A 56,192-nucleotide genomic window follows, 5' to 3' on the forward strand; every position below is an offset into this window, starting at 1 on the left:
GTCGGGGGCGGAAGTGGGCTGGGCCGCTGCAGGAGCGGCCACGGCCGCCGATGCCGCGGGGGACGGTGCTTCGGCGGGGACTGCAGGCAACTGCGCCGCCGCGGTACGGTGTTTCCACCAGCCCGGCAGCATGCCGAGCGCACCCACCACGAGCCCGCCGGCAAAGGCCGCGAGCACGACGAGCACCAGTGGTGCGCGCCAGTAGGTGCCGAAGAAGAAATAGACGGTCGCGTCGTGCTGGTTGTTCAGCGCGAAGGCGAATAGCGTAAAAAAAATGGCTGCCTTGAGCAGCCACAGGAGGTATTTCATAGCCGTTCCCGTTGCCGGGAGCATTCTACGTTTGCAGGCATTCTGATCGTCCGTGCGTCAGGCCTTGCGGGCCTTGGCTTCCTTGTCCGCGTCGAGCTCGGCCGTCTTTGCATCCACGGCTTCGCGCAGCGCCTTGCCGGGCTTGAAGTGCGGCACTCGTTTTTCGGGAATCTGCACGCTCTCGCCCGAACGCGGGTTGCGGCCGATGCGCGGCGGACGGCGGTTGACCGAGAAGCTGCCGAAGCCACGGATTTCGATGCGGTGCCCGCGCACCAGTGCGTCGCTCATCGCGTCGAGGATGGTCTTGACGGCGTATTCGGCGTCGCGGTGCGTCAGTTGCGCAAAGCGGGCTGCGAGTTCTTCGACGAGGTCTGAGCGGGTCATGGGCCAAACAAAAACGTGGACGAAAAAAAAGACAGAGCGGCCCCAGGGCCTGCTCTGTCTCCGGACTCAGCTTACTTGTTGTCGCTGTTGTCGAGCTTGGCGCGCAGCAGTGCGCCCAGGCTGGTCGTGCCCGCGTTTTCGCGTGCCGACTGCTGGCTCAGGCTGGCCATGGCGCCTTGTTCGTCGACCATGTCCTTCTGCTTGATCGACAGCTGGATGTTGCGGGTCTTGCGATCCACATTCACGACGATGGCGGTGACTTCGTCGCCTTCCTTCAGCACGTTGCGGGCATCTTCGACGCGGTCGCGCGAGATTTCCGAAGCACGCAGGTAGCCGATGATGTCTTCGCCGAGGTCGATTTCAGCGCCGCGGGCGTCCACCGTCTTGACCTTGCCGGTCACGATCTGGCCCTTGTCGTTCACGGTGGTGAACGTGGTGAACGGGTCGCTGTCGAGCTGCTTGATGCCCAGCGAGATGCGCTCGCGGTCGACGTCGACTGCCAGCACGATCGCTTCGACTTCCTGGCCCTTCTTGTAGTTGCGAACGGCGGTTTCGCCGGCTTCGTTCCACGAGAGGTCCGAGAGGTGAACCAGGCCGTCGATGCCGGCAGCCAGACCCACGAACACGCCGAAGTCGGTGATCGACTTGATCGGGCCCTTGACGCGGTCGCCACGCTTCGTGTTCTGGGCGAACTCTTGCCACGGGTTGGCCTTGCACTGCTTCATGCCCAGGCTGATGCGGCGCTTGTCTTCGTCGATTTCCAGGACCATGACTTCGACTTCGTCGCCCAGCGAGACGATCTTGTTCGGAGCGATGTTCTTGTTGGTCCAGTCCATTTCGGAGACGTGCACCAGGCCTTCGATGCCGGGTTCGAGTTCGACGAACGCGCCGTAGTCGGCAATGTTCGTGACCTTGCCGAACAGGCGGGTCGATTGCGGGTAGCGGCGCGAAACGCCCATCCACGGGTCGTCGCCCATTTGCTTGAGACCCAGCGAGACACGGTTCTTCTCGGTGTCGAACTTGAGGATCTTGGCGGTGATTTCCTGGCCGGCCTGAACGACTTCGCTCGGGTGGCGGACACGGCGCCATGCCATGTCGGTGATGTGCAGCAGGCCGTCGATGCCGCCGAGGTCCACGAACGCACCGTATTCGGTGATGTTCTTGACCACGCCGCGCACGACTGCGCCTTCCTTCAGCGTTTCCATCAGCTTGGCGCGTTCTTCGCCCATGCTGGCTTCGACCACGGCACGGCGCGACAGCACGACGTTGTTGCGCTTGCGGTCGAGCTTGATGACCTTGAATTCGAGGGTCTTGTTCTCGTACGGGGTCAGGTCCTTGATCGGACGCGTGTCGATCAGCGAGCCCGGCAGGAACGCGCGGATGCCGTTGACCAGGACCGTGAGGCCGCCCTTGACCTTGCCGCTGGTGGTGCCGGTGACGAAGTCGCCCGATTCCAGTGCCTTCTCCAGGGCGAGCCACGAAGCCAGACGCTTGGCGGTGTCGCGCGAGAGGATGGTGTCGCCGTAGCCGTTTTCAACGCTGCCGATGGCAACGGAAACGAAATCGCCGGCCTGAACTTCGAGTTCGCCCTTGTCGTTCTTGAACTCTTCGATCGGCACATACGCTTCGGACTTCAGACCGGCGTTGACGACGACGTGGTTGTGTTCGACACGCACGACTTCGGCCGTGATGACCTCGCCGGTGCGCATTTCGGAACGCTTCAGGGACTCTTCGAATAGGTCGGCAAAAGATTCAGACATTTATGGTTCCTTCCGTCAGGCAGGGTTGGCAGGCGCTCATGCGAAATTGCGTGCGGCTGCTGTGGGTCTGTAGACGGCGGTTTTGTGGGCTTTTTGGATATAAACCCGGGTTGGTTGAACAACCAGCAGGCCGGTGCGCTGTCGCGCGAAGAGAGCCTGCTGGAGCGGTATGCGCCTTTGGATATTCCGTCTGGCGCCAGCTTTTCAAGCGGACTTGAAAGGCTGTACTTGCTGCCACCAGTCCAACACCTGGTCGATCGATTGCTCGATGGACAGCTGGGAGTTGTCGAGGTGGCGGGCGTCGTGCGCCGGCTTGAGGGGGGCGACGCTGCGGGAGGAATCCCGGGCGTCACGCGCTTCCAAGTCGGAGCGAAGACTGTCGAGTGTAGTCGAAATACCCTTTGAAATCAACTGCTTATGGCGCCGTTCGGCGCGCTCGGCGGCGCTGGCCGTGAGGAACACCTTGAGCGCCGCGTCGGGGAAGATCACGGTGCCCATGTCGCGGCCGTCGGCCACCAGCCCGGGCAACTGGCGAAAACGCTGCTGCAGGGCCAGCAGCGCCGCGCGCACGGCGGGCAGCGTGGAGACGCGGGAGGCGTCCATGCCGGCCGCCTCGGTGCGGATCTCGTCGCTGACGTCTTCGCCGGCCAGCAGCACCTTGCCCTCGGTGAATTGCAGGGGCAGGCCGGCGGCGAGGGCGGCGATCTGCGCTTCGTGCTGGGCGTCGGCGCTCAGGCCGGCGCGGCGCATGGCCAGGCCTGTCACGCGATAGAGCGAGCCCGAATCGAGGTAGTGGTAGCCCAGCAGCCGCGCCACTTCGGCCGCCAGCGTGCCTTTGCCGGAGGCGGTCGGGCCGTCGATGCAGATCACCGGCACCTCCGTGGCCTCGGCCACCGAGAACAGGGTCTCGAAATAGTCGGGGAAGGTCTTGGCGACGCAATGCGGATCGAGGATGCGCACCGGCACGCCCGCCGGGTTGAACGCCGCGAGCGAGAAGCACATGGCCACGCGGTGGTCGTCGTAGGTGTGGATGCTCGCGGGACGCCAGCCGGCCTGTGCCAACGGGTGCACGCGGATGAAGTCCGGCCCGGCCTCGACGGCGGCGCCGAGCTTCTTCAGCTCGTTGGCCATGGCGTCGATGCGGTCGGTTTCCTTCACGCGCCAGCTCGCGATGTTGCGCAGCGTGGTCGGGCCGTCGGCATACAGCGCCATGACGGCCAGCGTCATCGCCGCGTCGGGGATGTGGTTGGCGTCGATGTCGATGGCCTTGAGCGGCCAGGCGCCGCGGCGCACTTCGAGCCAGTTGGGGCCGCTGTCGACCTGCGCGCCCATCTGGCGGGCTGCGTCGATGAAGCGGATGTCGCCCTGGATCGAATCGGCGCCCACGCCCTCGATGCGGATGCCGTTCCTGCCGGAAACGCCGGTCGCGATGGCGCCCAGTGCTATGAAATAGCTGGCGGAAGAAGCATCGGCCTCGACGTGGATGTCGCCGGGCGAGCTGTACTGGCTGCCGGCAGGAATGGTGAAGCGTTCCCAGCCGTCGCGGCGCACATGGATGCCGAAGCGCGCCAGCAGGTTCAGCGTGATCTCGATGTAGGGCTTGGAGATCAGCTCGCCGACCACCTCGATCACGATGTCGTTGGCGGCAGCCAGCGGCAACGCCAGCAGCAGCGCGGTCAGGAACTGGCTCGACACGTCGCCCCGCACGCGGATCGGCGCGTCGAGTGCCAGTTCGCCGTGCGGCACCGGGTGGATGCGCAGCGGCGGGTAGCCGGGGTTGCCGAGGTAGTCGATGCGGCAGCCGAGCTGGGTCAGTGCGTCGACCAGGTCGCCGATCGGGCGCTCGTGCATGCGCGGCACGCCGCTGAGCTCGAACTCGCCGCCCAGCAGCGACAGCGCCGCCGTCAGCGGACGCATCGCGGTACCGGCGTTGCCGAGGAACAGCGGCAGCAGCGTCTCGCTGGGCTGGAGCTGGCCGCCGAGGCCGGCGATGCGCAGGGTGTTGCCGTCCGGATCGATGCCGCAGCCGAGCGCGCGCAGCGCGGTGAGCATCACGCGCGTGTCGTCGGAATCGAGCAGGTCGTGGATGGTGGTGGTGCCGCTGGCGAGCGCCGCCAGCAGCAGCACGCGGTTGGAGATGCTCTTGGAGCCCGGCAGCCGCACCGTGCCGGCCGCGCCCGCGAGGGCCGGCAGGTCGAGGAAGGTGGTCGAGAACATCTCAGTTGTCCTGCTGCTGAGACGAGGTGTCGGTGGCCGGCTTCCAGGCCGCGCGGGCCTTGCTGGCGGTGGCGATGGATTGCTCCAGCCCTTGCAGGTCGCCCGCCGTCATCAGTGCCTCGAGGTCTTGCAGCGCCTTGCGAAAAGCCTGCGACTGCTGCAGCACCTGTTCGCGGTTGGCCAGCAGCACGTCGCGCCACATCACCGGGTCGCTTGCGGCAATGCGCGAGAAATCGCGGAAGCCCGGGCCCGCGAGGCTCAGGAAGCGGTCGCCCTGGGGCTGGCTGGCGATGGCGTTGGTGTATGCGAAGGCCAGCAGGTGCGGCAGGTGGCTCACGGCGGCGAAGGCGGCGTCGTGCTCTTCGTGCGTCATGGTGACCACATGCGCGCCGATGCCGCTCCACACCTGCGAGGCCCGCTGCACGTTGGAGCGCAGCGTGGTCTTCACAGGGGTCAGCACGACTTGGCGGCCGTTGAAGAGCGAGGCCTCGGCATGCTCGATGCCCGACAGTTCCTTGCCCGCGATCGGGTGTGCCGGCACGAAATTCGCGAACTGGCGCTGCAGCCCGTTGCGGGCGGCTTCGATCACGTCGCCCTTGGTCGAGCCGACGTCCATCACGAGCGTTTCGCTTGCGATGCCATGGCGGATGGCCTTGAACGTGGCTTCCGATGCGGCCACCGGCACCGCCAGCAGCACGATGTCGGCGCCCGACACCGCCAGCAGCGCCGAAGGCGCCGCCACGTCGATCACGCCGAGCTGGCGTGCCCGCTCGGTGGTGGAGGGCGACTTGCTGTAGCCCACCACGCGTTTCACCAGCTTCGCGCGCTTGAGCGCGAGCGCGAAGGAGCCGCCCATCAGGCCGCAGCCGATCAGTCCCAGTTGTTCGAACATGCTGTGTGTCTGCCTGCCGCTCAGGACTTGACGGGGTAGGCGCCCAGCACCTTGTAGAAGGCGCAGAGTCCGCGCAGTTCGGCCAGGGCCGCGGCCACGTTGGGCTGCGAGGGGTGGCCGTCGAGGTCGATGTAGAAGTAGTACTCCCACTGGCCGGTGCGCGCGGGGCGCGACTCGAAGCGGGTCATCGACACGTTGTTGGCCTTCAGCGGAACCAGCAGGTCGTGCACCGCGCCGGGCCGGTTAGGCACCGAGACGATCAGGCTGGTGCAGTCGCGGCCCGAGGCCGGCGGCATGGCCAGCGTCTGCGGCAGGCAGATGACGGAGAAGCGGGTGCGGTTGTAGGAGTCGTCCTGGATGGCGTGCGCCACGATGTGCAGGCCGAAGCGGGTGGCGGCGCGTTCGCCGGCCAGCGCGGCCCAGGCCGGGTTGGTCGACGCGAGGCGGGCGCCCTCGGCGTTGCTCGACACGGCGCGCCGTTCGGCATTCGGGAGGTGCTTGGACAGCCAGGTCTGGCACTGGGCCAGCGCCTGCGGATGGGCCAGCACGGCTTCCACGCCTTCGAGCGAGTTGCTGCTGCGCAGGAGGTGGTGGCGCACCAGCAGGCTGACTTCGCCGACGACATGGGTGGGCGAGTGCAGGAACAGGTCGAGCGAGCGCGTGACCACGCCTTCGGTCGAGTTCTCGACGCCGACCACGCCGTACTGGGCGCTGCCGGCGGCCGTGGCGTGGAACACCTCGTCGAAGCTGGCGCAGTAGATCAGGTCGGCGGCGCCGCCGAAATATTCGATGGCAGCCTGTTCGCAGAAGGTGCCCTCGGGGCCCAGCACGGCGACGCGCTGCGGCGATTCGAGCGCCAGGCAGGCCGACATGATTTCGCGCCAGATGGCCGCCACGTGGAGATCCTTGAGCGGACCGCCGTTGCTCTTCTGCATCTTGTCGATGACCTGCGCCACGCGATCGGGGCGGAAGAACGGCGTGCCCTCGCGCTTCTTGACCTCGCCGACCAGCTCGGCCACGTGGGCCCGCTCGTTGAGCAGGCTGAGCAGGCGCTGGTCGAGCGAGTCGATCTGCACGCGCAGATCGGCCAGGCTCTCGGAGTTATCGGAAGGTGAAGAGGGTGGTGTGGGGGCGGAGGCGGTCATCGGTGCGGGCAACTGAGCGGAGCATGCGCCTAGGCATGCGATCGCTCGAATTCTCGCATGTAGCCCACCAGCGCCTGCACCCCTTCCAGCGGCATGGCGTTGTAAATGCTGGCGCGCATGCCGCCGACCGACTTGTGCCCCTTGAGCTGCAGCAGCCCGGCTTCGCGCGCACCGGCCAGGAAGGCTTCGTTGCGCCCTTCGTCCGCCAGGAAGAACGGCACGTTCATGCGCGAGCGGCAGTTGGGGTCGATGCGGTTGGCGTAGAAGTCGGAGCCGTCGATGTAGTCGTACAGCAGCTTCGCCTTGGCGATGTTGCGCTGCTCGATGGCCGCGACGCCCGTGAGGCCGCCTTCCGTTTGCTGCAGCAGCCACTGGAACGTGAGCCCCGCCATGTAGATGCCCCAGGTCGGCGGGGTGTTGTACATGGAGTTGTTGTCGGCCACGGTCTTGTAGTTGAACGCGCTCGGGCAGATCTCGAGCGCGTGGCCGAGCAGGTCGTCGCGCACGACGACGATCGTCAGGCCGGCCGGGCCGAGGTTCTTCTGCGCGCCGCCGAAGGCCAGGCCCACGCGGCTCCAGTCGACGCTGCGCGAGGCGACGTGCGACGAGAAATCGATGACCAGCGGGGCATTGCTGCCCAGCGCCGCCAGGTCGGGCAGCTGCTGGAACTCGATGCCGTTGATGGTCTCGTTGGAGCACACATGCACGTACGAGGCGTCCTTGGACAGCTGCCAGGTCGCGGGATCGGGCAATCTGGTGTGCTGGTCGTCGGCATTGCTGGCGACCACGCGCGCTGTGCAGTAGCGCTGCGCTTCCTTGTGCGACTTGGTGCTCCAGCTGCCGGTAATGACGAAGTCGGCGGTCTTGCCGCGCGACAGGTTCAGCGGAACGATGGCGTTCTCGCCGAGGCCGCCACCCTGCATGAACAGGATGTGGAAATTGGAGGGCACGGCCAGCAGCGTGCGGATGTCGGCTTCGGCCTGCGTGCAGATCGAGCCGAATTCCTTGCCGCGATGGCTCATTTCCATCACGCTCATGCCGCTGCCGTGCCAGTCGAGCATTTCGGAGGCGGCGCGTTGCAGCACCGCCTCCGGCATGGCAGCCGGGCCGGCCGAAAAGTTGTAGGGGCGCTTGCCGGCCGGCGTCTGCTGCTGGGTCACGTTGCTTTACTTCTTGGCTGGTGCCTTGGCCGGGGCCTTGGCGGCGGGGGCGGCGGCATCGGTCGGGGCGCCGAGGGCCTTGGCGACGTTCTCGTCGAGTGCGCGCATCTTCGGTTCGATGGTGGCGCGCGTGTCGGCCACCAGCTTTTCCGTCAGTGCGGTCTGCATCTTCGGGTTCAGCTCCTGGTACTTCTTGCTCAGGGGCGAGTTGATCCAGGCCAGCAGTTGCTTGAGCTCGTCTTCGCTGAAGTTCTGCTCGAGCAGCGGGGTCAGGGCACCAGGAGCCAGCTGCACTGCCTTGTCGCGCACGATCGGGTAGGCGTCGTCGAAGTATTTCTTCAGCTCGGCGTCGGCAGCCTTGGCGGCAGACTCGCGCTTTGCTTCCGGCACCTGCGTCTGCAGGTACTGCGAACCCGCCTGTGCGATCGGAGCGCTCGATTGCTCGACCAGGCCGCGCGCCAGCGATTCGATGCCGGGACGCTGGATGTCGATGAACTGCTTGATGAGCGTGGCCTTGTCCTGGGCCATTGCGGCCATCGAACTGCTGGCCAGGGCGACCGTCAGAAGTGCGAGTTTGATTTTTTTCACTGAGGATTCTCCGTTGAAGATGAGGAAGTATCGTCCGCGTCAGGCTCGGTTTCGCCATTCGCGTCGTTTTCGACGATACGTTGCAGCCCGCTGAGTTTGGCGCCTTCGTCGAGTCCGATCAGCGTGACGCCTTGCGTCGCACGACCCAGTTCGCGAATCTCGGCAACCCGCGTGCGTACAAGCACGCCCTTGTCGGTAATGAGCATGATCTCATCATCCGAATGCACGAGTGTGGCGGCAACGACTTTGCCGTTGCGCTCACTCTGTTGAATCGCGATCATGCCTTTGGTTCCGCGGCCGTGGCGCGTGTATTCCGTAATGCTTGTGCGTTTTCCGTAACCGTTTTCGGTCGCGGTGAGCACGCTTTGCTGCTCGTCCTCGGCCACCAGCATGGCGATCACGCCCTGGCCCGGGTCGAGCGACATGCCCCGCACGCCACGCGCGTTGCGGCCCAGCGGGCGGACGTCTTCCTCGTCGAAGCGCACGGCCTTGCCGCCGTCGCTGAAGAGCATCACGTCGTGCTTGCCGTCGGTCAGGGCGGCGCCGATCAGGTAGTCGCCCTCGTCCAGGTTCACGGCAATGATGCCGCCCTTGCGCGGGTTGTTGAACTCGTCGAGCGCGGTCTTTTTCACGGTGCCCATCGAGGTTGCCATGAACACGTACTGGTCGGCCGGGAAGGTGCGCTTTTCACCGGTGAGGGCGAGGGCGACGTTGATCTTCTCGCCTTCCTGCAGCGGGAACATGTTGACGATCGGACGGCCGCGCGAGCCGCGCGAACCCGCAGGCACTTCCCACACCTTGAGCCAGTACAGCCTGCCGCGGTTCGAGAAGCACAGGATGTAGTCGTGCGTGTTGGCGATGAAGAGCTGGTCGATCCAGTCGTCTTCCTTGGTGGCCGTGGCCTGCTTGCCGCGGCCGCCGCGCTTCTGGGCGCGGTACTCGCCCAGCGGCTGGCTCTTGATGTAGCCGCTGTGCGAGAGCGTCACCACCATGTCGGTCGGCGTGATCAGGTCTTCGGTCGAGAGGTCGTAGGCGCTGTGCTCTACCAGGCTGCGGCGCGCGCCAACCTTCGACTGGCCGAACTCCTGCTTGATGGTGCCCAGCTCGTCGCCGATGATGGTCGAGACGCGCTCGGGCTTGGCCAGGATGTCGAGCAGGTCGTCGATCTCGGCCATGACGTCCTTGTACTCGGCCACGATCTTGTCCTGCTCGAGGCCGGTCAGGCGCTGCAGGCGCATCTGCAGGATTTCCTGGGCTTGCGTGTCCGAGAGGCGATAGAGGCCGTCGCCGCCCATGCCGTACTGGCGCTCGAGGCCCTCGGGGCGGTAGTCGTCGGCGTTGATCACGCCGCCGTCGGCGCGCGAGCGCGTGAGCATCTCGCGCACCAGCTTGCTGTCCCAGCTGCGCGTCATGAGCTCGGCCTTGGCGACCGGCGGCGTGGGCGATTCGCGGATGATGCGGATGAACTCGTCGATGTTCGCCAGCGCCACTGCCAGGCCTTCGAGCACATGGCCGCGCTCGCGTGCCTTGCGCAGGTTGAAGACGGTGCGGCGCGTGACCACTTCGCGGCGGTGTTGCAGGAAGACCTGGATCAGGTCCTTCAGGTTGCACAGCTTGGGCTGCCCGTCGACCAGCGCCACCATGTTGATGCCGAAGGTGTCCTGCAGCTGCGTCTGCTTGTAGAGGTTGTTGAGCACGACCTCGGGCACTTCGCCGCGCTTGAGCTCGATCACCAGGCGCATGCCCGACTTGTCGGACTCGTCCTGGATGTGGCTGATGCCTTCGATCTTCTTCTCGTGCACCAGCTCGGCCATGCGCTCCTGCAGCGTCTTCTTGTTGACCTGGTAGGGGAGCTCGTCGACGATGATCGCCTGGCGCTGGCCGCGGTCGATGTCCTCGAAGTGGCACTTGGCGCGCATCACGACCTTGCCGCGGCCGGTGCGGTAGCCGTCCTTCACGCCGTTGATGCCGTAGATGATGCCGGCGGTGGGGAAGTCGGGCGCCGGCACGATTTCCATCAATTCGTCGATGGAGGCTTCGGGGTTGCGAAGCAGGTAGAGGCAGGCGTCGACGACCTCGTTCAGGTTGTGCGGCGGGATATTGGTGGCCATGCCGACCGCAATACCGCCCGAGCCATTCACAAGCAAATTGGGCAGCTGGCTCGGCAGCACCTTCGGCTCTTTTTCGGAACCGTCGTAATTGTCCTGGAAGTCGACAGTTTCCTTGTCGATATCGGCCAGCATTTCGTGCGCAATTTTGGCCAGCCGGATTTCCGTATAACGCATTGCGGCCGCGTTGTCTCCATCGACCGACCCGAAGTTGCCCTGGCCGTCGACCAGCATGTGGCGCATGGAGAAGTCCTGGGCCAGCCGGACGATGGTGTCGTAGACCGACTGGTCGCCGTGCGGGTGGTACTTACCGATCACGTCACCGACGATACGGGCGGACTTCTTGTACGGCCGGTTCCAGTCGTTGTTGAGTTCGTGCATCGCATAGAGCACGCGCCGGTGTACTGGCTTGAGGCCGTCACGGGCGTCGGGAAGCGCTCGGCCGACGATCACGCTCATGGCGTAATCGAGATAGCTGCTGCGCATTTCCTCTTCAAGACTGATGGGCAGGGTTTCTTTTGCGAAGGAGGTCATGAACGAGGTGCTGGCGGCAGGAAGGTGAAATTTTACGCTGTGAGGGGTGTCGCACCGCCGCAACACAAGGCCTCTATTCCGCCTCCGTCCTACGCTTCGGGGCCGTCCTGCGGCCTGTTTGCCAAAGACCCTATGGCACAATCGCCTCAACGTTTTGGGTGGTGGTCACTTAAAGCGTCCTTGATTCGCAGCGCGGCTGCGGCTTTTTCCCCAAGAGGAGAACCATGAAGAAACTGAATAAAGTGGCGATGATGTTTGCAGTCGCTGCGCTCGCCACTGCCGCCGGCGCGCAGACCCGTGTCACCGCTGCGGACGGCGGTCCTACGATCGACAACTGGCAAAACGGCACCGGCGAACTGGTCTGGAAGAACGGCACGAACGAACTGTGCTGGCGCGATGCCAACTGGACGCCCGCAACGGCTGCCGCTGGTTGCGACGGTGCTCTGGTTCCTGCTGCTCCTGTCGCTACGGCTCCTACGCCTGCTGCTCCGGTTCCCCCGGCTCCCCCGGTCGTGGCCGCCAACAAGGTGACCTTCGCTGCTGACGCCTTCTTCGACTTCGACAAGTCGGTTCTGAAGCCTGAAGGCCGTGCGAAGCTGACCGACTTGGTCGAGAAGATCCGTGGTGTGAACCTCGAAGTGATCATCGCTGTGGGCCACACCGACTCGATCGGTACGGTTGCCTACAACCAGCGTCTGTCGGTCCGTCGCGCCGAAGCCGTCAAGGCCTTCCTGGTCTCGAAGGGCATCGAACGCAACCGCGTCTACACCGAAGGCAAGGGCAAGTCGCAGCCTGTGGCTGACAACAAGACCAAGGAAGGTCGCGCCAAGAACCGTCGCGTGGAAATCGAAGTGGTCGGCACCCGCGCCAACTAATCAATCGATTCCATCGATCATGAAAACCCCGCTACGGCGGGGTTTTTTTATGTCTGTCGAATTGGCATTCGCTCATTCAGCAAAGCCTTGCTCGGTGTTGTCGGGCATGGCTCGTTTCATAATCGCTGCATGACAGAAAACGTGAATGCCGATCCGGCCGAACTGGCCAAGTTTTCAGAACTCGCGCACCGTTGGTGGGATTTGGAAAGCGAATTCCGACCATTGCACGAAATCAATCCATTGCGCCTGGAATGGATCGACGGTATTGCGCCTATTTCGCAGCGCCGGGTGCTCGATATCGGCTGCGGCGGTGGCATCCTGGCCGATTCGATGGCTCGCAAGGGCGCGGAAGTTCTGGGCATCGACCTGGCCGGCAAGGCGCTCAAGGTGGCGCAACTTCATGCGCTCGAAGCCGGCACGCGCGGCGTGAAGTACCGCGAGATCAGCGCCGAGGCGCTGGCAGCCGAGCAGCCGGGCAGTTTCGATGTCGTCACTTGCATGGAAATGCTCGAGCATGTGCCGCAACCGGCATCGGTGATCCAGGCCTGCGCGGATCTGGTGAAGCCGGGTGGATGGGTGTTCTTCTCGACCATCAACCGAAACCTGAAGTCTTTCATGCTGGCCATAGTGGGCGCCGAATACGTGCTTGGCATGCTGCCGCGTGGGACGCATGAGTACGCGAAGTTGATTCGCCCTAGCGAACTGGCCGCCTATTGCCGGGCAGCCGGGCTCGACCTGCGGCACACCCGGGGCATGGAGCACAACCCGTTGACGCGGCGCTACTGGCTCAGCGGCGACACCAGTGTCAACTACATGTTCGCCACCCGGAAGCCGGGCACTCCGGCATGAGCAGCGGGCTGAAGACGAAAGCGGTGCTGTTTGACCTCGACGGCACGCTGATCGACAGCGCACCCGACCTGGGCGCGGCAGCCGACAAGATGCGTACCGATCGCGGCTTGGCGTCGTATCCGCTCGAAAGATACCGACCGATGGCCGGGGCCGGTGCGCGGGGCATGCTTGGCGTGGCCTTCGGCATCACGCCGGAGTCGCCCGAGTTCGATGAATTGCGCGAAGAGTTCTTCGTGACCTACGAGCGCCGCATGCTGCTCAATACGCAGGTGTTCGACGGCGTTCATGCGTTGATCGAAGCACTGCGCGAGCAGGGGCTTCCATGGGGTGTCGTGACCAACAAGTCGATGCGGTTCACCGACCCGCTCACGCGCGCCATACCGCTCTTCGAGACCGCAGGAGCGGTTATCAGCGGCGACACCACGCCGTTCGCCAAGCCGCATCCAGAGCCCCTGCATGAAGCCGCGCGCCGACTCGGCGTGCCTTCCGATGCCTGCATGTACGTGGGCGACGACGAGCGGGACATCATCGCGGGCCGCGCAGCGGGCATGCGCACCGTTGCCGCCACCTACGGCTACATGGGTTCGCAGGCCGATTCGGCCCTGTGGAAGGCCGACGCCTCAATATCTTCGCCCTTGGAGCTCTTGAAGTTACTCAATAGCGCCTAAAATGGGTGGCTTGGGGCTGCACTGGTTTCGACGTGGGTTCGGAGTCGCAGCGGGGCATGTCGAGCTGAATGCGCTCGTAAAACAGATTCAAACAAACTAACTGCAAACGACGAACGTTTCGCACTCGCTGCTTAATTGCCAGTGAGCCTTGCAACAGTTGGCCGATGGGCTGGGCAAGGGGGTCTGGAGCAATCCTGACCTCCCGGCTGCAAGGATAATTACATGGGCTGGCTTCGATCCGGGTACCTTGGGTCGAGGCGAGAAAATAGGGTGCTGGCGTCCGGTTCAGCGTGTGACTGCGCGGTTCCGGAAGCGAGACTTAAACCAGATCACTAAACATGTAGAACTGCGCGATGAAGGCTTGCGGACGGGGGTTCAAATCCCCCCAGCTCCACCACATTCACACACGCTGAGTCCAACAAGATCCAGGACTTACGCGATCTGGGCAATCAGCGCAACGCTTCGACCAGATCCAGCACCATCCGGTCCGGACCGAATTTCTCGACACCTTGCGTCAGCAGCGCATCCACGGCTTGCGCGATGCCGTGCCCGGCCGACGCCTGTTCCGCCATGTCGTTGTAGTAGCCAAGGTCCTTCTTGGCGTTCGCCATCGAGAACTTCAGCGAATCGGTGCCGCCCGTCAGCAGCTTGGGCTTGACGCGTTCCAGCGCCACGCCGTTGCCGCCGCCCTTGGCGAGCACATCGACGAACACGTCGGGCTTCACGCCGGCGCGCTCCGCACAGGCTGCGGCCTCGCACAGCAGCGCCACGGTGCCCAGCGACACGAAGTTGTGCAGCAGTTTCATCGCGTGGCCGGCGCCGATGCCGCCCACGTGCGTGATGTTCTCGGCAAAGCAGCGCAGCAGCGGCAGGCACGAGGCCAGCACTTCGGCGTCGCCGCCCACCAGCAGGTTCAGGCGCCCTTCGGCCGCCTCCTTGGCGGTGCGCGTCATGGGCGCGTCGATGAACTTGCCGCCCTTGGCGCTCACCGCCTCGGCCACCTTGGTGGTGGAGGCGGGCACTGCCGTGGAGCAGTCGATCACGACCGTACCGGGGCGCAGCGCCGACAGTGCGCCTTGGTCGCCCAGCATCACGGCCTCGACCTGCGGCGTGCCGGTGACGCACAGGATCAGCACGTCGACCTGAGCAGCCAGCGCAGCCACGTCCTTCACCGAAGTGGCGCCGGCCTTCAGCAGACCGTCGATCGGCTGGTTGCCCGCGTGTTCCAGCACGGTCAGCTGGTGGCCGTGCTTGACGATGTTGCTTGCGATGCCGTGGCCCATCAGGCCGACGCCGACGAGGCCGACCTTGCGCGGCGTTTGCTGTTCAGTAGTTGTCATGTGTTGTCTTCATCCGTGCTTGATTGCGATGGTCTTGAGGGTCGTGAATCCGAGCAGGGCTTCGAAGCCCTTTTCGCGGCCGAAGCCGCTGGATTTCACGCCGCCGAAGGGCAGTTCTACACCACCCGCCGCACCGTAATTGTTGACGAAGACCTGCCCGCAGTGCAGCTTGTGCGCCATGCGCAGCTGGCGCGCGCCGTCGCGGGTCCACACGCCGGCCACCAGGCCGAAGTCCGTGCCGTTGGCCAGGCGCACCGCCTCCGCCTCGTCGGCGAAGGGCGTCACGACCAGCACAGGACCGAAGATCTCTCGCTGCGCCAGATCGCTGTCGTGTGGCACATCGCGGAACAGCACGGCCTCCTGGTAGTAGCCGCTGGACGGTGCGTTGGGCGACACCGTGCCGCGCGCCGCCACCTTCAGGCCCGCGGCTTCGGCCGTCGAGACCATGTCGCGCACCTGGCGGAACTGCTTTTCGTTGATGAGCGGGCCCATGTCCAGGTCTTCGGCGGGCGTGCCCGCGCGCACGGCAATGAAGCGCTTCGCGAGCCGCTGCACCAATTCTTCGTAGACCGACTGTTCCACCAGCACGCGGCTGCCGGCCGAGCAGGTCTGGCCCGCGTTCTGGATGATGGCGTTGAGCAGCACCGGCTCGGCCGCGTCCAGGTCGGCGTCGGCGAACACGATCTGCGGCGACTTGCCGCCCAGCTCCAGCGTCACCGGGCAGTGGCGCTCGGCGGCGGCCAGGCCCACGCTGCGGCCGGTCATGGTCGAGCCGGTGAAGGAGATGTGGTCGATGCCCGGGTGCGCGCACAGCGCCGCGCCGGCTTCCTTGCCGTAGCCCGTCACCACGTTGAGTGCGCCGGCCGGGAAGCCGACCTCGGTCGCAAGCTCGGCGAGCCGCAGCAGCGACAGGCTGGCGTCTTCGGCCGGCTTCACCACGCAGGCGTTGCCGGCGGCGAGCGACGCACCCACGCTGCGGCCCGCGATCTGCATCGGGTAGTTCCAGGGAATGATGTGGCCCGTCACGCCGTGCGGGATGCGCACCGTCAGCACCGTGTAGCCGCGTTCGTACGGCAGCGTGTCGCCATGCAGCTTGTCGCAGGCGCCGGCGTAGTACTCCATGTAGCGGGCCAGCGCGGTCGCGTCGTTGCGCGCCACGCGCAGTGCCTTGCCGGTGTCGCGGGCTTCGAGCTGGGCCAGCTCCTCGTGGTGCGCCATGACGGCGGCGCCGAGCTTGCCGAGCAGGCGCCCGCGCTGCAGCGCCGTCATCTCGCCCCAGGGACCGTCGAAGTTGTCGCCCATGGCCCGGCGCGCCGCGCGCACGGCGGTATCGATGTCGGCGGCGGTGCCGCGTGCGATCTCGCCGAACTTGCTGCCGTCGCTCGGGTCGATCACGTCGATGGTGGCGTTGCCTTCGGACGCCACGCGGCGGCCGTCGATGTAGTGGGTGGCGTTCATGGGGTCGATGTCTCCTTGTGGCGGATCACTTGGGTTCCGGCCAGGGTTTCTGTGCTTCGCGGATCTGCTCGAAGGCGCGGCTGAACTGCAGCACGCCCAGGTCGTCGAAACGGCGCCCGGCGATCTGCAGGCCGATGGGCATGCCCTCGGCCGAATAGCCGCAGTTGATCGACGCGGCCGGCTGCTCCGACATGTTGTAGGGCACCGTGAAGCCGATGTGCTCCAGCGGCAGCATCGGATCGTTGGTCGGCGAGGCGTGGTCGGCCGGCGCGGGCAGGTTGGGCGACACCGGCGAGATGACGAAGTCGTAGGCCTTGGTTGCGGCGACCGTGGCCGCGCGCGTGGCGATGAACTGGCTGTAGGCATCGAAGATGTGCGCGCCCGAGAAGCCGGCGGCGCTCTCGGCCCATTCGCGGATGTATGGCAGGATCTTCGCGCGCTTGTCGGCCGGCATCGCCTGGATGTCGATGCACGAGCGCATGCGCCAGAAGTGGTCCATGCCCTGCAGCATCTTCGGCGTCATGAAGGCCGGGATTTCTTCGACGTGCGCACCGGCGGCCTCGATGCGCTTCGCCGCGCGGCGCACCGCCTCGGCGATCTGCGGATCGAGCGGCAGGCCGCAGCCCGCGTCCATGTGCAGCGCCACGCGCTTGCCCTTGAGGAACGACGGATCGACCTCGAAGGCGTTCCAGTCGATGACCGGCGGCGGCAGCTCCGAGTAGTCGCGATCGTCGGGCTGCGCGACCGACGCCATCATCAGCGCCGAGTCGGCCACCGTGCGCGTCATCGGACCGGCGCAGCGGCCCATGTAGGGTGAACTGAGGGGAATGCGGCCGAAGCTGGGCTTGAGCGTGTAGATGCCGCACCAGCTGGCCGGCAGGCGCAGCGAGCCGCCGATGTCCGTGCCCACGTGCAGCGGGCCGTAGCCCGCGGCCGCAGCAGCACCGGCGCCGGAGCTGGAACCGCCCGGCGTGCGCGAAACGTCCCACGGGTTGCGCGAGAGTTCATGAAAGCTCGACAGGCCCGACGACAGCATGCCCAGGTCGGGCATGGTGGTCTTGGCGACCAGCACCGTGCCGTCTTCCTTCAGGCGCGCGGCGGGCGGCGAGTCGTAGCTCATCGGCACCAGGTCGTAGGCGGCGGTGCCCAGCGGCATCGGGTCGCCTTCGGTGGCGAGGTTGTCCTTGATGGTCACGGGCACGCCGTCGAGCATGCCGCGCGGCTTGCCGGCCAGCCAGCGGGCCTCGGAGGCGCGCGCCTGCTCGAGCGCGAGTTCAGGGCGGAACAGCCAGGTTGCGTGCAGCTCGGGCTCGTAGGCAGCGATGCGCTCGTTCACCGAGCGCGCCACTTCCACCGGCGACAGTTCCTTGGCGGCATAGGCCGCGTGCAGCTCCTGCACGCCCAGCGAATAGAGGGGCTTGGTCGTCATCGCATCAGCCCCACGAAATCGCGGCCAGGTCGTTCACCACGATCGGCATGCTCGGCCACAGGCCCTTCACTTCCTTGCGCGCGATGGTCGGGAAGACCGCCTGGTAGAGGAAGCCGTTGACCGCATCGGTGGCCAGCATGCGCTGGGCGTCGGCCAGCAGGTCGGCGCGGCGCTTCTTGTTCTCTTCGTTCTGAATCGTGACGAACAGGTCGCGGAACTTCTTCGAGTCGTAGCCCCAGTAGTAATCGGGCTCGGTGTACTTCACCAGGTCGAAGGGCTCCACGTGCGCGACCATCGTCAGGTCGAAATCGTGCGCGCCGCCGAAGGTGCCGCTGAGCCACTGGGCCCATTCCACGTTCTGGATCTTCACGTTGATGCCGATCTGCGCCAGCTGCGCTGCGATCATCTCGCCGCCCTGGCGTGCATACGAGGGCGGAGGCAGTTGCAGGCGCAGTTCGAGCGGCGTCTTCACGCCGGCTTCGGCCAGCAGCTTCTTCGCTTTCTCGATGTCGAAGGGGTTCATCGCCGTGGTGTCGACGAAGCCCGGCGCGCCCATGGCGTAATGGCTGCCGATGGGCTTGCCGAAGCCGTCCGCCGCGCCCTGGATGATTGCGTTGCGGTCGATGGCCGCCAGGATGGCGCGGCGCACGCGCACGTCGTCCAGCGGCTTCTTGCGGTTGTTGATGGTCAGGATCACCTTGCCGCGCGTGCCCACTTCAATCACCTGGAAGCGCGGGTTGCCTTTGAACTGCGCGACCGAGCGGGTGCCCGCGCGCGGGAAGATGTCGATGTCGCTGGCCATCAGCGCGGCGGTCTGCGCGGCCGTGTCCGACATGAAGCGGAACACGAACTTCGGGACCTTCGCGAGGCTCGGGTCGCGGTAGCTCGGCGACTTGACCAGCGTGCAGGAGGCGCCGCGCTGCCACGCGCTCAGCTTGTACGGGCCGGTGCCCACCGGCGCGGTGGCATTGGTGTCGGCGCTCTTGGGCTCGACGATGCAGGCGGTCGACTGCCCCAGCATGAACGGCAGGTCGGGGTTGGGCAGCGTGCTGTTGACGCCCACCGTGTACTCGTCGAGCGCCACGGTGCCGATCTCGCTGAAGAAGCGCTTGTCCTTGTTGGTGCTCCTGGCGCCGCCCGCGCGGTCGAACGAGAACTTCACGGTGTGCGCGTTGAAGGGCTGGTCGTTCTCGAAGCGCACGCCCTTGCGAAGCTTGAAGACGAAGGTCTTCATGTCGGGCGACGACGACCAGCTCTCCGCCAGCATCGGCGTGACCGAGCCGTCTGCGTTCACCTTGGTGAGCGTCTCGAAGATGTTGTACTGCGTGATCTCCGCGATGGCCGATGCGGCGCCGGTGGTCGGGTCCAGGCCCGGCGGCTCGAGCGGCATGCCGATCGTCAGCGTGTTCTTGCCGGCCTGCGCACGTGCCTGGGGCAGGAAGACCCCCGGGATTGCCGCAGCCATGGCGGAAGTCATGAGTGTGCGTCGCTTCAACATTCGATAGTTCCTGGAGGTGAGGATGAAACTGAGAACCGGCGTCGCCTAGCGCGACGGCGTGTGCAGCACGGCGGACAGCAGCGTGCGCGTGTATTCGTGCTGCGCATGCGCGAACAGGTCGGCCGGGCGGCCTCGCTCCACGATGCGGCCCTTGAAGACCACGCAGACTTCGTCGCACAGGTGGTTGACCACCGCGAGGTCGTGGCTGATGAGCAGGTAGCTGATGCCGAACTGCTGCTGCAGGTCCTGCATCAGGTTGAGCACCTGGGCCTGCACCGACACGTCGAGCGCGCTCACCGGCTCGTCGGCCACGATGAGCTTGGGACGTGTGATGAGCGCGCGTGCAATGGCGATGCGCTGGCGCTGCCCGCCCGAGAACTCGTGCGGGTACTTGTCCATGTCGGTGGTGCGCAGGCCGACGGCGGCAAGTGCTTCCGATGCGCGCTCGCGCTGCTCGGCGCGGCTGGTCTCGGCCAGCGCCTCCAGCGGCTCGGCCACGATGCGCGCCACGGTCTGGCGAGGGTCGAGCGAACCGTAGGGGTCCTGGAACACCATCTGGAAATCGCGCCGCGCCGTGCGCAGCGCTTCCTTCGACAGCGCATGCAGGTCGCGGCCTTCGAGCGAGACGGTGCCTGATGTGGGCGTGTCCAGCGCCATTACCAGCCGCGCGATGGTCGACTTGCCCGAGCCCGATTCGCCGACGATGCCCATGCTCTTGCCGGCGTGCACGTCGAAGCTCACGCCGTTGAGCGCCTTCACCGTCGGCGGCGGGCCGAACAGCTTTTCTCGCGGCAGCGCGTAGTGGCGGTAGAGGTTCTTCACGGCCAGCAGGGGCTGGCCGGCGTTGGTGGACTGGCTCATGCGGGGAGGGCGGCGGCCTTGGCGTTCAGCGCGGCGATCTCGCCAAGCCGCAGGCAGCGCACCGTGTGGTCGTTCGGCAGCAGCGTGGCCTGGGGCCGCGTGCTCTGGCACAGGTCGATGGTGTGGGCGCAGCGGCCCGCGAAGGCGCAGCCGCGCGGCATGTCGACCAGCTCCGGCACGCTGCCCAGGATGGTCGGCAGCCGGCCCGCGCGCACCGCGCCGATGGCGGGGCGCGCCGCGAACAGGCCGCGCGTGTAGGGGTGCGCGCGGCCCGCGAAGACGGTGTCGGTCGGGCCGCTTTCGACCGCGCTGCCGCCGTACATCACCAGCATGCGCTTCACGCTGTTGGCGATCACGCCGAGGTCGTGCGAGATCAGGATCATCGCCATGCCCATTTCCTGGACCAGGCCCTGGATCAGGTCGAGCACCTGCTTCTGGATGGTCACGTCGAGCGCGGTGGTGGGCTCGTCGGCAATCAGCAGGTCGGGGCCGCAGGCCAAGGCCATCGCGATGCCGATGCGCTGGCGCTGGCCGCCGGAGAACTGGTGCGGGTAGGCGTCGAGGCGCGAAGCCGCGTCGGGAATGCCCACGCGGTCGAGCAGGCCCAGAGCTTCCTTGCGGGCCTGCGCCTTGGTCAGCCCGCGATGCAGCTGCAGCGGCTCGCCGACCTGGCGCGCGATGGTGTGCACCGGGTTCAGCGCCGTCATCGGTTCCTGGAAGATCATGCCGATGCGGTTGCCGCGGATCTGGCACATCTGCTTTTCCGGCAGGCCGACGAGTTCCTGCCCGTCGAGCTTGATGCTGCCGGTGACCTGCGCGCTGGAGGGCAGCAGGCCCATGAGCGACATCACGGTGATCGACTTGCCGCAGCCCGACTCGCCGACGATGCCCAGCGTTTCGCCGCGCTCCAGCGAGAACGAGATGCCGCGCACGGCCTGCGCCGGGCCGCGCTGGGTCTGCAGGCCGATCTGGAGGTTGTTGACTTCGAGGAGTGGCATCGTGGTCTCAGCGTGCGCGGGCGAGGCGCGGATCGAGCAGGTCGCGCAGGCCGTCGCCCAGCAGGTTCAGGCCCAGCACCGCCAGCGCGATCGCCATGCCGGGGAAAACCGCCAGCAGCGGCTGCTGGAACATCAGGGTCTGCGCTTCGCTGAGCATGCGGCCCCACGACGGCTGCGGCGGCTGCGTGCCGAGGCCGAGGTACGAGAGCGCCGCTTCCGCGAGGATGGCGATGGCGAAGCGGATCGTGATCTGCACGATCAGCACGGCCGAGATGTTCGGCAGCACGTGCTGCATGGTGATGGCAAAGGAGCCCTTGCCGCAGGCGCGCGCCGCGGCCACGTATTCGCGCGACCAGATGGCGTTGGCCGATGCGCGCGTGATGCGCGCGAAGGTCGGGATGTTGTAGATGCCGATCGCGACGATGGCATTCACGATGCCCGCGCCGAACACGGCGGTCATCATGATGGCCGAGAGAATCGCGGGGAAGGCCAGCGTGAAGTCCGACAGGCGCATCACCGCTTCTTCGGCCCAGCCGCGTTTGGCCGCCGCGAGCAGGCCCAGCGCGGTGCCGACCACCAGGCCGATGCCCACGGCAATGATGCCGACCAGGATGGATGCGCGCGCACCCACCAGCAGCAGAGAGGCCACGTCACGCCCGAATGCATCGGTGCCCAGCCAGTGCGAGCCCGTCGGGGCCTGCATCTTGTTCGCCATGTCCATCGCATACGGCGACCACGGCGTCCACACGAAGGACACCAGCGCCGCGACGAGCAGCAGCGCGGCCAGCACGCCGCCGATGACGAAGCTGCGGTGCTTCACCGCGCGTTGCCAGAAACCGGGTAGCTTGAGCGCCGCGGCGCTGGGGGCCGGGGCCGTGATGGCGTTCATATGTCGCTGGCCTTGATGCGCGGGTCGATGACGGCATAGAGCACGTCGACCACGAAATTCACGATGACCACCATGGCCGCGAGCAGCATCACGCAGTTGCGCACCACGATCAGGTCGCGGTTGCTGATGGCCTGGAAGATCAGCCGGCCCAAGCCGGGAAGATAGAACACGTTCTCCACCACGATGGTGCCGGCCAGCAGCTCCGAGAACTGCATGCCCATCACCGTGATGACGGGGATCATGGCGTTGCGCAGCACGTGCGTCCAGAGCACCATGCGCTGCGAAACGCCCTTGGCCCGCGCGGTGCGCACGAAGTCTTCGCGCATCACCTCCAGCACTGCCGAGCGCGTGATGCGCGCGAGGATCGCGGCCTGCACCACCGCAAGCGACATGGCAGGCAGCAGCAGCGACTTGATGCCCGAGAAAAAGCCGTCGCCCCAGCCCTCGAAGCCGCCGGCGGAGAACCACTGCAGCTTCACCGAGAACACGAGGATCAGCAGGATCGCGAACCAGAAATTGGGAATGGCGATGCCGACCTGGGCCATGCCCATCAGGCCGACGTCGCCGAGCTTGTTGTGGCGCGCCGCGGCCGTCACGCCCACCAGCAGCGCGATGACCGTGGTGAAGAACATCGCCAGCAGCGCCAGCGGCATGGTGAGCGCCAGGCGCTCGAGGATCAGGTCGAGCACCGGCGAGCTGTAGGCGTAGCTGTCGCCCAGGTTGCCGGTGAGCAGGCCGCCGATCCAGTGCCAGTAGCGTGTCCATGCGGGCAGGTCGAGGCCCAGCTTGGTGGCCAGCGCCGCCACCGCTTCGGGCGAGGCATCCGGCCCCATCAGCATCTGTGCCGCGTTGCCCGGAAGAATCTCCAGCACCAGGAACACGATGATCGACGCGCCGACCAGCGTGCCGATCAGCGTCAGCGTGCGCTTCAGCAGGAACAGGCCCATCTCAGTGTCCCCGGCCGCAAAGGGATGAGGGGCTCGTCGTCATGCCGAGATGCAGTCGGCGATCGCGCGGCCCACGTCCACGGTGTTCGCGGTGCCGCCCATGTCGCGCGTGCGCGGGCCTTCGCTCAGCACCGTCTCGATGGCCGAGATGACGGCGGCCGAAGCCTGTGCGTACACGGGGTCGTTGTTGCCCAGGTGGTCGAGCATCAGCGCGGCCGACCAGATCTGGCCGATCGGGTTGGCGATGCTCTTGCCCGCGATGTCGGGCGCCGAGCCGTGCACCGGCTCGAACAGCGACGGGAACTTGCGCTCCGGGTTCAGGTTGGCGCTCGGCGCGATGCCGATGGTGCCGGTGCAGGCCGGGCCCAGGTCGGACAGGATGTCTCCGAACAGGTTGGAGGCCACCACCACGTCGAACCAGTCGGGGTGCTGCACGAAGTGCGCGCACAGGATGTCGATGTGGTACTTGCTGGTCGCGATGTCCGGATGGCGCTTGGCGATCTCGGCCAGGCGCTCGTCCCAGTAGGGCATGGTCACCGAGATGCCGTTCGACTTGGTCGCGGCCACCAGGTTCTTGCGCGGGCGGCGGCTGGCCAGCTCGAATGCGTATTCGATGATGCGGTCCACGCCGACGCGCGTGAACACCGCTTCCTGGATCGCCATTTCGCGCGGCGTGCCCTCGAACAGGCGCCCGCCCACGGAGGTGTACTCGCCCTCGGTGTTCTCGCGCACCACCAGGAAGTCGATGTCGCCGGGCTTGCGGTGCGCCAGCGGTCCGGGCACGCCGGGCATCAGGCGCACGGGGCGCAGGTTCACGTACTGGTCGAAGTCGCGGCGGATCTTGATGAGCAGGCCCCACACGGCGATGTGGTCGGGCACCTTGTCGGGCGCGCCCACCGCGCCGAAGTAGATGGCGTCATGGCCCTGGATCTTGTCGGCCCAGTCTGCCGGCATCATCAGGCCGGTGCGCACGTAGTGGTCGGAGCCCCAGTCGAAGTGGTCGTAAGAGAAGTCGATGCCGAAACGGCGCCCGACCGCGTCGAGCACGCGCAAACCTTCGGGCATGACCTCGACGCCGATGCCGTCTCCGGGAATGACGGCAATCCTGTGCTTTTTCTGCATTGACTCAACCTGTTCCAAATTCGTTTCGATGGGGCGAGCGCGCTCGTGACGCAAGGCCGCTGAAAAATTCTAGGAGCCGCGGCCATGCGAGAGGTCGGGGTTGGCACCCACTCAGTGTTGACAAAATCAGAAGGCAACGCGAGGCGGTTTGCTTGCGTGGAAAACGATTTCGGTGTCACGGGAATGTCTTTGACTTCTAAAAATTAGAAGGCTCGGCGCGCCGCTTCAGGCCGCTGGAGAGCCCGCAGGCAGCTTCATGAAGGCTTGCTGAATTCCGGCGTCCAGACCCGGCAGATACTTCGGCCGCTCGCGGCACCCGATCCCCAGGGAGGGGCCGCCAGGAAACACATGAATTCTTTGCCTGTCCAGGACAACGCCGGCCCCGGCGCGGGCGCCGCCATGCATGCGGGGTGGCGGCACGCGCTCGGGCAACGTTGGCGGCGCTGGGTCCAGCCCTCGCTGCTGAGGCGATTGCTGCTGGCGCAGGTTTCGGTGGTCGGGCTGCTGTGGGCCTGCATCGTCGGCCTGTTCCTGCACGACTCCAACCGCTTTCCCGAGCTCGTGCGCTACGACAGCCTCTTTGCCTGCATCATCGCCGCCGCGCGGAATCTCGCGGACTCGCCGGACCGCCAGCAAGCCACGCTGCGCGCCTTCGACATGGCGCTGCTCGAGACCTCGGGCGACTTCACGTCCGACGAGGACAAGGCGCCGGTCATGCAGGTGTGGCAGCGCGGCAGGCTCATCTACAACTCGAGCGCATCGGTGCCGCCGATCATCAACCAGACCATCGGCAAGGTGGAGATCATCCGCCTGGGCGAACGGTCGCTGCGCGCGCGGACCATGGTCTCGCCGGTGCTCGACACCCGCGTGATGCTGGCCGAGCCCAAGTTCCTGCGGCTGTACTTCAACGCCGACGACCGCAGCTACTACTTCCTGCCCTTGCTCATCAGCCTGCCGTTTCTGGTGTTCCCCGCATGGCTGGCCGTGCTGCTCGCCCTGAGGCCGTGGCGACAGGTGACGCGGGAGACCGCCGAGCGCGGCCCCGCCGACCTCACGCCGCTGTCGTTCGAGCCGCAGCACAAGGAACTGCGGCCGATGGTGCGCAGCATCAACGGCCTGCTGCGCAGCGTGCGCGACCGCGGTGTGCGCGAACGCGGGCTGATCGCCGACGCGGCCAATGAACTTCAGACACCGCTCGAGGCGATGCGCGTGAACGTCGAGGCGCTGAGGGCGCAGACGAACGACGAGGGCCAGCGCGAGCTCATGGCCAACCTGCTGCGCAGCAATGACCGCGCGACGCGGCTGGTCGGGCAGTTGCAGCAGCTGATGCGCAGTGACGAGGTGCCGCAGAACGCCTTGCCTGAAGCGCTTGCGCTCGACGCCTTGGCGCGTGAGCGCATCGCGCTGCTCGGGCCGCTGGCGCAGGCGCGCGGCGTGAAGTTCGACTTTGCGGTGGATGACGAAGGCCCGGTGCCGGTGTTCGGCGAGCGCGAGAGCCTGATTTCGATGGTGAGCAACCTGGTGGAGAACGCCGTCAAGTACAGCCCCGGGGGCGGCACAGTCAGTGTGCATGTCGGCCGCGATGGCGCACGCGCGGTGCTTCGCGTGGTCGACCAGGGCCCGGGCATTCCACCGGCGCTGCGCGAGCGGGTGTTCGACCGCTTCTTCCGCAACCCCGACCAGACGCAGTCGGGCAGCGGGCTGGGGCTGGCGATCGTGAAGTCGGTGCTCGACAGGCACCACGGACAGATCATTCTGGAGGCGGGCGAAGACGGGCGAGGGCTGCTGGCGACCGTGTGGCTGCCGTTGTCGGCAGGCTGACAGGGGTATCGGCCGCATCTACCATGTGCCGATGCGAACACTTTCACTTCCCACCGGCGGCGAGATGCCGGTACTCGGCCTGGGTACCTGGCGCATGGGCGAGGATGCAAGCCGCCGCGCGGCCGAAGTCGCCGCCGTGCGCGAGGCCATCGCCCTGGGCTACCGGCTCATCGACACCGCCGAGATGTACGGCGAAGGCGGCGCAGAAACCGTCGTGGGCCAGGCCGTTGCCGAGGCGCTGCGCGCGGGTGACGTGCGGCGCGATGCGCTTTTCATCGTCAGCAAGGTCTACCCGCACAACGCGAGTCGGCGCGGCACGCGCGAGGCCTGCGAACGCAGCCTGAAGCGGCTGGGGCTCGACGCCATCGACCTCTACCTGCTGCACTGGCGCGGCAACCACCCGCTGCGCGACACCGTCGCCGCGATGCAGTCGCTGGTGGCCGACGGCCGCATCGCCCACTGGGGCGTGAGCAACTTCGACATCGACGACATGGAAGAGCTGGAGCCGCTCGCCGGCAGCGGGCCGGGCTGCGCGGCCAACCAGGTGTACCTGTCGCTGGGCGAGCGCGGGCCCGAGTTCAGCCTGCTGCCCTGGCAGCGCGAGCGCGGCATGCCGCTGATGGCCTACAGCCCGATCGACCAGGGTGCGCTGGCGGGTGACAAGGCGTTGGGGGAACTGGCTGCGCGTCTCGGCGTGACAGCCGCTCAACTGGCGCTGGCCGCGGTGATCGCGCGGCCCGGCGTGGCGGCGATCCCGAAGGCGGTACGCGCCGAACACCTGAAGGAAAACCTGGCCGCCGCGGCGTTGAAGCTCGACGCGGCAACCCTGGAAGAAATCGACCGCCTGCACCCGCCGCCGCGGCGCAAGGGGCCGCTGGCGATGATCTGACCCGGGAAGGAAGGCTCAGTGCGCCTCGGCCTGCTTGGCCGCGGCAATCACGGCCTGCTCGTCGTGCTTCGCGCCGTTGAGGAACAGGTTCAGCAGCACGGCGGCAATCGACGCCAGCAGGATGCCCGACTCGATCAGCGAGTGAATGGCGTGCGGCATCCATTGCTTGAAGTTGGGTGCGATCAGCGGAATCATGCCGATGCCGATCGACACCGCGACGATCATCGCGTTGTGGCGGTTGGTCTTGAAGTCCACGCCCGACAGGATGCGGATGCCGGTGGCGGCCACCATGCCGAACATCACGAGGCCCGCGCCGCCAAGCACCACGGTGGGCAGCGACTCCACCAGCGCGGCCATCTTCGGCAGCAGGCCCAGCACGATGAGGATCACGCCGCCCGCCACGCAGACGTAGCGGCTCTTGATGCCGGTGACGGCCACGAGGCCCACGTTCTGCGAGAAGCTGGTGTACGGGAAGGTGTTGAAGATGCCGCCGATCAGCGTGCCCAGGCCGTCGGTGCGCAGGCCGCGGGCCAGGTCTTTCTGCTCGATCCTGCGGCCGGTCATCTCGCCGAGCGCGAGGAACATGCCGGTCGATTCGATCATCACCACGATCATGATGAGCGTCATGGTGAGGATCAGGATCGGGTCGAACTGCGGCATGCCGAAATGAAAGGGCAGCACGACATCGACCCACGCGGCCTTGCCCACCTTCTCGTAGGTCATGAGGCCGGTAATGGACGCCACCACGGCGCCGATCACGATGCCCAGCAGCACCGAGATGTTGGCGATGAAGCCCTTGGCGTATTTGACGATCAGCAGGATCGACACCAGCACCAGCGCTGCCACGCCGAAGCCTGAAAGATCCGCGTACTTGGGGTTGGGCACCGTCGGCATGATCGCGAAGCCCTTGGGCACGGCCGGAATGGAGCTGCCCGGCGACGTCACCTCGGCGAGCCACTTGGCATACACCGGGTCGACCAGCGCGGGCGCCGTCGGGCCCACCGGGTTGCCGAAGATCCAGTTGATGCCCACGCGCATCAGGCTGATGCCGATGACGGCGATGATCGTGCCCGTGACCACCGGCGGAAAGAAGCGCAGCATGCGGCTCACCAGCGGCGCGATCAGTATCGACACCACGCCCGCGCCGATGATCGAGCCGAACAGCAGCTGGGCTCCGTTCTGGCCCGGGTTGGCGTTGGCGATGGCCACCATCGGAGCGACCGACGCGAAGGTCACGCCCATCATCACCGGCAGCTTGATGCCGAACCATTGCGTGGCGCCGAGCGCCTGGATCAGCGTGGCGATGCCGCAGCAGAACAGGTCGGCCGAGATCAGCAGGGCGACCTCGTCGGGCGAGAGCTTGAGCGCGCGCCCGACGATCAGCGGCACCGCGACGGCCCCCGCATACATCACCAGCACATGCTGCAATCCGAGGGCCGCGAGCTTGCCCGAAGGCAAGCGCTGATCCACGGGATGGACTTGGGAAAGTGTGGCGTCGGCCGTCATCGTTGTCTCCTGCTGCGCAAGGGAAGAGGCTGGGGCGGCGCGGCTTGCCACGGCGCATGCCTCAATGTGTACGCGAAACTGTATACAACTTATGCGACAATCTTGACCCGGAAAAACCCGAAGCAGGCCGGGTTCATTCCGCCGGCAGTCGCTCAGGCGACGGGGTACGGCCCTTCGCCAAACACCTCGCGGTGGTAGCCCTTGCTGCCCACGTCGCGCGCCAGCTGGCTGCGGAAGTCGCGGCCTTCGCGCAGGCACCGCAGCACATGCGCGAAGTCATGGCGCGGCTGCCAGCCCAGCTCGCGCCGCGCCAGCGCATTCACGTAGACGCGGTCGAGCTGCGCGGGCAGCTTCCATCCCTGCCCGGCATAGAGCGCTTCGCATTCTGGAAACAGCCGGTTCAGCACACGCGGTGCGCTTTCGCGCAGCATCGGCAGGTCGTCTTGCGTGAAGGGCGTGGTGGCCGAGACGATGTAGCGGCCGAAGCCGATGGCCGGTGCTCGCTTGGCCGCCAGCAGGTGGGCATCGACCACGTCCTCGATGTCGACGCGGCGATGCAGCAGCTCATTGGCCTGCGCGTTCTCCAATGAATGGAGGCTGCGCGCGGTGGCATCGTCGTCGTCCTCGGGAAAGAAGCGCGAAGTCTTCAGCACGATCACGGGCAGGCGCTGCTTGCGGTGGAACAGCTCGCACAGGCTTTCGGCGGAGGTCTTGGTCACGCCGTAGATGTTCTTCGGGATCGGCGTCACGCCTTCCGTGATCCAGGCTGCCGGCATGCCTCCGGCGGGCGTGAGCGCCGAGCCGAAGGTGCTGGTGGTGCTGGTGAACACGAAGGCCTCGACACCGGCCGCCACCGCTTCTTCGAGGAGCACCAGCGTGCCCGTGATGTTGGTGTCGACGAACTCCTGCAGGCTGTGCGTGCCCACGTGAGGCTTGTGCAGCGTGGCCGCATGGATGACCGTGCGCACGCTGCGCATGCAGTCGCGCACGAAGGCGCGGTCGGTGATGGAACCTGCGCGGTCGGTGAAGGGGGAGGGCGTGATGTCGATGCCCCGTGCGTCTTGCGAAGCCGCGCGCAGCGTGCGCATCAGGGCTTCGCCGAGGTGGCCGGCGCTGCCGGTGATCAAAGTGGTCATGGCCGCAAGACTATCGGCCGACGTTGAGGGCGTCCACGCATAAGTTATGCGTGGATCGGGCGTCTGCGCTCAGGCGATCGTGGTGACGATGCGTCCCGCGCACCCGTCGGCCAGTGCAATGCGCTCCCACAGCACGCGGCCCGACACGATCGGAATGACCGGGTCGGCATTGGCTCCGGTGGCAATCTCCAGCGACGACAGGTCGCCCGCGTGCCAGCCCAGCCCGTCGAGTGTGGCTTCGGCCGCGAGGATTTCTGCCGAGGCGTAGACGATCAGCGAACGCCCCATGAATTCCGCCGCATCGGCGCGCCACTCGGCCTGGCGCGACGGCGACGCGGCCAGCAGCCGGTGCGCCGCGGCCTGCTGCGCGGCGGACAGCGCAAGCTGCCCGCGCTCCCAGCGCGACACCGTCGCCTGGTTCACGCCCATCAGTTGTGCGAAATGCGTTTGCTTGATGCCGCGCAGCAGGCGCATCCGGCGCAGGGCCGTGCCCAGGCTCGCTGGGTTCGGGGTGCTCCCGTGGCGCATGGCTTCACCCTCAGGCCAGCAGCGCCTTCACCAGGTCGAGCTGGCGGTCGGGCTTGTCTGTGTCCAGCGAGAGGCTGGCCTCGATGCGCTCGAGGTGTTCGATCATGCTCTTCACCGCGGCCTCCGGGTCGCCCTTGCGGCACAGCCGCAGGAACTCGGCGTGCTCGTCGGACGAGCAGTGCGGGTCGTTCGACGAGTGGTACAGCATCGCGATCAGCGAGCTGCGCGCGACCAGCTCGCGCACCAGTTCGGCCAGCGTGCGGTTGCCCGTGGCCTCGGCCAGTGCCACGTGGAAGTCGCCCAGGAGCTTCTCGCGCACGGTGCCCATGGTGGTGGTCTGGCGGAGCGTGGTGCGCTCGAACTTGACGTGCTGCTCGAGCACCTGGTAGTCGCGCGGCCGTGCATTGGCGATGAAGAGGCGCACCACCTCGCTCTCGAGGATGCGGCGCACCGCGAACACCTCGCGTGCTTCTTCCACGGTGGGCTGGCAGACGAAGGCGCCCTTGTCGGGGATCATCTCGATGAGCTTGTCCTTCGACAGCATCAGCAGCGCGGCGCGCACCTTGGTGCGGCTCACCGAATAGACGCGGCCCAGCGCCTCTTCGCGCAGCCAGGTGCCGGGCGGCAGGCGCTTCTCGACGATGGCGGTGGCGATGTCGTTGGCGATGCTCTCGATGGAGCTTTGCTTGTCCGCCGGCGCGGCGCCGTCGTCGGGCGGCGCGGCTGCGGCGGAGGAGGTGTCGGAAACGGGAGGTTTGGAACTGGCGCGGGGCATGCGCGGATTGTGGCCTAGCGCGGCAGGGTGAAGCCTTCCAGCGCCCCAATGATGGGCTTCGGCAGGGGCTTTGCCAGCTCGCCGCGCTTGCTGGTGCGCAGTTTCAGCGCCACGAGCGATTCGATGAGCTTGGTGCCGGCGGCCACGCCGTCGATCACAGGCACGCCCAGCAGCTGCTCGATGTGCGCGCACAGGTCGGTCATGCCTGCGCAGCCGAGCACGATGCAGTCGGAGCCGTCTTGTTCGAGGGCGAGCCGGCATTCGTCGACGATGCGCTCGCGGGCCCGCGAGCCGGGTTCCTCGAGTTCGAGCACAGGCAGTTCGCAGGCGCGCACGTTGGCGCAGAAGCGCTCCATGCCGTAGATCTCGGCCAGGTGCCAGGCCTGCCCCATGGTGCGTCCCAGCGTGGTCACCACGCTGAAGCGGCTGCCGAGCATGCTGGCCAGGTGCATCGCCGCCTCGGCGATGCCGACCACCGGGCCGCTCGCCAGTTCGCGCGCGGCTTTCAGGCCCGGGTCGCCGAAACAGGCGATCACGTAGCCGTCGATGCCGTCGCGCTCGCCTGCCGCAATCTCCTGCAGCAACCCCGGCACGGCCAGCGCCTCGTCGTAGTGGCTCTCGATGGAAACCGGGCCCATGCCCGGGCTCACCGCCACGATCTCGGTGCCGCTGTGCGCCACCGCGCGGGCGCAAGCGCCGATCTTCTCGGTCATGCTCCAGGTGGTGTTGGGGTTGATGATCTTGATGCGCACGGCGCGGTCCCTTTCTTTCTCTTTCAGTGTTTCAGGTCTTGCTGTTGCGGTTCAGCAGCGCATACAGGATGAAGCCCAGGCCCATGCCGATGAACCACGCATAGTTGGCGGCGCCGCGCAGCGTCGGCACCATCACGCAAAGAATGGGCACGATGGCCGACGGCACCAGCGCCTGGATCGCCTTCGGGTTGTAGCCGCCGCTGTACCAGTACTCGCCCTTGGGGCTCATGGTGTAGAGCGCGTCCACGTCGATGCGCTGCTTGCGCACGATGTAGTAGTCGGCAATGAGGATGCCGAACAGCGGCCCGATGAACGAGCCCAGCACGTCGAGCGTGTAGTGGATGACCTCGGGGCTGTTGTAGAGGTTCCACGGCGTGAGGAACACCGAGCCCACAGCGGCGATCATGCCGCCCGTGCGCCAGCTGATGTGCTGCGGCGCCACGTTCGAGAAGTCGAACGCCGGCGAGACGAAGTTGGCCACGATGTTGATGCCGATGGTGGCGATCATGAAGGTCAGCGCGCCCAGCACCACGGCAGTGGTGCTGTCGATCTTGCCCACGGTGTGCACCGGATCGGTGATGAGCTCGCCGAACACGGGCAGCGTTGCGGCGGTGGTGATGACGGTCAGCAGCGAGAAGAAGACGAAGTTCACCGGCAGGCCCCAGAAGTTGCCTTTCTTCACCGCGTCGAAGCTCTTGCCGTAGCGGGAGAAGTCACCGAAGTTGAGCATCGGGCCGCTGAAGTAGCTCACCACCAGCGCAATGGCCGAGAGCATCACCGGCAGCGCGTCCCAGCCCTGGAACTTGATGCCGCCCAGGTTCAGGTCGATCGTGCTCCAGCCGGCCTTCCACACCAGCCAGCCGCACAGGATGGCCATGACCACGTACACCGCCGGACCGGCCCAGTCGATGAACTTGCGGATGGCGTCCATGCCGTGCCAGAACACGAAGGCCTGCAGCACCCACATGACCATGAACGCGACCCAGCCCAGGGCAGACAGGCCGACGAAGCCGTGCTGCGCCACGTCCGCGTAAGGCGTGAGACCCGGCGCCATGTGCAGCGCCAGCACCATGAAGGCTGCCGACGCCAGATAAGTTTGCACGCCGTACCAGGCCACCGCGATCAGCCCGCGGATGATGGCCGGGATGTTGGCGCCCAGCACGCCGAACGGTGCGCGGCAAACCACGGGGTAGGGCACGCCCGTCACCTGGCTCGGCTTGGCCACGAGGTTGCAGAAGAACTGCACGATCACGATGCCCACCAGCAGCGACACCAGCACCTGCCAGCTCGACAGCCCCAGCGCGAACAGGCTGCCGGCCGTGATGTAGCCGCCCACGCTGTGCACGTCGGACATCCAGAAGGCAAAGATGTTGTATTGCCCCCAGGTCTGTTTCTTCAGCGGCGCGAGGTCTTCGTTGGTCAGCCGCGGGTGGTAGCCGGGCTTGATGACTGCGTTCGACTCGGCGTGCGGCGCAATGCCGGCTTCGCTTGTCCCCGTGGGGGCCTGGCTGACGACTGTGCTCATGGTCTTCTTTCCTTGTGCGGATAGGTAGGGGTTGGGAGCAGTTTTTGACGCAAATTTCGCGCCGCCTTTCGGATGCGTTATTTGTATACAAAAACTGCACGCAATCAAGACCATTCAAGGAATCATATATCCGTAGATTCCCTGATGAGAGCGGGTGTGCTGCTCTTGAATAAGGTGCGTCGAAAAAATAAGGTGCGTCGAGGAAACGGCATCTGCGTCACGCCGGCTGCGAGGCGGAAAGCGCCTAGAGCGTGGGTTGTCGTCGAGGGCCACACTCATGGCGACCAGCAACAGCCGGGAGTGCTCATTGAGGGGCAGAGAGATGTGTACGACTATGCAGCGATCGGCCCCGCCCGCCGCTGTCGGAGGCCTAGTAGCAGATGAAGCGCTGGGAATGCGGTGACTTGTGGCTAGCCGAGGAAAGGTGTTGCAGGCTCGCGCGCCCTGCGGGATGGTGCATCTTGTCGATGTGCTCGATGACCTTGTCAGCTTGAGCGTTCCGGTGATTCTCAAGGCCTTCGTCGGTGTGCAGGTGCGCGTTGATTGCGACAGCAAAGGCAATCCCTCGAAGCCGTGAAAGTTCGGCCAGGAAGCGCTCGTACCTCGGAGGTGGGATGTCTCGAAGCTTTGCTTCCTTGCCGCCGGCACACTCGATGCGCAAGTTTTGAACAAGACGCTCGAGCGCAGCGCGGTCGCTCTCGGGAGAGACGTAGGCAACCACGACGCACCAAGCCTCCGGGTCTGCAGAGGTGCGAAACGTGCCCGATTCGTCAACGAAAATGTTCATGGGCGCAGATCATGCACGATTGAAACACTGGCCCAGATGACATGCTGTACGTGAACTCGGCCTCTCGCTTTCGTGCGGGTAGGCGCGCTACAGCAGGCCTGCTACAGCAGCGTCGTCTCAGCACTGAACTTGCGCCTGGGCAGGGCCGCACGCATACTCCTGTCGTGGATTCGTGAGCTCGGGCCGCACTTCACCTTGGATGACAAGCGCCGTCCTCCTTTTCAGTTCGACGGCATGGAAATGACCCTCAGGCGAGCGGCTTCAGGGGCACTGACTCCTGAGAGGTCCGCTGCGCTCAAGGGGGCGTCTCTTCGTCCCACGCCTATCGCCAGGCCGCCGATACTTCGCGTGCGCGGTGACTTTGATTGCGTGCTGAGCCAGCTTCGCAACGCGATCGCATCGGCCTCGCTGGCAAGAATCACCGGCTCGGCTTCCGCGTTTGCCGCGCCATCGTGCTGGATCTGCAGGACATGACATCCTTTGGGCGTGCCCGGCGCCGGGCACCGACCGAGGCCGAAGCGCGCGAGCTCCAGGCTGTCCTTGGTGACCAGGCGCACGGGCTCGCCCTTGATGGCCTCACGGCTCAGCCGGACGCGATCATCACCTTCCGCAACGGTGCCATCGCCGGAAAGGACCTCCCTGAGCAAAATGGTCCCGCTGACGTCCGCCACGATCTCCTGGCTGCTGATTGGAAACCTGTCGGCGCAACGCGTCACGGAGACATCGGTCGCGGAGAGATTTCTGCCGTCCTTTCGCAGACTGAAGGTGTATACCGCGTGAGGATCGGGATTCAATTCCAGGCTCATGGTGATCGTCGCCTCCGAGGCTCCGAACAAGCTGAAGTAGGGGCCACCTTCCTGGACGAGTCGGGCCGTGGTGGGCGTCAGCGAACCGCCGACCGAAAGACGGGTCAGCCCGTACTTGGCGCTTTCTTCCCAGGTACGGTCGGTCTCCGCGCCAAGATTGAGTGCCTTGGCCAAACTCCCGGCGCCCTCCGCCAGGTTGGAGGTTCTCTCTCTGGATCCACCCAGTGTCAGCTTGTTCGACTGGGTGACGGTGGCTGTACCGATGTCGTAGGTCTTGGGAACGGATTGAAATCGATCCCAGGAAACAAATCGGGCGCGAGGAGGGATGTCCAAGCCATTTTCGTCCTTGCCTGGCGACCTGAGCGTGAGCACAAGGTCGAGCTTGTCGACACGATCCGCAGGTCTGCGCAAATCACCGAGGAGCGAAATCACCAGTTGTCTCGTGGCGGAGGCATTCACTGCCCACCCGCACGGTGGCTCCGACTCCTTTGGCGCAGTTCTCAGCAGTTCGATCAAGTCTTCGGGTTTCGCCTTCGCCGGCATCTTTGCCGCAAGCGCGTTGATCAATTCGGCCTGGCCGCGCTCGCCCAGTCCCGCAAGCACCGACGCACTCTGCGCGCCGGATGGGTTTGCGACAAAGACCGACAGCTCGACATGTCGTGCAAGCGCACCGTCGTCCACAGCTTCGTAGTGCCGCAGAAGCTTGGGCTGCGCGCAGCCGGCCAGAACGACGGCCGCAATCAAGGAGGCAGCGGCTTTCAACGCCTTCTCCCGAGCTTGAAGCATGCCATTGTCTGGAGGCCGACTCCCGAAACCCAAACGCGCCACTGCGTCGAGTCGACCCGCTGCACGTCGAAGTCGTCGCGAGAGACCGGCCAAAACCTGGAGACATCGCTGGGCTGACCCTCAAACGGGGTCGTCGACTCGTGGAATACCGAGTACGCCTTGGCGTCAGGTCCTCTGGCTGGCTCGTCTATGCGCATCAGTACATAGCGCGCAGGTTTGAAATCCCAATCGACATCCATTTAAGTCACCTCCATCCGTTGGTACGTAGCTGGGGTGCGGATCGCGTCCGCGACAAGAGCAAGCCGCTGCTGCTTGCGCACGCAGCTTCATGAAACTGGGCATGCTTCGGCGCGGAGGAGCCGCGCCAGCGAATGCGCCGACCGGTGCGGTCTTTGGCTACCGGGTCACCGACACGTGAACGTGAGCCATGTTCTCGAACCACACCCAGTCGAAGCCCGCTTCTACTGCCAATCGAGCGAGCCGGCCGAGCTTCCCCGCGTCGACTGGATCCGTCGTCAGATCTGCAGCCCGGCCTTCATAGTGCAAGCTTTCTGGGGAATGTTCGCCGTCTTCGTCCCAAGCTTCAGTCACTCGAAGCTTGGTACCGGACCATTCGCTGTCGACGGCGGACGCGAGTGCATCGATGCGTTGCGCGAGACGTGCCGACATCATTCGATCTGCGCCCGTCGACTCTTCGTCCTTGAAGACGACCAACGGATTGGTGTTCGACGTCAGGCTCTTGAATTCCGGATCGCTTCTCTTGATCCGCTTCTTGATCGGTCCGCACGCGGCAGCCTCGGAAGAGGCTGGCACCTTCTCACCAAGAGACAGGTCGTCCCCCGATGTCAGAACCAGCCCCTCCGGTGTGGACTGCGCACTCATCAAGCCAAGACTTGACAGCGGCGTTGTAGGTGGCGTTGTTGGCGGCGTCTTCGAGTCCGAGGAGATGCGCAGTTCGACCTTTGCTGTGCCTAGCGTCACGCTCAGCCCAATTAGATTGATCCCGTCCGGAAAGAACAAGCGCCGAGGCTCATCGGTCGTTGCCGCCCTGGCGTTCTCGAGAGACGAGATGATCGTCTGAAACAGCTCCGCGGCAACGGACCTTCCATCAGCCGGCGTTTCTTCGGCGCTGAGGGTGCTGAAGGCGCGGCTTTCCGTCGCGCTCGAATTCGTTGATGTCTTGCGAGTGTCCATATGGCCTCCTGATGCTTGATTCGAGAGCCGCTATCTCACGCAGCGCTCCAGGTAAAGATCTTCTTGCACCATCAAGTACTGCGGCGTTTCCGACTGCACTCGATCGATCCAGGCAGGTGCGTGCGCCACGCACGTCATGTAAGCAGCCCGTGGATCGGGCTCCTGCAATGGGTCGAAGGCGCAGAGCAGGAATGGGTAGCTTCGTTCGAACTCCGGAAGTTGCCACATGGGCCCCTGGAATTCGGCAACGAAGGGCGAGAGCTGGGCCACTTCGATACCGCGTCGTTTGGCCTCCTGCCCCAGGTAGTGATTGACGGACGACGAAGGTGTTCCCACGGGGAAACTTGCCGCTGCGACCTTGGGACACAACGGAAGTCGAACAGTGGAACACCCCGAGGCCACCAAGCAGATCGCGCAGCAGACCGCGAGCGCGGGCCTAGACCAAGGTCGCATAGAGCGCCTGCGAAAGCAATGCTTGAGAACTCGCCAGGACAGCGTGCGGGTAGATGTCATTTTTCTTGACCACGAATCCGACGAACCGCAACGTCGTTGGATCGTCGGCAATTTTCAGCGTGGTCCCGCTTTGGTCGACGGTGTGTTCCTTCTGGGTGGACGAGTAGCTGGCGGACGCGCCAAACGAGATGCCGCCGATGCCGAATCCACCGCCGCCGGAGGCGCTGAAGTTGCGGACATAGTCGTAGGTCCATTGCTGGCTGGAGATGAACTCGGTGCCAAAGCCACGCACGATGACCAGCTCAGTGGGAAAGTAGAGCAAACTGCCCCTCGGGCCGAAGAAGTCCTCGAAGTCACGAATGTTCTCCAGCACTCGCTTGTTCTTGAAGAGGTTCGCGTTGAACCAGCCGGGATAGTTGATCTTGACCTTGAACGCTGCTTTCGAGGACAACGTGACGGTTCTGCCTTTGGAGAAGTCCTCGGCGATCTTCTTGTGTTCCGATGCGCTGGCCTTCACGCTGAACAGGCCGTAGCTGGCACTTCCGCCTGCGCTCCAATCGGTCTCGATCGACTTCGACTCGGTGGTGCTGCTGTCGAGCGTCGCGGTGAACGAGCCCGCGCCGCTGGACATGATGTACGTGAGCGTCTTGTCGTAGGCGTAGACGCGCCGATCATCGAAGAGTGCAGTGGAGCCCAGGGGAAGCAGCGCCAGGTACTGCAGTGAGAAGTTCGCACCGCCGTCGTACTCGTAGTCCGGGTGGATGGGGTAGCGAAGACGCATCGAAGGATCCTCGAATGCGAACTCGGTATCGACGATCTCTCTGTCGCTCGCTTCGGGGTACTGCCTGTCGAGAATGCCCTTCTTCCTGAATTCTGCATCGGCGATCTCTCGGATCTTTGCCTCGATCTTGCGCAGGCTACCGCTTTTGCTGCTCCACTGGATGTATGCCGCCATGTCCGTCTCGGAGTAGCCCATTGCGGCTGCGACCTGCTTCCAGCGTGCCCGGTCTCGAATGGCCAGGTCGTCGATCTGGATCTTCAGCGAGTCGAGCAAGGTGTCGCAGTCCGCGACGAGCTGCTGCTCCTGGGGCGATAGGTTCTTCATGACGACGTACCGCCGAACGCGTCGCAGAAAGCTTCCGTACACCTGGGTCAGGTCTGCCCCCGAGGCGTTGATGGTCCCCTCCACGGGTGTCGGGTCTATTTCGCGGTCCGCTCGGCGCAGAAGGTTGTAGTACGAGAACCACTTGTAGCCCTTGTCCTTGAAGTCCTTGTCCGAGATGTCGATGCTGTCGGCCACGAGCTTGAGTTGCAGATACTCTTCAGCGTTGAGCTTTCCGATCTGCTCTTTGAGCAGGTCGTAGTAGTTGTCCAGCGAGATTTTCAACGCTGTGCCGAATTTGACTTCCTGGATGGGACTGGTGGGCACGATGGATGCTCCTGTTGGTGGGTGACTGGGCAGCTGGGAAACCGCTCGACCTGGGGTCTGAAAGTGATTTCGCGCAGAAGGACTTTGCCGCCCAGACCGCCGCCGCACCAGCAAGCGGCGCTAAACCTTGCTAAACGTCGCCAACGGATTGGCTCGCTGCGAAGTTTTGATGGAGCAGGTGATCGAGCCCGGCATCGCCAAGGCTGCGTCCCTGCGTCAACCAGTACCGTAGCTCTGTATCGCCCAGTACAGGCTCGATCAGCTCCAGTGCCCGCTGCCGGGCCAACTTCGAGATCGGATCGCGCTCGTTCTCGCTGTGGTCGGCGAAAGACTCGCCCGAGCCGATCAATTGCGCGGCGGCCTGCATGCCTCCCGCGGCCGCCGCGACCCAGGCAAAGACCTCGCAGCGGGCGCGCAGTAGATTCGCCTGCCTCAGCGCAATCAATGAATCGCCGGCACTGCGCACCGCCCGCTCGATCTGCCCGGCGGCGACGAGCGCCGCCGTCAGGCCTGACAGCACGCGTCCACGAGCCTGGCCCTGGCGAATGCTGTCATCGAGGTACTGCAGTAATTCCAGGCATCCATTGACCGCGGCGTCGGCACGCCCCATCTGCAATTGCGTCCATGCCATGTCGGCCCTCAGCAGCAGTCGGTAGCGCTTCACACCCAGCGCCTCGGCCAGCTCCAGCGCGGCTTGTGCATGCCTGAGCGCCAGATCGTGCTGGCCACGTGCGTCGGCGAGCCGGCTCTCGACCCGCAGCCGTCTCATCCGGTCCGCTTCCGGCACACCGTCCTGTTGCTGCTCCAGTCCGCGGGCGATGCGCAAGTGCGCTTCGGCACGTTCGGCGTGGCCAGCCTCGAGTTCGACTTCCGCCAGATGCCGCTGGCATGAATGCCGGTGGCGACGCTCGCCCAACGATTCGAATAAGGCATCGGCTGCCAGCATCGCTTCCACGGACAGCGATACAGGCATTCGCCCTTCGCTGCCGACGCGCCCGTACCAGTGCCAGAAGCGCGCGGCCAGCATCGTCGGACAGCGCGCATCGACCAGTGGCCGCACGCGCTTGAGATGGTCCAGCGCTTCGCCGGTGGCGCCCGCCGCGCCCAGCCCGACCGAGATGAAGGTCGCGATCGTGATCGCCACCTGCTCGTGGCCCGGAGCCATCAGAGCCCAGTTCAACGCCGCACGGGCATTCGGAATCTCCTGCCACATCAGCGCGCTGTCACGCTCACGCGCGGCGTTCATGCACAGCTGCGCCATCGTGTGTGCCAAGCGAGACGCCCAGTCAACCTCGTCGGCGGCGGTCTGCAGGGCGTCGAGCGCGAAGGCACGGGTGGTCTCCAGCATTCGATAGCGCGCACGGGCACCGCTCTGGCGGCTGATCAGCGAACGCTCCACCAGGACGTCCAGATGCTCGATGAGATGGGCGGCGCCATCGGGTCCGACCAGGAGTTCCGCCCCCTGAAGACTGAAGCCGGCCGGGAACACCGAGAGCTGGTGCAGCAGCAACTGCGCCGGTGCTGGCAGTAATTGATGGCTCCATTCAAGGGCTGCCTGCAGGCTGGTGTGGCGGCTTGGCGCGGTCCGAGGGCCGCGTGATAACAGCCGCATCCTGTCGTACAAGCGGTTGCGCACGCCTGCGAGGCCCAGCACGGGAACACGCGCCGCGGCGAACTCCAGCGCCAGCGGCACCCCGTCCAGCTGGCGGCAGATCTCGACCATGTCCACGAGCTCTTGGGCGCCGGGCTCGAAGCTGCCGCCCATTGCCGCGCGCACCCGCTCGAGCAACATTTTCACGGCGCCGTATTCCGTCGCGTCACCGGCATCGGGCGTGGGCGGCACCTCGAGCGGGTTGAGCCGGATGATGCGCTCGCCCGGCAGGCGCAAGGGCTCCTGGCTGGTGGCCAGAACATGCACGTGGCCGGCCGCCTTGAGCAACGCGTCCACGAAGGTGGCGACCCCATCGGCCAGGTGCTCGCAGTTGTCCAGCACCAGCAGCAGTTCCCGGTGCCTCAGCTGAGCCAGGCACTGGGTCAGCGGAACGTCGCGCGGGTTGAGCTCCAGGCCGATGACCTCGCAGACTGCCTGCACGAGCCGATCCGGATCCAGGACGTTGGCCAGCTCGACCTGCCAGACGCCGTGGGCATACGGTCGCGCCGCGGCCATCTGCCGCGCTGCCCAGAGCGCCAACGTCGTCTTGCCGACACCCGCCAGTCCGCACAGGGTCACGCAAGGCAGCGTCTCGTGCGCCCGCAGCAACTCGGCGAGTTCGCGCTCCCGTCCGTAGACTGCAAGCGCGCTCAGCGGCAGGTTGCCGGCGGCATGCGTGGTGTGGATCACGCCCTCCTGCGCTGGCGCGGGCGCCGGCTGAGCCACGAAGCGATAGCCGCGTCCGGTGACGGTGGCGATGGCCTCGGACCCCAGCAATTTTCGCAGCGCTGAGATCTGCACCGTCAAATTGTTGTCCTCGACAACCTGCCCGGGCCAGATCGAGGTGAATATTTCCGCCTTTGTCAGAACCCGCTCGCGCTGCTCTACCAGTAGCATCAGCAAGTCAAAGGCTCGGGCGCCGAGTGGCACGGGTTCGCCGTGCACGTGGACTTGGCGACGCGCGGTGTGGATCTCGAAGCCCTGGAATCGCAGGATGTCCATGCGGCACAGAAGTGGTCAGCCTGCCTGGCAGGGCTGGCTGCGCGCGACGGGCAGGGCCTGCAGCAGCCGGAAGTAAATCGTCGGATACCACGCGGGCACGGCGGTGGGATTGCTCAGGCGCAGATCGGGCATGGCCTTGATGAGCAGAGCCAGCGCGGCGGATACCAGTCTTCCCTGTACGAACTGGCCGGCGCACTCATGAAGCCCGTGGCCCAGCGAGAGATGGTGGTCTGCCTCAGCGCGGTCCGAATGGAAGTCTTCGACTTGCGCCCCGAACATGGTGTCGTCCCTGTTGCCCGACGCGACCATGGCGAACACCGGGCAGCGATCGGGCACGCTCACACCGCAAATCGTTTGTGCACCATGGGCGTAGCGTTCGATAAGTGCCAACGGTGGCTCGCAGCGCCGCGTTTCGTTTAAGGCCCGTTCCAGCGCTTTGTCTAATGTGGGCGTGGTGCCGGCTGACGCCGTCGAAGCGGTCAAAGCGGCCAGCTCGGACCAGGGCGTGGCGCCGCCTTTTTCGGGGCGTGGGTCTGGCGACAGCAGGTGCAGCGCTGCGCTGGTGAGCAGCAAATGAGGGGACTGGCTGGCCAGCACGGTCTGTAGCAGGGTCAGCAGGGTTTCCATGAACCGCAGGGGACGCCCGGGCAAGGGCACGCCGGGTGCCATGCGTTCGGCAAGCTTCCCGATCAGCGTGTTCTTGTAGGGCGAGTGGGCAGAAAAGGGGGGGAAACTGTAGCGCCACGCGTCGGCCAGCGGCAGGGCGAGTCGAGCGGCCAGGCGCAAGCCCGCGTCGGCCAGCACGATGGGCTCGATCGCGCTGGGCCGGCCCGTCTTGCCGTAGTTCAGCGTCATGGTGTGGGCCAGGGCATCACACGCTTTGCGCTGGGCGGCGTCGCTGATACCGACCAGGTCCCAGATCACCGCCCGCGCCACCGGACGCGCGAACGACAGCATGAAGTCGAACTGCATCAGATGTTGTTGGGCCAGCAGGTCTTTGCACGCATCCTTCACGATGTCGTCGATCCTCGGGCCGGTCACCGCCAGGGCTTCGCGAAAAGCTTCGTCAAGTGCGTCGCGCACGACCTTGTGGCGAGGAAGGTCGAGCGTCACCACACCCCGAAATGGCATGGGCGACGACGTCTGCACGAAATCTGCATTGCGTGCCAGCAGTTCCCGGCAACCGGCGTGATCAAGCACCCAGTAAGCCTGCTGCTCCTCGACCCAGACCATGCGCTTGCCGGCTGCGCGAAGCTTTCTAAGCTCCTCGAATGGACCTGCGCGAAAGCGGGGGTTGGACAGATCGATGCCACCTTGGTCCACAGCCGTGGAAGGCTTGACCTCAGAGACCGGCGGCGCGAACGAATCGATGACATCCTTGACCAGCGCCGCATCGAGTTTGCGCTGGATCAGGTCATCGATGAACCGTGGCCAGTTGCCATCGAGCAAGTCCTGCAATGCCGGTTGCTCAATCCAGTCGAGCAGCAATTTGTCAGCGCCTTGGCTCAGTTCCTCACGGTGCAGGTAAGTGAGTTCAGGCAAATTTGGGAGATACGACGTTTGGGTGGCCGTCTCTATGGCCGTCTTTGTGGCTGCCTGCAGTGGCGGGTTGGTGCCGGGTGCAACATCCCCAAGCAGTTGCCCAACCCCGGCTGTCAATTCCTGACCTGCATTGCGGGCGGCATCCACTGCAGCATCGACGGCAGCACTGACCGCGTTCTTGGCAATATGTATGGCCTCGTCGGCGCCATCCTTGATCTTCCCCAAGGACGCATCGGCTGCGGCGAGCGCTATCGCCACCGGTGAGACCGTGGCATCCAGGGCCTTCAGCGCCGCAATGCCTGGGAAGAACAGATACAGACAGCCGCGCGTCTTGACCAGCGGCGGAATCATCGCGACCAGGGCGCGCGGTGGCAAGTGCGGGTTGGCTGGATCGGGCTCGAAGAAGCGAAACTCGGTGGCATCGCTGCGGACTGCGGCGATCGGATCCGTCGTGCCGTGGATGCCGCTGGCAGCCAAGCCTCTCTGCAGCCACTGCTGCTGAATGAATTCGAACTGCTGTTCGATGTTGGCACCCAGAAACAGGCCCATCAACCCGACCTTGCTGACACCTTTTTCCTGCCAACTGGCAGGCATGCCGCGCCGCAGCAGTCGGCGCCCATGGCGCTGTCCGGCGACGCGAGCCGTGCGCGGATTGGCGCGACGGATGTGGGCGCCGACAGGGCAACGCAGCCCCTCGTGGTCGTGCTCGAGCTCGGGGAATTCCCAGCTGGGTGCGTAGTCGAAAGCGTTGGTCGGTCCGGCGCAGGCAGCCTTCTCAAGCGCCAGTGGTGTGCCGTCGAAGTGGCGGCCCATCAGCTTGGCCCTCAGGCGATCCTTGTCGATGCCTAGGCGGGCTGCTTCTTGCTCGGTGGCCGTCTTGAAGAGTTCAACGTCCTGCTCCATCAGCCTCAGCACGCCGAAGCTGCCGTTGCCGGCCAGCTCTTGCGGCATGTTCCCCAGCGAGCTGCCGCCATAGATGCTCGTGTAATCCTTGTGCAGCAGAAACTCCCCCGGACTGGCGGCAGGCTGGAACTCGGGTTCGGAACCAGGACGTTGGCCGCTGATGCGGGGTTCGGAGAGGTTATCCCGGAAGCCGAAGGGCTCGTAGCCTCCCAACGACGCGCCGCTGAGTGTGCGCAGATGCTTGATTCCCTTGGCGGCGCCTTGCTCGAGCGCTTGCACCGCTGTCGCGTAGGGTGCGTTGTCCGCCCCTGTCTCCTTGGTGTAGAGGAACAGCACGACGTGTTCCGGCTTGCCCGTGGGCCCGCCGAATAACCAGTGCTCCGGTTCGCTGAGATCCCTGTCACCGTTGGCCGCGGCCCGTTTGGCAGCACCTTCCCTAAACGCAACGGGAAACGCTTTCAGTTCATCTTGTCGGGCACTCGCCAGCAGTGTCTGCAGGCCTTCGAAACTGAGCGCTACCTGCGTGAGCACCGCAGGCGCCTTGCCGCCGGGCCAGGGGACGGCGTCGCTCACCCCGAGCCAGGGTGTGTCGGGATCGACCAGGTCGTGAGCGAGCCAACGGCGTGCCGCGGCCGGATCTGTGATTGTGAAAAACAAATAGCTGGCCTGGCTGGCGTTGAACCCACGCAGGATGTTGCCCTGCACGTCGCTTGGGTCGACGGCTGCGCCCGGATGGTCAAGAGCGGCCATCGGCACTTCTTTTCGCGCGCCAATGATGTCGGTGACGGTCTTGTCGGGATACGCGCTGTAGACCGGATAGTCGAAACCCTCAGGAAAAAGTGTGAGGTCGCTGCGCAGATAGAAAGGCACGCGATTCCAATTCCGAACCCAAGCGAGAAATGCGTCGGGGTGCTCTCGTACCGGCATCGGCGGCTTCGCCTTCACGTAGCTCAGCAGCGTGTCGAAGACGTCGCCCAGCGCGATCACGAAGTCCAGCACGTAGGGATCGAGCGGACCATCGAACTCGGTGGTCACCATGAGCGCACGCCCGTCCCAGGAGGGGATAAAACGCGCATAGTGGACGAAAGACAGTTCCTCCAGTGCCCGTTTGATTTTGTCCTGGGCGAGCACGATGTCCCACAGCAGTAGGGGCAACCGGTTCGGTGCCGGATCCAACTCCAGCACCAGGTTGAGGCCGTGACTGACCTGGCTGCTTTCGCTAGCAAGCCAAGGGCGAGCCCATTCCGGAAAGTTACTCATGGCACCTCCTCCGTCGTTTCGCCGCGGCGGCGAACTTGCTCAATTTCGTGAGAGTTTGGCAGAACGCGCAGCGTATGGTGCTGGGATTTTCCTGTGCTGGCCAAGATCGAGTCGGCTACCTGACACTGCGGTACCCCATCGCGAGCAAATGGCCATTTCTCCGTACAAGTAGTGTTTCGCGGTGTTACCGGGACGCACGAGAGACGCTGCTGCTGCTTCACCTCGAGTGAATGATCCCAGGTACGGGACCCGTGTCTGCGAGACTACAAATCTCTGGATGTCCGGCTCTTAGCCGAGGCCGTATATCAACGCAGAGGAGTCGACGCTGATTTGAGGTTCGACTTCACCGATGGCTAAGGCGGCGTCTTCTTCCAAGCGCCGAGGGTTCATGTTCTCCTGAACGAAGCTAAGCGGTGTTTGCCTACAGGCTTTGCCGGAAGCCGAGTCAAGCTTGCGGCTTGCAGATAGATGAACTGTCGCTCGGAAGAAAGGCCGCTGCAGGGGCTGCAAAGCGAGGCCGACACCCAGCCCAGGTAGCTCAGCATGATGATTAGCGAGCACGCCACTTCCACCGTGCGGCCGTAGCGTTCGCGGTAGTAGTCGCTGATGGTAAGCAGCGTCATGCGGTAGAGCTTGCCCGCGAAGAACAGGCCTACCAGGATCAGGCAGGTGCCCGCGCCCAACGGGTCTTCGACCACGCCATTCAAGCCCCCTTCGATGAACTTGGCTGGAATGCCGAGCACCGTTTCGGAGCCGAACCACGTCGCGAAAGTGGTCGTGACGATCATGAACAGCGGCAGGTGCCGCCCTGCAGTGGCGACGTCGGTGGTGTCCTTCACCCGCTTGGCCGCGTAGAGGCCGATGGCGATGGTGACCAGGAGATAGACGATGACCAGCGTCAACAGCACAGCCGAAACTCCTCTACGCAGACTGGGTAATTCTTGGAATCGACAAACCGACGCCTTGCTTTTTGGGATCGATGTTCGAAGTGATCAGCCAGAGGCTTGCTCCGACGCCGATTGTGGGAAGCAAGGCTAATTCATTTCGGATGGGATTTCGAAAAATTCGCTCAGCAAATGATTTAACCAAATGCACCCAAGTGTTTTTATTAAATCAATTTGATAAATAGTTGTATTTTAATGAGATATCGGGAGGCTCTGGATCGATGAGTTTGCCATTCAAGTGAGGGCGCATTGGTATGCATTTCGTTCCTTGGTCTCTTAAAATTTGTTGGCCATTTGATTTGAAGTCAATAGAGGAAGTTGATTGAGGATAGTAAATAAGGCTGTTCCCCCACGCTGCGGGTTGCTGCTTTTGCCGCGATTTGGTCGCCTTGATCGCGCGCCAGGGCGCGACTTCTCGGTGTGGGGATCGAGCTTGCTTGAGCTCGCTGGCTTGGCAGCTTCCACATGTACAGGGGCTGTCGCGTCTGACGCAATCCGGGGGGCAGTAGGAATGGGTAGGAAGCGGCTAGACCTCAGCGGCGATGCACAATGCGCGCACAATTCGGCGCTGCAACCGCTGGAGTAGATGTGATGGACGACGCCGTTCGACCGCTTTTTGTGATTTATGTCTTGTGGCACAGCCAGTTCGCCAGAGGCGCGGAGCTTGCCGAGGAGATACGCTGCCACTTCAGACGCCAGCTTTACGAGAACGTAGCTGGCGGCAACGGTTTAAGCGTCATCTTTCGCTCAGTGCTTCCGCCAGGCGCCGACGTTCCATTGGATATCGACTTGGAAGAGGCACGATCGACTGCTGTGGTTGTTCTAACAGACGCCCACTTGGCCGCCGATGCCTCTTGGAAGGCGTACATCCAACAGATCGCAGACCAAACAAATGCAATCGGGCTGCACACACGTACGTTCCCCGTGTCGATTGATCACCAAGCGGTGATTGAGCTCGGATTCGAAGAACAATCGTTCCGGTGGGCGCTTTGGGAGGGCGATGACCAGCAAAAGCGTCGCAGGTTGCTGAGCGAACTCACGTATGAGTGCTGCCGGATGCTTCGTCATCTCCACGCGTCGCTGAAATATCCCGGCGAAGACGAAACCGCCCTTGAAACCTATCTCAAAAAAGTCCAAATCTTCCTGAGTCACTCGAAGCACGACAGCGTGGGTACAAAGGTCGCCGGTGCAATACGAAAGCACCTGCATGACGGCACAGGGCTGACGAGTTTCTTTGACGTTCACGATATTCCCGCTGGACTGCGCATCGACCGCGTTCTGTTGGAGCAGGTGAAGGTGAGTGCAGTGGTGGCGGTCCACACGGATAGCTACTCATCACGGGAATGGTGCCGGCGGGAGATCATCGAGGCAAAACGCCATCACGTCCCCCTTGTGGTCGCGAACGCAATTCACGAACGCGACGAGCGCGGCTTTCCCTACATGGGAAATGTTCCCGTGGTCCGCGTTGACCCTGACAGCCTGTCCCGAATCGACTTCCTGATCTTGTGTCTGCTGGGCGAAGTTCTCAAGAACTATCTCTGGAGATGTCGAGTACTCGTTTCCCAAGGTGCCGCACTGCCATCGGTGGTCTTTGTGCCGCGATCGCCTGAGTTGATCACACTTGCCTGCTTACCACCGGCATCTGAAATGCCGCTACCGATCATTGTTTACCCAGATCCGCCGTTGAGTGATGAAGAGGAACGCCTGTTCGAGGCTGTCGCCCCACACGTTCAGTTGCGCTCCTTCAATGAATGGATCTCAGGAGCAATACGATGAGCTTTCAGGAAGTTTTGCACCAACATACCATTGCAATTTCGGCGTCGGACAGTCCCGATCTTGCCTATCTGGGCCTGAGCGAACACCACCTGATGGACGCGATGGTTGAGCTGGCCCGTCACTCTTTGGCGCTTGGCGCGCATCTTTTGTACGGCGGTGATCTAAGGCCTGGGGGCTTCACAGAACTTCTTTTTGAGGTCGCTGAGCGTCACCGCAAGGACGCGAACCCTGAGGCCGTCAGTGTGACGAACTTTCTCGGGTGGCCTGTCCACGCAAAGATGTCTTCAGCGCAAGTTCAGGAACTCGCTACGGCGCTGGACGGCCTGGCTAAGATTGTTTGCCTAGACGAGCGCGGGGCGAGAACAGATATCAGAACCAAAATCGCGCTGGACCGAGATCCGTCGCAAGCGGAGTGGAGCGCGGGCCTTAGCGCGATGCGCAGGGTCATGCACTCCGAATGCGACGCACGAATCATCCTTGGTGGCCGCGTCGAGCAGTACAAGGGGTCGATGCCTGGCATAGCAGAGGAGGCGTTGCTCTGTTTGGAGGCCGCTTCGCCCATCTACATACTCGGCGGGTTTGGCGGCTGCGCGCGAGACATCGCCGAAAGTGTTGGGTTGGCGGATCCCTTGGCAATCCACGGCCGAAGTTGGCCTGGTCGCGATTCCATTGCTCGGTTCGAGCCATCAAGTATCTGGAATGGGCTCTCGATTGAAGAGAACCGCATTCTTGCCCGGACTCCTCACGTCGACCAAGCGGTCGTACTGGTTCTGAAGGGACTGATGAACCTACTGAAACGAAGTTAGCCGCACTAGGCGGCCGCGGCCAAGCCAGTTCCCGGTTCATCTTCTGAGGCCGCGACCATCAGACTTCGGTTGTTCAGGTCAATGGTCACAAGGCCTCCGCGATGTTGTCGCAGGAAGCGAAAGATTCGAAAAGCCTCAAGGATCGCGTGCTCCCACGTCCACGGTGGTAGCTGTTCCACCTCGTAGCCCTTCACCATTTCGCCGATCGTTTTTAGTAAATCGAAGTCAACACTGTCTACGTGTTCGAATGCCTGATGTCTAAGCCCGTAAGCGAAGATCCAGTTAGAGATTCCTTCTTCCGTTATCTTGGCCCGGGCGCCATCTTGGTTCTCGTTGATCGCGGGCTGGCTTGAGCGTCTGACATTGAGTAGGGTTCTGAGAACGGGAGACCATCCAAGGATGCCAGCGAAGGCGAGATGAAACACGTCATGGAATCGGTAGTCGTCCTCTTGAGCTCGGTTGTCGGTCAATGGATCGCCGATTTCCACATCGTTCATTGTCAGCACGACGCGCAATCTGCCGTCCACTCGACGCTCTTCAAACCGTGCCCGCATCAACCGGGGCAGCTGCTCCGTCGGGTCTTCAGTGGCATCCACCAGTGGGGGGAAGTGACGCCGAAGCGGCCATCGAGCCAATGCCTTGAACAGATTCTCGACCGCGGCTTGGCCCAGGTCGATTTGCGCGTCGTTTGAGGCTGAGACAAGCTGCCCAAAAACATCCGTCAGTTGTGCTGCAAAACCTTCTACGACGCCCGCGCTGCGCTGCCGCCGGATCAAAGCGCTGATCGAGCCTCCCAGTTGCAAGAGCCTGGATCGAACGTGCGAGGGGTCTGCGGGGCCGTGAAAAAGCGCGTTCTGGGGCTGTAGATCATTGAATGTTCGAACGGTGGCCCCAGCAGTTGAGTGTCCGGCAACCTCTTGCAAGGTCATGCCGCAATGACCAATGACATTTGTCAAATACCAAAGCACGTCGCCTGTTTCCTCCAGTGAGCTGGCCTCGTATGACACGTAAGCATTGTGGTCGCGCTGCTTCTTCTTTAGCTCGCTTAACAAGCTCCCAATCTCCCCAAAGAGGCCGAGAAGCAGAAACTCAAATTTTTCGTCGTCGCCTTTGGGCCCGCGGTATGTCCGAGCTGCACAATCCTGATACTCGTTCAAGCTAAAGGGCCCAAGCTCGCTCCTGCCAAACTCGGATCGAAGGTCTTCGATTGATCGCATGGGACTGGATGGTGCAGATGGAAGGTGCGCGTCGACCCACACCCTCACTGGTCTTCAAAAAGATCGAGATTGCGCTGCGGCACATGCTCTGCGGACCGAAGTGATTTTAGGGTGGCCCATGCAGACGTAGAAGCTGCGCCCGGAAGTGTGCCCGCCGGTTGAAGATCCCACTTGGGGGGCAAGAAGAGTGGAATGGGTTGCGTGGATGCATTGAACCGAGCCTTGATGCGACTCCGGGCGCTCGTAAGTTCGGGCACCGCCTCTCGACAATACTTATCAAGCTCGCAGAAGAGGCCCTGGCAATCGATGGCATGCAGTCGCCGACCGAATAGACCGCTGAACGGTAAATGGAGGCGAGCAAACTCTTCGCGCTGTCGATCGACCATCCAAAGAATTGCGTCCGCAGGCGAGTAGTCCCCAAGGTCAGCGAACGCCTTCTTCAAGCCACGCAGCGCGCCGGGCCCGGCCTGAACGTAGTCGTTTTCACTGAAGTTTGTCAAAGCGGAGTAGTTGATGTCGATGGCCGTTTGATAGGCCATAAACGGTCCCATCAGTGGGAAGCTCTGGAGTAGGGCAACCAAAGCCTGCAGAGTCGGCGCTTCGATCGCTCGGCTCGCGCAATTTTGGTCCACGAACATGTACCGAAACAGTGCGACGTGATTCCGATGTTTTTGATCGAATCCGAATGCCTTGTTTGCGCAAAGTATGAACGCACCGGTGTAAAGCCCCCCGGTCTCAACCTTGATTTGGTCTAGTGCCGTCAGAAAGTCGCCTGAACTCAGGTGCTCAATTTTCGGTGCGCCGCCCAATCGCCTCGTCAGTTCCTGCCAAGTTCTGATGTTGCTAAACATCCGAAACGCGACGATCTGAAAGATTCGGTCTTCGGGCGTGGTCGCTGGGTCGGCACCGTAGGCTACCTCTCGGATCAGGAACTGTGAAACCCGATCCAATGCGCGGAAAACATTACAAAACTTGAACGTCTGAAGGATCCGGTCGTCCGACCAAGGTTGGGGCGCTCCAGCTAAACGTGCCTCGAAAGCGCGATGCCTCAGCGAGGCAAATGACCAGTAGAGTTCATAGACTCCACTGCGTGGGGTTGGCCCGCGCCGTCGCACTAGTTGTTGCAAGCGACCGGTCATTGCTGCCGGAAAAACACGCCGGTGCCGTGCAGGTTGAAGTATCTGAGGTCTGCGGCAAGAACCTTGGCGGCAATGCGCTCGCCGATGGTGTCAACGAACATATTCGTGCCAGCCCAATGATCGAAAATGATGGCACCGCCCACCTGGGTGCGTTCGGCAATGACCTTGATGATCGCGCTCGCCGAGGTGAAGTTGTCAGTATCGACGAACGACAGAATCAAATCCTCGCAGGCGAGTCTGGAAACCGTGTTGACGACATCTCCCTCGACGATTTCAACGTTTCTGTCCTTGAAGACCGCGCGGACGACCTCGACGTCCGTGAACACGCAATCGGGATGGTTGTACATGTCGAGCGCGCCGCGCCTTTCTGGAAAGCCGTTGAAGGTGTCGAAGCCATACACCTTCCACGATGCACCAATCTCCTCAATGAAACGCGATATCAGCATTGTCGTTCCGCCCTTGAACATGCCGAACTCAGCCACAACCCCGTTCAAGCCGCGTAGATGGGCATTTCTGAGGCACTGGTAGATGTGGACCAGGCAATGCGGATATCCGTTTGCCAGCGACTGAATGTATGCATTCTGTCGGGCGCGGTCGAATGCTGGATCCGAAAAGTCGAGGTGCGCGTAACCTCCAACCAGCAGTCTGGTCGCTGGCGAGACCAGGGGCGCTAACGCTTCGAGCAAAGCCTCCTTTCCGGCATCCTCGGCGATTACCACGATGTCGGGCGCCAGCGACCGGAGCTCATCCAGGGAGCGAACGAGGCCTGCCGTTCGAAATGCAAAAAAACCTTCCAGCTTCGCAGCCCCCGCCTGAAACATGGGCATTGCAGCGATTTCGAATGCTTCCTCACACCAACCGGCGATCGCCACTCGGGTTCCCGGCCCTAGGCTTACAACTGCATCGTTGAGTTTTTGCTTGAGGCGAGAGAGATCGGCTGGGAGCATTGCGCTTGAGCGATTCGCTTTTTTTGGAAGAAGGAAGGCCGGAAGACTCGTTGACACCAGTTCCGGCCCGACCCGCGCGGCTTGTACCGAAGTTAGAACATTCTTTCCCGTATCGGGTCGTATCGTTGTGCCGACTGGTCAAAGTTAATGGGGTCCGCTAGCACTGCCCTCGGAGTGGCGGCGATCTTTGTCTTCAGCCATTCCAAGAGTGCTCGAGCGTCAAGCGCGTCGTAACGATAGTAGTTGCGTGCGTTTCGCGTGTAGTTCAACTCGTTGGACACGTTTGCCGGTAGAGCCTCAGCCAGCGAGCCGAAATAGACAAACTCGGTCGAAAGCAGCACCCGATTGATGCGTGTGTCGTGATCTGTGTTACCGGCTGACTGGGTTCCGTCCTCTAGACTGTGGACAGAGTCCTGCTGTTGCCAAGGGGAGTCCTCTGTGTCTCGATGGTAGATGTTGTCGCCGACAAGCTTTTTTTGCGTGCCGTTTCGCTTTGGGCGACGCGGCAAGTGTTCGGGTGCGGCCCAGTACTGGTCAAAGGTCATGTCGCTGGTGACCAACATCGCGAACACGACGCGCATTGCAGGGGGAATCTTGGTGCCGGTCAGCCCAATGATCCAGTCCCCTACCTTCGCTCGCTCCCTGATATCGGGCTTGCAACACGCCAGGCTGCACAAACCGCCGAACGGGTTCGGGGCAAAGCCGAGGTCGTAGCTCACGGCATACATGTAGATGCTAGTCATGGTTGCTCAGCAGATGTTGCGCGGGGGAGCGTTCGGCGGTTGGCGTTCCGTACCGTCGGGGTTCTGAAATGGGTCGGACCTGCCTTCGATCGCATCCATGACGCTGTCCGAGTTCCACGCGACTAGCGCATCTCCATACTTTTTGAACGGTTCGGGCAGATCGTTTTCCGTGCCGCCGCGCTCGTATACCCCGACGATGCGTTTGCCCAGCTCATTGGCCTTTTTGATTTCCCAGTCGACCCATGGCCGGGTATGGGTTTCTCGACCGATCAGCACGACCACAGTTGATGCCCAGGACATCTTCATTCGCAGCAGGCGTGCAATCGTGCGCTCACTGATCTTTCCTTGGTCTAGCCGCTGTTGATTGCTCGGCTTTGCCCGAATTGAGCTGTTCCGAATCTCATAGCCGGATCGACCGAGCATGTCGGTGAGCCCAGATACATGCCGATCATCCGCGTGGTGATGGCTGATAAATATGTGGCGCCGTTGAGGCATTGCGCTCCTCCATCCTGATCGAAATTCGGCGACTATTTCGCCATCTTCTGCACCCTGATCGATCCAATCCCCGCGACATCGATGGTTCCACTTACGACACTGGTAGGTCGAATGATGGAATCGCATTCAAAAGTCAAACTGTTTTCCAACCTTAACACGTGCTACGGCGTGTTGCGCGTGGCGCAAGTCACGTTTGGTGGAAAGTTTCGTTGATGCAACTTTTTCAGCAACCACCCATGACCATTCTTTTTAGCCCCCTTAAAAAAGGAATTCCCTTGTTTCGCACTCTTGGTGAAATCAAAGTTGCGTTCAAATTTCTGTCAAGCCATAAATATGGGAGATGCGCGATATTTGTTGGGCGGCGGTGCGCACCCTAGGCGCTACGATTGAGGCTTTGGAGCAAATTTGCGAAAAATCCCCTGTGCCCCAGCGAGAGCGGGGCGTTGGGTGCGGTGCTGGGAGTGCCGGATAAGTCAAAAACGGGACAGGTGTGCTGTTAGATCTGCGCACCATCGAGGAGAGCTTGTTTGCCGAACGAATTTTCGCCAGACCAAGGGGCCGCACATGTGTTGCTTTCTGAGATGCGAACTCGGATTGCAGTGCAGCCGCTTCCTTATCAGTATGGGATTGAAGCGCGAGCGCTAGAGAGCCTTTGGGATTTATTTGGCCTCGCGCGCAAGACTATGAAAGATCATCCGGGATGCGAGACATTCGCTCGTATCACGACGAATATGCTTAATGTGCATGTTCGGCCAGTCACATCAAAATGGCATCGCGCACACATGGCTGGCGTACTCGACTCGCGGGATGGAGCCAACGAGTTTCGTGCCGAGCTCGCTCAATTACAGAAGAAGCTTGTTGTATTCGCTGCCGACCTTCAGCGAATGGCGTATGGGACCTATCAGCCAGATGACGTGGCTGAACCCGTCGTCTCCGAGGATGAGATTAGCGATTGTTTCAAACCGGTGCGCTACGGGTTGACCGCCTCAAGTATTTTTTCCATTGAGAACGCCGCCGCTATCAATGCCTCGGAAGAACACGAAATTGCGTCTCGGCGGCGCCATTATGGGATTCAGGTGAATCCACGGCACGATGCCGTCGGCCTCGCCCTGTCAGGAGGCGGCATCCGCTCGGCGACGTTCTGTTTGGGTGTGATTCAGGTACTGACGGATCGGGGGCTGCTTCAGGATGTTGACTACATGTCAACCGTTTCTGGTGGCGGCTATACCGGTAGCTTCATAACCTCTCGAGTTGGTGGTGGAGTTGACCTACGCTCAATGGGGCAGCCGTTTGGGCCCGACACCGATGCTGTGAGGCACCTCCGGCAGAATGCAAAGTATCTCGCCGCTAAGGACATTTTGGGGCAATGGACAATGGTGGCGGGTACGTTTGCAGGGTTGTTGCTGAACCTTTCGGGCCCCCTTGCAATTCTCTGCGCTCTTGCTGCATTCACCGCCGGAAGATTTGATGCTGCTTGGCTGCGGGTTGGCGCCCAAATTTGCGCGGAGGTGGCGCTCGCTATTCTTCTTGCATACGCGTTGGTACTGCAGCGCGAGACTGCGGCACGGTGGATGAAGGGGCTCTTTTCCGTCGCGCTTGGCTTCTCGGCGGTGGCGCTACTGGGCTACTGGCTGAGTTTGGCCGTCGGCGGATTCATTACGTTGACCTGGTCTCCGAGGATGGCCGCGGTTTTTATCTTGGTGGTGACTGTTGTGCCTGGGGTAGCGGTTGCCCTCATGAGGCTTCCCTCAGTGTCAACGGCACGGAGGGCAACATCTAAAGCCCTTCTCCTCACGGCCGGATGCCTGGTCCCGCTTCTCGCCCTTGTTACTCTTCATTCGTTGCTACATCTGGCGACTTTGCCTGTAGACGGAAATGCTGCTGCACTAGTTCCACTACGGTACGTGAGCGGCCACACTATTCTGATTCTGTCGTCTATCGTGCTGGGGGTTGTCTCGATCCTGTTTGTGGATGTCAACCACACTGGGGTTCATCGACTCTACAGGGACCAGTTGGCGAAGACTTTCGTCAACGGTTCCGTGGGTGCATCGCCGCTGCCACTCCAAGACGTTAACACTCAGGCAGCTGCTCCATATCACTTAATCAATGCGACGGTTAATCTTCCGTCAAGCGAAAACAGCGTGCTGCGAGACCGTCGAAGCGATTTCTTCCTTTTGTCGAAGCACTGGATCGGATCGCCCTCTACAGGATATATGGCCACCTCGAATTGGAAAGCTGGGAAAGCGCCATTGGACTTGGCAACTGCGATGGCGATCTCGGGCGCGGCGGCGTCACCGCAAATGGGCCTTTTTTCCAAGCGAAGCTTGGCACCGTTGCTGTCCCTGTTGAACGTTCGCCTGAACTACTGGCAGAAGCATCCCACTCGGGGCTGCACTACGAAGCCTGGATTCTTTTGTCTCTTGCGTGAGATGTTCGGCGTCTGCATGTCCGAGAAGAGCAAGTGGTTCAACCTCTCCGACGGAGGACACATCGAGAACATGGGCGTCTACGAACTGTTGCGTCGCAGGTGCAAGTTCATCATCTGTGTTGACGGGGAGGCGGACCCGAAGTTCATGTTTGCTGGCCAAATGACGCTCGTCCGCCATGCGCAGATCGACTTCGGAATCCGACTCGAACCAAGACTTGATGAGATTCGTTTCAATCCCGAATCAGGCGTGAGTAGATCGCACATCCATCTTTTGCGCGTGCGCTACCCGGCCGGCCCCGGCCATGACGCGGCTACTGGCTTGATGCTGTACCTGAAGTTGTCGGTGACTGGGGACGAGACGGAGCTTCTGAAACGCTACCGGATGTTGTACCCGGAGTTTCCGCACCAGTCGACGGTCAACCAGTTCTATGATGAAGAACAATTCGAGGCGTATCGGCAGCTAGGTGTTCACGTCGCCGAAGGCGCGTTCTCGCCGGCACTCCTGACGTCGGGAGTGAGCCCGGCTAACGTGAGGGCATGGTTTCGTGATCTTGCCTCTAGCATGTTGGAGCCGTCGCGACGGTAGTACGGCTGGTAGCTGCGTTGGCTGCAGTGCGGCTTCTCTCGCGTCATGCGGCCAGCGGGGACGAGTTTTGAACAATGGCCGTGACGAGGGGCCGCGAGCGTGAGCAGTAAGGCGAAAAAAGCCGGTAGGACCGAGTGCGGAACCTGATGCTGAAGCTGCTCGCTTTCAGCCACTGTCGTCTTTGCCCTACCTTGTCCAGATGCTCCGAGAAACGCTGCGCGTTTCGGCTCAACTGGAAAGAGGCTTGCTTTTGCTGCACTATGAATCGCCCCGGATTTTGTGGAGGCTCAACACTCTGAGAGGATTGAGCCATGAAGAAGTCGAACAAGTTCTCA

Annotated in this window: 44 protein-coding genes, 1 other RNA gene and 1 pseudogene; 9 read left to right on the top strand and 37 right to left on the bottom strand. The window is 63.6% G+C overall.

The annotated features are described in order from the left end of the window. The 9 genes from AC1RVW_RS20660 to gyrA form a co-directional block, all read right to left on the bottom strand. Nucleotides 1-309, bottom strand: a 309-nt coding sequence (locus tag AC1RVW_RS20660; RefSeq protein ID WP_493202169.1) for a LapA family protein, incomplete at its 3' end; no start/stop codon positions are given. A gap of 57 nt (nt 310-366) precedes the next feature. Beyond that, the gene (locus tag AC1RVW_RS20665) at nt 367-693 is read right to left on the bottom strand and encodes an integration host factor subunit beta (RefSeq protein ID WP_081266813.1); all 327 of its coding nucleotides are present in this window, start codon (nt 691-693) and stop codon (nt 367-369) included. Nucleotides 694-764: 71 nt separating this feature from the next. After that, on the bottom strand, nt 765-2,453 hold the full coding sequence (gene rpsA, locus AC1RVW_RS20670; RefSeq protein ID WP_081266812.1) for a 30S ribosomal protein S1: 1,689 nt from the start codon (nt 2,451-2,453) through the stop codon (nt 765-767). 204 nt (nt 2,454-2,657) lie between these two features. Next, nucleotides 2,658-4,670 carry a bifunctional 3-phosphoshikimate 1-carboxyvinyltransferase/cytidylate kinase gene (locus AC1RVW_RS20675; RefSeq protein ID WP_493202172.1) on the bottom strand — a complete coding sequence of 671 codons (2,013 nt, stop codon included), beginning with the start codon at nt 4,668-4,670 and terminating at the stop codon, nt 2,658-2,660. Between the two features lies 1 nt (nt 4,671). Further along, entirely contained in the window at nt 4,672-5,562 is an 891-nt protein-coding gene (locus tag AC1RVW_RS20680; RefSeq protein ID WP_106935177.1) for a prephenate dehydrogenase, read from the bottom strand. A gap of 20 nt (nt 5,563-5,582) precedes the next feature. Next, nucleotides 5,583-6,707, bottom strand: coding sequence for a prephenate dehydratase (pheA, locus tag AC1RVW_RS20685; RefSeq protein WP_081266809.1), 1,125 nt, complete (start codon nt 6,705-6,707; stop codon nt 5,583-5,585). A gap of 29 nt (nt 6,708-6,736) precedes the next feature. Then, on the bottom strand, nt 6,737-7,804 hold the full coding sequence (serC, locus tag AC1RVW_RS20690) for a 3-phosphoserine/phosphohydroxythreonine transaminase (RefSeq protein WP_493202237.1): 1,068 nt from the start codon (nt 7,802-7,804) through the stop codon (nt 6,737-6,739). A 69-nt stretch (nt 7,805-7,873) separates the two neighbouring features. Beyond that, nucleotides 7,874-8,455 (bottom strand): DUF2059 domain-containing protein, encoded by a 582-nt coding sequence (locus AC1RVW_RS20695; RefSeq protein WP_081266807.1) that lies wholly within the window; start codon nt 8,453-8,455, stop codon nt 7,874-7,876. Next, nucleotides 8,452-11,097 carry a DNA gyrase subunit A gene (gyrA, locus tag AC1RVW_RS20700; RefSeq protein ID WP_081266806.1) on the bottom strand — a complete coding sequence of 882 codons (2,646 nt, stop codon included), beginning with the start codon at nt 11,095-11,097 and terminating at the stop codon, nt 8,452-8,454. Before gyrA ends, AC1RVW_RS20695 begins: the two co-directional genes overlap by 4 nt. Before the next feature lie 224 nt (nt 11,098-11,321). Here gyrA and ompA point away from each other — a divergent pair, with 224 nt between their 5' ends. The 4 genes from ompA (at nt 11,322) to ssrA (ending at nt 13,886) form a co-directional block, all read left to right on the top strand. Next, the gene (gene ompA, locus AC1RVW_RS20705; protein ID WP_081266805.1) at nt 11,322-11,972 is read left to right on the top strand and encodes an outer membrane protein OmpA; all 651 of its coding nucleotides are present in this window, start codon (nt 11,322-11,324) and stop codon (nt 11,970-11,972) included. Nucleotides 11,973-12,101: 129 nt separating this feature from the next. Next, nucleotides 12,102-12,821, top strand: a complete 720-nt coding sequence (gene ubiG, locus AC1RVW_RS20710; protein WP_493202176.1) for a bifunctional 2-polyprenyl-6-hydroxyphenol methylase/3-demethylubiquinol 3-O-methyltransferase UbiG — start codon at nt 12,102-12,104, stop codon at nt 12,819-12,821. After that, nucleotides 12,818-13,489, top strand: a complete 672-nt coding sequence (gene gph, locus AC1RVW_RS20715) for a phosphoglycolate phosphatase (protein ID WP_081266803.1) — start codon at nt 12,818-12,820, stop codon at nt 13,487-13,489. Before ubiG ends, gph begins: the two co-directional genes overlap by 4 nt. Before the next feature lie 12 nt (nt 13,490-13,501). After that, nucleotides 13,502-13,886: a transfer-messenger RNA gene (gene ssrA, locus AC1RVW_RS20720) on the top strand. Nucleotides 13,887-13,938: 52 nt separating this feature from the next. On the opposite strand, the gene AC1RVW_RS20725 is transcribed toward ssrA, so the two are convergent. Genes AC1RVW_RS20725 through AC1RVW_RS20765 form a run of 9 tightly spaced genes read right to left on the bottom strand, consistent with a single transcriptional unit; the run spans nt 13,939 to nt 24,031 of the window. Beyond that, the gene (locus AC1RVW_RS20725) at nt 13,939-14,829 is read right to left on the bottom strand and encodes an NAD(P)-dependent oxidoreductase (RefSeq protein WP_493202179.1); all 891 of its coding nucleotides are present in this window, start codon (nt 14,827-14,829) and stop codon (nt 13,939-13,941) included. 9 nt (nt 14,830-14,838) lie between these two features. Next, a complete protein-coding gene (locus AC1RVW_RS20730; RefSeq protein ID WP_493202180.1) occupies nt 14,839-16,287 on the bottom strand; it encodes an aldehyde dehydrogenase family protein in 1,449 nt (482 codons plus the stop codon). A gap of 25 nt (nt 16,288-16,312) precedes the next feature. Further along, nucleotides 16,313-17,716 (bottom strand): amidase, encoded by a 1,404-nt coding sequence (locus AC1RVW_RS20735; protein ID WP_493202182.1) that lies wholly within the window; start codon nt 17,714-17,716, stop codon nt 16,313-16,315. A gap of 4 nt (nt 17,717-17,720) precedes the next feature. Further along, nucleotides 17,721-19,214, bottom strand: a complete 1,494-nt coding sequence (locus AC1RVW_RS20740; protein ID WP_493202184.1) for an ABC transporter substrate-binding protein — start codon at nt 19,212-19,214, stop codon at nt 17,721-17,723. A 45-nt stretch (nt 19,215-19,259) separates the two neighbouring features. After that, entirely contained in the window at nt 19,260-20,075 is an 816-nt protein-coding gene (locus AC1RVW_RS20745) for an ATP-binding cassette domain-containing protein (protein WP_081266798.1), read from the bottom strand. Then, the gene (locus tag AC1RVW_RS20750) at nt 20,072-21,073 is read right to left on the bottom strand and encodes an ABC transporter ATP-binding protein (protein ID WP_493202186.1); all 1,002 of its coding nucleotides are present in this window, start codon (nt 21,071-21,073) and stop codon (nt 20,072-20,074) included. Before AC1RVW_RS20750 ends, AC1RVW_RS20745 begins: the two co-directional genes overlap by 4 nt. 7 nt (nt 21,074-21,080) lie before the next feature. Further along, nucleotides 21,081-21,962, bottom strand: coding sequence for an ABC transporter permease (locus tag AC1RVW_RS20755; protein ID WP_493202188.1), 882 nt, complete (start codon nt 21,960-21,962; stop codon nt 21,081-21,083). Further along, a complete protein-coding gene (locus AC1RVW_RS20760; RefSeq protein WP_493202190.1) occupies nt 21,959-22,909 on the bottom strand; it encodes an ABC transporter permease in 951 nt (316 codons plus the stop codon). The genes AC1RVW_RS20755 and AC1RVW_RS20760 overlap by 4 nt, the downstream gene beginning before the upstream one ends. Nucleotides 22,910-22,948: 39 nt before the next feature. Then, nucleotides 22,949-24,031 (bottom strand): tartrate dehydrogenase, encoded by a 1,083-nt coding sequence (locus AC1RVW_RS20765; RefSeq protein WP_493202192.1) that lies wholly within the window; start codon nt 24,029-24,031, stop codon nt 22,949-22,951. Between the two features lie 348 nt (nt 24,032-24,379). On the opposite strand from AC1RVW_RS20765, the gene AC1RVW_RS20770 reads away from it, so the two are divergent. Both AC1RVW_RS20770 and AC1RVW_RS20775 read left to right on the top strand, forming a co-directional pair. Then, nucleotides 24,380-25,852, top strand: a complete 1,473-nt coding sequence (locus AC1RVW_RS20770; RefSeq protein WP_493202194.1) for a sensor histidine kinase — start codon at nt 24,380-24,382, stop codon at nt 25,850-25,852. A gap of 31 nt (nt 25,853-25,883) precedes the next feature. Beyond that, a complete protein-coding gene (locus AC1RVW_RS20775) occupies nt 25,884-26,741 on the top strand; it encodes an aldo/keto reductase (RefSeq protein WP_493202196.1) in 858 nt (285 codons plus the stop codon). A gap of 15 nt (nt 26,742-26,756) precedes the next feature. Here the strand turns inward: AC1RVW_RS20775 and AC1RVW_RS20780 are convergent, their stop codons facing one another. The 13 genes and pseudogenes from AC1RVW_RS20780 to AC1RVW_RS20840 all read right to left on the bottom strand — a co-directional run. After that, nucleotides 26,757-28,247 carry a nucleobase:cation symporter-2 family protein gene (locus tag AC1RVW_RS20780; RefSeq protein ID WP_493202198.1) on the bottom strand — a complete coding sequence of 497 codons (1,491 nt, stop codon included), beginning with the start codon at nt 28,245-28,247 and terminating at the stop codon, nt 26,757-26,759. 152 nt (nt 28,248-28,399) lie between these two features. Beyond that, entirely contained in the window at nt 28,400-29,383 is a 984-nt protein-coding gene (locus tag AC1RVW_RS20785) for an NAD-dependent epimerase/dehydratase family protein (RefSeq protein WP_493202200.1), read from the bottom strand. A gap of 69 nt (nt 29,384-29,452) precedes the next feature. Then, on the bottom strand, nt 29,453-29,911 hold the full coding sequence (locus AC1RVW_RS20790) for a helix-turn-helix transcriptional regulator (RefSeq protein WP_493202202.1): 459 nt from the start codon (nt 29,909-29,911) through the stop codon (nt 29,453-29,455). A 10-nt stretch (nt 29,912-29,921) separates the two neighbouring features. Then, nucleotides 29,922-30,686 (bottom strand): GntR family transcriptional regulator, encoded by a 765-nt coding sequence (locus tag AC1RVW_RS20795; RefSeq protein ID WP_081266789.1) that lies wholly within the window; start codon nt 30,684-30,686, stop codon nt 29,922-29,924. A 14-nt stretch (nt 30,687-30,700) separates the two neighbouring features. Beyond that, nucleotides 30,701-31,438 carry an aspartate/glutamate racemase family protein gene (locus AC1RVW_RS20800; protein WP_493202204.1) on the bottom strand — a complete coding sequence of 246 codons (738 nt, stop codon included), beginning with the start codon at nt 31,436-31,438 and terminating at the stop codon, nt 30,701-30,703. A 31-nt stretch (nt 31,439-31,469) separates the two neighbouring features. Next, entirely contained in the window at nt 31,470-32,963 is a 1,494-nt protein-coding gene (locus AC1RVW_RS20805; RefSeq protein WP_493202206.1) for an NCS1 family nucleobase:cation symporter-1, read from the bottom strand. 370 nt (nt 32,964-33,333) lie between these two features. Next, nucleotides 33,334-33,750 carry a hypothetical protein gene (locus AC1RVW_RS20810; protein WP_493202208.1) on the bottom strand — a complete coding sequence of 139 codons (417 nt, stop codon included), beginning with the start codon at nt 33,748-33,750 and terminating at the stop codon, nt 33,334-33,336. 221 nt (nt 33,751-33,971) lie between these two features. Further along, nucleotides 33,972-35,318 carry a hypothetical protein gene (locus AC1RVW_RS20815; protein ID WP_493202210.1) on the bottom strand — a complete coding sequence of 449 codons (1,347 nt, stop codon included), beginning with the start codon at nt 35,316-35,318 and terminating at the stop codon, nt 33,972-33,974. Between the two features lie 420 nt (nt 35,319-35,738). Further along, the gene (locus tag AC1RVW_RS20820; protein ID WP_493202211.1) at nt 35,739-36,536 is read right to left on the bottom strand and encodes a hypothetical protein; all 798 of its coding nucleotides are present in this window, start codon (nt 36,534-36,536) and stop codon (nt 35,739-35,741) included. 436 nt (nt 36,537-36,972) lie between these two features. Further along, nucleotides 36,973-38,418 carry a hypothetical protein gene (locus tag AC1RVW_RS20825; RefSeq protein ID WP_493202213.1) on the bottom strand — a complete coding sequence of 482 codons (1,446 nt, stop codon included), beginning with the start codon at nt 38,416-38,418 and terminating at the stop codon, nt 36,973-36,975. Between the two features lie 130 nt (nt 38,419-38,548). Next, nucleotides 38,549-41,071: an ATP-binding protein gene (locus tag AC1RVW_RS20830; RefSeq protein WP_493202215.1), complete on the bottom strand. Its 2,523-nt coding sequence runs from the start codon at nt 41,069-41,071 to the stop codon at nt 38,549-38,551. A gap of 15 nt (nt 41,072-41,086) precedes the next feature. Next, on the bottom strand, nt 41,087-44,776 hold the full coding sequence (locus AC1RVW_RS20835; protein ID WP_493202217.1) for a hypothetical protein: 3,690 nt from the start codon (nt 44,774-44,776) through the stop codon (nt 41,087-41,089). Nucleotides 44,777-45,285: 509 nt separating this feature from the next. Beyond that, nucleotides 45,286-45,684, bottom strand: a pseudogene (locus AC1RVW_RS20840) (sodium:solute symporter family transporter); the annotation flags it as partial. 627 nt (nt 45,685-46,311) lie between these two features. Between AC1RVW_RS20840 and AC1RVW_RS20845 the strand changes: the two are divergent. Next, nucleotides 46,312-47,496, top strand: coding sequence for a toll/interleukin-1 receptor domain-containing protein (locus AC1RVW_RS20845; RefSeq protein ID WP_493202219.1), 1,185 nt, complete (start codon nt 46,312-46,314; stop codon nt 47,494-47,496). Continuing rightward, the gene (locus AC1RVW_RS20850) at nt 47,493-48,302 is read left to right on the top strand and encodes a hypothetical protein (RefSeq protein ID WP_493202221.1); all 810 of its coding nucleotides are present in this window, start codon (nt 47,493-47,495) and stop codon (nt 48,300-48,302) included. Before AC1RVW_RS20845 ends, AC1RVW_RS20850 begins: the two co-directional genes overlap by 4 nt. 5 nt (nt 48,303-48,307) lie before the next feature. Here the strand turns inward: AC1RVW_RS20850 and AC1RVW_RS20855 are convergent, their stop codons facing one another. The 5 genes from AC1RVW_RS20855 to AC1RVW_RS20875 all read right to left on the bottom strand — a co-directional run bounded on the left by AC1RVW_RS20855 (nt 48,308) and on the right by AC1RVW_RS20875 (nt 52,843). After that, nucleotides 48,308-49,459, bottom strand: a complete 1,152-nt coding sequence (locus AC1RVW_RS20855) for a nucleoside triphosphate pyrophosphohydrolase family protein (RefSeq protein ID WP_493202223.1) — start codon at nt 49,457-49,459, stop codon at nt 48,308-48,310. 104 nt (nt 49,460-49,563) lie between these two features. Beyond that, complete coding sequence (locus tag AC1RVW_RS20860; RefSeq protein WP_493202225.1) at nt 49,564-50,646, bottom strand: nucleotide kinase domain-containing protein; 1,083 nt, start codon at nt 50,644-50,646, stop codon at nt 49,564-49,566. Nucleotides 50,647-50,654: 8 nt separating this feature from the next. Further along, a complete protein-coding gene (locus AC1RVW_RS20865) occupies nt 50,655-51,605 on the bottom strand; it encodes a TylF/MycF/NovP-related O-methyltransferase (protein ID WP_493202227.1) in 951 nt (316 codons plus the stop codon). A 92-nt stretch (nt 51,606-51,697) separates the two neighbouring features. After that, on the bottom strand, nt 51,698-52,348 hold the full coding sequence (locus AC1RVW_RS20870) for an Nmad2 family putative nucleotide modification protein (protein WP_493202229.1): 651 nt from the start codon (nt 52,346-52,348) through the stop codon (nt 51,698-51,700). Between the two features lie 6 nt (nt 52,349-52,354). Then, nucleotides 52,355-52,843 carry a TIR domain-containing protein gene (locus AC1RVW_RS20875; protein WP_493202231.1) on the bottom strand — a complete coding sequence of 163 codons (489 nt, stop codon included), beginning with the start codon at nt 52,841-52,843 and terminating at the stop codon, nt 52,355-52,357. 527 nt (nt 52,844-53,370) lie between these two features. Here AC1RVW_RS20875 and AC1RVW_RS20880 point away from each other — a divergent pair. After that, entirely contained in the window at nt 53,371-55,857 is a 2,487-nt protein-coding gene (locus AC1RVW_RS20880) for a hypothetical protein (protein WP_493202233.1), read from the top strand. Nucleotides 55,858-55,900: 43 nt separating this feature from the next. Here AC1RVW_RS20880 and AC1RVW_RS20885 read toward each other — a convergent pair. Next, nucleotides 55,901-56,192 (bottom strand): hypothetical protein (locus tag AC1RVW_RS20885; protein ID WP_493202235.1); only part of this gene is annotated, 292 nt, incomplete at its 5' end.

Source organism: Variovorax sp. MPBD4-3 (assembly GCF_058809745.1).

Bases quoted from the DNA above. Each gene is read 5' to 3' on its own strand.
- AC1RVW_RS20665 (WP_081266813.1), bottom strand. From the start codon at position 693: ATGACCCGCTCAGACCTCGTCGAAGAACTCGCAGCCCGCTTTGCGCAA.
- rpsA (WP_081266812.1), bottom strand. From the start codon at position 2,453: ATGTCTGAATCTTTTGCCGACCTATTCGAAGAGTCCCTGAAGCGTTCC.
- AC1RVW_RS20675 (WP_493202172.1), bottom strand. From the start codon at position 4,670: ATGTTCTCGACCACCTTCCTCGACCTGCCGGCCCTCGCGGGCGCGGCC.
- AC1RVW_RS20680 (WP_106935177.1), bottom strand. From the start codon at position 5,562: ATGTTCGAACAACTGGGACTGATCGGCTGCGGCCTGATGGGCGGCTCC.
- pheA (WP_081266809.1), bottom strand. From the start codon at position 6,707: ATGACCGCCTCCGCCCCCACACCACCCTCTTCACCTTCCGATAACTCC.
- serC (WP_493202237.1), bottom strand. From the start codon at position 7,804: ATGCCGGAGGCGGTGCTGCAACGCGCCGCCTCCGAAATGCTCGACTGG.
- gyrA (WP_081266806.1), bottom strand. From the start codon at position 11,097: ATGACCTCCTTCGCAAAAGAAACCCTGCCCATCAGTCTTGAAGAGGAA.
- ompA (WP_081266805.1), top strand. From the start codon at position 11,322: ATGAAGAAACTGAATAAAGTGGCGATGATGTTTGCAGTCGCTGCGCTC.
- ubiG (WP_493202176.1), top strand. From the start codon at position 12,102: ATGACAGAAAACGTGAATGCCGATCCGGCCGAACTGGCCAAGTTTTCA.
- gph (WP_081266803.1), top strand. From the start codon at position 12,818: ATGAGCAGCGGGCTGAAGACGAAAGCGGTGCTGTTTGACCTCGACGGC.
- AC1RVW_RS20725 (WP_493202179.1), bottom strand. From the start codon at position 14,829: ATGACAACTACTGAACAGCAAACGCCGCGCAAGGTCGGCCTCGTCGGC.
- AC1RVW_RS20730 (WP_493202180.1), bottom strand. From the start codon at position 16,287: ATGAACGCCACCCACTACATCGACGGCCGCCGCGTGGCGTCCGAAGGC.
- AC1RVW_RS20735 (WP_493202182.1), bottom strand. From the start codon at position 17,716: ATGACGACCAAGCCCCTCTATTCGCTGGGCGTGCAGGAGCTGCACGCG.
- AC1RVW_RS20740 (WP_493202184.1), bottom strand. From the start codon at position 19,214: ATGTTGAAGCGACGCACACTCATGACTTCCGCCATGGCTGCGGCAATC.
- AC1RVW_RS20745 (WP_081266798.1), bottom strand. From the start codon at position 20,075: ATGAGCCAGTCCACCAACGCCGGCCAGCCCCTGCTGGCCGTGAAGAAC.
- AC1RVW_RS20750 (WP_493202186.1), bottom strand. From the start codon at position 21,073: ATGCCACTCCTCGAAGTCAACAACCTCCAGATCGGCCTGCAGACCCAG.
- AC1RVW_RS20755 (WP_493202188.1), bottom strand. From the start codon at position 21,962: ATGAACGCCATCACGGCCCCGGCCCCCAGCGCCGCGGCGCTCAAGCTA.
- AC1RVW_RS20760 (WP_493202190.1), bottom strand. From the start codon at position 22,909: ATGGGCCTGTTCCTGCTGAAGCGCACGCTGACGCTGATCGGCACGCTG.
- AC1RVW_RS20765 (WP_493202192.1), bottom strand. From the start codon at position 24,031: ATGCAGAAAAAGCACAGGATTGCCGTCATTCCCGGAGACGGCATCGGC.
- AC1RVW_RS20770 (WP_493202194.1), top strand. From the start codon at position 24,380: ATGAATTCTTTGCCTGTCCAGGACAACGCCGGCCCCGGCGCGGGCGCC.
- AC1RVW_RS20775 (WP_493202196.1), top strand. From the start codon at position 25,884: ATGCGAACACTTTCACTTCCCACCGGCGGCGAGATGCCGGTACTCGGC.
- AC1RVW_RS20780 (WP_493202198.1), bottom strand. From the start codon at position 28,247: ATGACGGCCGACGCCACACTTTCCCAAGTCCATCCCGTGGATCAGCGC.
- AC1RVW_RS20785 (WP_493202200.1), bottom strand. From the start codon at position 29,383: ATGACCACTTTGATCACCGGCAGCGCCGGCCACCTCGGCGAAGCCCTG.
- AC1RVW_RS20790 (WP_493202202.1), bottom strand. From the start codon at position 29,911: ATGCGCCACGGGAGCACCCCGAACCCAGCGAGCCTGGGCACGGCCCTG.
- AC1RVW_RS20795 (WP_081266789.1), bottom strand. From the start codon at position 30,686: ATGCCCCGCGCCAGTTCCAAACCTCCCGTTTCCGACACCTCCTCCGCC.
- AC1RVW_RS20805 (WP_493202206.1), bottom strand. From the start codon at position 32,963: ATGAGCACAGTCGTCAGCCAGGCCCCCACGGGGACAAGCGAAGCCGGC.
- AC1RVW_RS20810 (WP_493202208.1), bottom strand. From the start codon at position 33,750: ATGAACATTTTCGTTGACGAATCGGGCACGTTTCGCACCTCTGCAGAC.
- AC1RVW_RS20820 (WP_493202211.1), bottom strand. From the start codon at position 36,536: ATGGACACTCGCAAGACATCAACGAATTCGAGCGCGACGGAAAGCCGC.
- AC1RVW_RS20830 (WP_493202215.1), bottom strand. From the start codon at position 41,071: ATGGACATCCTGCGATTCCAGGGCTTCGAGATCCACACCGCGCGTCGC.
- AC1RVW_RS20835 (WP_493202217.1), bottom strand. From the start codon at position 44,776: ATGAGTAACTTTCCGGAATGGGCTCGCCCTTGGCTTGCTAGCGAAAGC.
- AC1RVW_RS20845 (WP_493202219.1), top strand. From the start codon at position 46,312: ATGGACGACGCCGTTCGACCGCTTTTTGTGATTTATGTCTTGTGGCAC.
- AC1RVW_RS20850 (WP_493202221.1), top strand. From the start codon at position 47,493: ATGAGCTTTCAGGAAGTTTTGCACCAACATACCATTGCAATTTCGGCG.
- AC1RVW_RS20865 (WP_493202227.1), bottom strand. From the start codon at position 51,605: ATGCTCCCAGCCGATCTCTCTCGCCTCAAGCAAAAACTCAACGATGCA.
- AC1RVW_RS20870 (WP_493202229.1), bottom strand. From the start codon at position 52,348: ATGACTAGCATCTACATGTATGCCGTGAGCTACGACCTCGGCTTTGCC.
- AC1RVW_RS20875 (WP_493202231.1), bottom strand. From the start codon at position 52,843: ATGCCTCAACGGCGCCACATATTTATCAGCCATCACCACGCGGATGAT.